This window comes from Myxococcus sp. AM010 (genome assembly GCF_013372585.1).
GTDB classification, from domain to species: Bacteria; Myxococcota; Myxococcia; order Myxococcales; family Myxococcaceae; genus Myxococcus; species Myxococcus vastator.
The window spans coordinates 115,344-158,308 of record NZ_JABXEO010000006.1 but is presented as its reverse complement, the minus strand read 5'-3'; the positions used below and the strand labels follow the sequence as shown (position 1 = coordinate 158,308).

General features: G+C 70.9%; 36 protein-coding genes (1 of these 36 only partly in view). 20 read left to right on the top strand and 16 right to left on the bottom strand.

Annotated elements, in window-relative coordinates:
• On the top strand, window positions 1-967 hold a 967-nt coding region (locus HV826_RS05955), incomplete at its 5' end, for a hypothetical protein (RefSeq protein WP_176416030.1).
• A gap of 20 nt (window positions 968-987) precedes the next feature.
• Here the strand turns inward: HV826_RS05955 and HV826_RS05950 are convergent.
• Entirely contained in the window at window positions 988-2,523 is a 1,536-nt protein-coding gene (locus tag HV826_RS05950) for an MBL fold metallo-hydrolase (RefSeq protein ID WP_255217058.1), read from the bottom strand.
• A gap of 236 nt (window positions 2,524-2,759) precedes the next feature.
• On the opposite strand from HV826_RS05950, the gene HV826_RS05945 reads away from it, so the two are divergent.
• A complete protein-coding gene (locus tag HV826_RS05945; protein ID WP_176416028.1) occupies window positions 2,760-4,523 on the top strand; it encodes an OPT/YSL family transporter in 1,764 nt (587 codons plus the stop codon).
• Between the two features lie 267 nt (window positions 4,524-4,790).
• Window positions 4,791-5,993 carry a threonine--tRNA ligase gene (gene thrS, locus HV826_RS05940; RefSeq protein ID WP_176416027.1) on the top strand — a complete coding sequence of 401 codons (1,203 nt, stop codon included), beginning with the start codon at window positions 4,791-4,793 and terminating at the stop codon, window positions 5,991-5,993.
• Between the two features lie 51 nt (window positions 5,994-6,044).
• Here thrS and HV826_RS05935 read toward each other — a convergent pair whose 3' ends face one another.
• Entirely contained in the window at window positions 6,045-6,461 is a 417-nt protein-coding gene (locus tag HV826_RS05935; RefSeq protein WP_176416026.1) for a CBS domain-containing protein, read from the bottom strand.
• A 210-nt stretch (window positions 6,462-6,671) separates the two neighbouring features.
• Between HV826_RS05935 and msrB the strand changes: the two genes are divergently transcribed.
• Window positions 6,672-7,094 (top strand): peptide-methionine (R)-S-oxide reductase MsrB, encoded by a 423-nt coding sequence (gene msrB / locus HV826_RS05930; protein ID WP_176416025.1) that lies wholly within the window; start codon window positions 6,672-6,674, stop codon window positions 7,092-7,094.
• A 72-nt stretch (window positions 7,095-7,166) separates the two neighbouring features.
• On the opposite strand, the gene purL is transcribed toward msrB, so the two are convergent.
• From purL to HV826_RS05910, 4 genes are all read right to left on the bottom strand, one after another.
• Entirely contained in the window at window positions 7,167-11,075 is a 3,909-nt protein-coding gene (purL, locus tag HV826_RS05925; protein WP_217918510.1) for a phosphoribosylformylglycinamidine synthase, read from the bottom strand.
• Window positions 11,076-11,257: 182 nt separating this feature from the next.
• Window positions 11,258-12,562: a hypothetical protein gene (locus tag HV826_RS05920; protein WP_255217057.1), complete on the bottom strand. Its 1,305-nt coding sequence runs from the start codon at window positions 12,560-12,562 to the stop codon at window positions 11,258-11,260.
• Window positions 12,563-12,668: 106 nt separating this feature from the next.
• Complete coding sequence (locus tag HV826_RS05915) at window positions 12,669-13,523, bottom strand: metal-dependent hydrolase (RefSeq protein WP_176416023.1); 855 nt, start codon at window positions 13,521-13,523, stop codon at window positions 12,669-12,671.
• 32 nt (window positions 13,524-13,555) lie between these two features.
• Window positions 13,556-15,019, bottom strand: a complete 1,464-nt coding sequence (locus HV826_RS05910; protein WP_368670847.1) for a hypothetical protein — start codon at window positions 15,017-15,019, stop codon at window positions 13,556-13,558.
• 432 nt (window positions 15,020-15,451) lie between these two features.
• Between HV826_RS05910 and HV826_RS05905 the strand changes: the two genes are divergently transcribed.
• Both HV826_RS05905 and HV826_RS05900 read left to right on the top strand, forming a co-directional pair.
• Window positions 15,452-15,817 carry a hypothetical protein gene (locus tag HV826_RS05905; protein ID WP_176416021.1) on the top strand — a complete coding sequence of 122 codons (366 nt, stop codon included), beginning with the start codon at window positions 15,452-15,454 and terminating at the stop codon, window positions 15,815-15,817.
• A 93-nt stretch (window positions 15,818-15,910) separates the two neighbouring features.
• Window positions 15,911-17,005 carry a hypothetical protein gene (locus tag HV826_RS05900; RefSeq protein ID WP_176416020.1) on the top strand — a complete coding sequence of 365 codons (1,095 nt, stop codon included), beginning with the start codon at window positions 15,911-15,913 and terminating at the stop codon, window positions 17,003-17,005.
• Between the two features lie 13 nt (window positions 17,006-17,018).
• Here HV826_RS05900 and HV826_RS05895 read toward each other — a convergent pair whose 3' ends face one another.
• Window positions 17,019-17,723, bottom strand: a complete 705-nt coding sequence (locus HV826_RS05895; RefSeq protein WP_368670846.1) for a hypothetical protein — start codon at window positions 17,721-17,723, stop codon at window positions 17,019-17,021.
• Between the two features lie 293 nt (window positions 17,724-18,016).
• Entirely contained in the window at window positions 18,017-18,454 is a 438-nt protein-coding gene (locus tag HV826_RS05890; protein WP_176416018.1) for a DUF2383 domain-containing protein, read from the bottom strand.
• A gap of 691 nt (window positions 18,455-19,145) precedes the next feature.
• Between HV826_RS05890 and HV826_RS05885 the strand changes: the two genes are divergently transcribed.
• The 7 genes from HV826_RS05885 to cysI are packed head-to-tail and all read left to right on the top strand — an operon-like array spanning window position 19,146 to window position 27,486.
• Window positions 19,146-19,868: a phosphoadenylyl-sulfate reductase gene (locus HV826_RS05885; protein WP_176416017.1), complete on the top strand. Its 723-nt coding sequence runs from the start codon at window positions 19,146-19,148 to the stop codon at window positions 19,866-19,868.
• Window positions 19,865-20,530, top strand: a complete 666-nt coding sequence (locus tag HV826_RS05880; protein ID WP_176416037.1) for a bifunctional precorrin-2 dehydrogenase/sirohydrochlorin ferrochelatase — start codon at window positions 19,865-19,867, stop codon at window positions 20,528-20,530. The genes HV826_RS05885 and HV826_RS05880 overlap by 4 nt, the downstream gene beginning before the upstream one ends.
• Entirely contained in the window at window positions 20,527-21,327 is an 801-nt protein-coding gene (cobA, locus tag HV826_RS05875) for a uroporphyrinogen-III C-methyltransferase (protein WP_176416016.1), read from the top strand. Before HV826_RS05880 ends, cobA begins: the two co-directional genes overlap by 4 nt.
• A complete protein-coding gene (gene cysD / locus HV826_RS05870; RefSeq protein ID WP_176416015.1) occupies window positions 21,320-22,237 on the top strand; it encodes a sulfate adenylyltransferase subunit CysD in 918 nt (305 codons plus the stop codon). Before cobA ends, cysD begins: the two co-directional genes overlap by 8 nt.
• Window positions 22,237-23,949, top strand: coding sequence for a GTP-binding protein (locus HV826_RS05865; protein ID WP_176416014.1), 1,713 nt, complete (start codon window positions 22,237-22,239; stop codon window positions 23,947-23,949). The genes cysD and HV826_RS05865 overlap by 1 nt, the downstream gene beginning before the upstream one ends.
• On the top strand, window positions 23,946-25,772 hold the full coding sequence (locus HV826_RS05860) for an assimilatory sulfite reductase (NADPH) flavoprotein subunit (RefSeq protein ID WP_176416013.1): 1,827 nt from the start codon (window positions 23,946-23,948) through the stop codon (window positions 25,770-25,772). The genes HV826_RS05865 and HV826_RS05860 overlap by 4 nt, the downstream gene beginning before the upstream one ends.
• 25 nt (window positions 25,773-25,797) lie before the next feature.
• Window positions 25,798-27,486, top strand: a complete 1,689-nt coding sequence (cysI, locus tag HV826_RS05855; RefSeq protein WP_176416012.1) for an assimilatory sulfite reductase (NADPH) hemoprotein subunit — start codon at window positions 25,798-25,800, stop codon at window positions 27,484-27,486.
• Between the two features lie 24 nt (window positions 27,487-27,510).
• Here cysI and HV826_RS05850 read toward each other — a convergent pair whose 3' ends face one another.
• A complete protein-coding gene (locus tag HV826_RS05850; RefSeq protein ID WP_176416011.1) occupies window positions 27,511-28,473 on the bottom strand; it encodes a trans-aconitate 2-methyltransferase in 963 nt (320 codons plus the stop codon).
• A 98-nt stretch (window positions 28,474-28,571) separates the two neighbouring features.
• Here HV826_RS05850 and HV826_RS05845 point away from each other — a divergent pair, with 98 nt between their 5' ends.
• Window positions 28,572-29,675, top strand: a complete 1,104-nt coding sequence (locus HV826_RS05845; protein ID WP_176416010.1) for a hypothetical protein — start codon at window positions 28,572-28,574, stop codon at window positions 29,673-29,675.
• A gap of 72 nt (window positions 29,676-29,747) precedes the next feature.
• Here HV826_RS05845 and HV826_RS05840 read toward each other — a convergent pair whose 3' ends face one another.
• On the bottom strand, window positions 29,748-31,382 hold the full coding sequence (locus tag HV826_RS05840; RefSeq protein ID WP_255217056.1) for a transglycosylase SLT domain-containing protein: 1,635 nt from the start codon (window positions 31,380-31,382) through the stop codon (window positions 29,748-29,750).
• A gap of 376 nt (window positions 31,383-31,758) precedes the next feature.
• On the opposite strand from HV826_RS05840, the gene gspC reads away from it, so the two are divergent.
• Window positions 31,759-32,628, top strand: a complete 870-nt coding sequence (gene gspC, locus HV826_RS05835; RefSeq protein WP_176416008.1) for a type II secretion system protein GspC — start codon at window positions 31,759-31,761, stop codon at window positions 32,626-32,628.
• Between the two features lie 15 nt (window positions 32,629-32,643).
• Here gspC and HV826_RS05830 read toward each other — a convergent pair whose 3' ends face one another.
• Both HV826_RS05830 and HV826_RS05825 read right to left on the bottom strand, forming a co-directional pair.
• Complete coding sequence (locus tag HV826_RS05830; protein ID WP_176416007.1) at window positions 32,644-33,507, bottom strand: NAD-dependent protein deacetylase; 864 nt, start codon at window positions 33,505-33,507, stop codon at window positions 32,644-32,646.
• A 117-nt stretch (window positions 33,508-33,624) separates the two neighbouring features.
• Window positions 33,625-34,698 carry an AbrB family transcriptional regulator gene (locus tag HV826_RS05825; protein WP_176416006.1) on the bottom strand — a complete coding sequence of 358 codons (1,074 nt, stop codon included), beginning with the start codon at window positions 34,696-34,698 and terminating at the stop codon, window positions 33,625-33,627.
• Window positions 34,699-34,788: 90 nt separating this feature from the next.
• On the opposite strand from HV826_RS05825, the gene HV826_RS05820 reads away from it, so the two are divergent.
• From HV826_RS05820 to HV826_RS05810, 3 genes are all read left to right on the top strand, one after another.
• Window positions 34,789-35,262 carry a GNAT family N-acetyltransferase gene (locus HV826_RS05820; RefSeq protein WP_176416005.1) on the top strand — a complete coding sequence of 158 codons (474 nt, stop codon included), beginning with the start codon at window positions 34,789-34,791 and terminating at the stop codon, window positions 35,260-35,262.
• 100 nt (window positions 35,263-35,362) lie between these two features.
• Window positions 35,363-36,937: a DUF1570 domain-containing protein gene (locus HV826_RS05815; protein ID WP_176416004.1), complete on the top strand. Its 1,575-nt coding sequence runs from the start codon at window positions 35,363-35,365 to the stop codon at window positions 36,935-36,937.
• A 134-nt stretch (window positions 36,938-37,071) separates the two neighbouring features.
• Window positions 37,072-38,463, top strand: a complete 1,392-nt coding sequence (locus HV826_RS05810; protein WP_176416003.1) for an aldehyde dehydrogenase family protein — start codon at window positions 37,072-37,074, stop codon at window positions 38,461-38,463.
• A gap of 7 nt (window positions 38,464-38,470) precedes the next feature.
• Here HV826_RS05810 and coaA read toward each other — a convergent pair whose 3' ends face one another.
• Both coaA and HV826_RS05800 read right to left on the bottom strand, forming a co-directional pair.
• A complete protein-coding gene (gene coaA, locus HV826_RS05805; RefSeq protein ID WP_176416002.1) occupies window positions 38,471-39,424 on the bottom strand; it encodes a type I pantothenate kinase in 954 nt (317 codons plus the stop codon).
• A gap of 69 nt (window positions 39,425-39,493) precedes the next feature.
• On the bottom strand, window positions 39,494-40,225 hold the full coding sequence (locus HV826_RS05800; protein ID WP_176416001.1) for a M90 family metallopeptidase: 732 nt from the start codon (window positions 40,223-40,225) through the stop codon (window positions 39,494-39,496).
• Between the two features lie 117 nt (window positions 40,226-40,342).
• Here HV826_RS05800 and HV826_RS05795 point away from each other — a divergent pair, with 117 nt between their 5' ends.
• Together HV826_RS05795 and HV826_RS05790 are read left to right on the top strand one after the other, a co-directional pair.
• Window positions 40,343-41,713 carry a BamA/TamA family outer membrane protein gene (locus HV826_RS05795; RefSeq protein WP_176416000.1) on the top strand — a complete coding sequence of 457 codons (1,371 nt, stop codon included), beginning with the start codon at window positions 40,343-40,345 and terminating at the stop codon, window positions 41,711-41,713.
• 107 nt (window positions 41,714-41,820) lie between these two features.
• On the top strand, window positions 41,821-42,054 hold the full coding sequence (locus HV826_RS05790) for a DUF504 domain-containing protein (protein WP_176415999.1): 234 nt from the start codon (window positions 41,821-41,823) through the stop codon (window positions 42,052-42,054).
• Here HV826_RS05790 and HV826_RS05785 read toward each other — a convergent pair.
• Window positions 42,049-42,846 (bottom strand): DNA polymerase beta superfamily protein, encoded by a 798-nt coding sequence (locus HV826_RS05785; RefSeq protein WP_176415998.1) that lies wholly within the window; start codon window positions 42,844-42,846, stop codon window positions 42,049-42,051. The genes HV826_RS05790 and HV826_RS05785 overlap by 6 nt on opposite strands.
• On the bottom strand, window positions 42,843-42,965 hold the end of the coding sequence (locus tag HV826_RS05780) for a DNA polymerase beta superfamily protein (protein ID WP_176415997.1). The gene runs 1,173 nt beyond the window's last position; 123 of the gene's 1,296 nt are visible here — the last part of the coding sequence; its start codon lies beyond the right edge, outside the window; it ends in the stop codon at window positions 42,843-42,845. The genes HV826_RS05785 and HV826_RS05780 overlap by 4 nt, the downstream gene beginning before the upstream one ends.

Genomic DNA, 42,965 nt, shown 5'->3' with positions numbered 1-42,965 from the left:
GCCCCAGGCCTGCCCCCGCTGCCAGTCCCCCCGCGCCGCCGGGCCGGAGTGTCCCCGCTGCGGCATCATCTACGCCAAGGCGGAGGCCCGGGCGGCGCGGCAGCGAGAGGAAGCCCCCGCCGTGGCGCACGAGGAAGCACCGCCGCTCGTCGACCCCGCCTGGCTGGAGACGCCCGACCTGCGCTCGGACGTGCTGCCACCGGAGACGCCCGCCTGGGACGTTGACGCGGAGGAGGCCGCGTTCGAGCACCGCCTGCGCACCTGGGCCATCCCCGTGGCCCTCCTGGTGTCCTACGGGGTGCTGAGCGGCAACTTCGGCGCCTTCGCGGCCCGTCTCATCACCATGCCGTTCCATGAGTTGGGCCACGCCATGACGGCCTGGTTCTGCGGCCGGTCCGCGTTCCCATCGCTGTGGGTGACCGCCCTCTTCGGCCGCTCCTATTTCCTGGCGCTGATGCTCGCCGCGGCGCTGGGCGCGTGGGCGTGGTGGGGGTTCAGGCGCCGCCAGTGGCTGTGGGTGGCCTGCGCCGCCGTCCTGCTGGCGCTTCAAGCCGTGGGGACGCTGCTGCTGTCACCGCAGACGGTGGACATGCTCATCACCTTCAACGGCGATGGCGGGATGATGGTGCTGGGCACGGTGATGATGCTGACCCTCTACGCCCCGGCGGGCAGCTACCTCCACAAGCAGGCCCTGCGCTGGGGCTTCCTGGGGCTCGGCGCGCTGTCGCTCATGGACGGCTTCCTCACGTGGTGGGAGTCGAAGAAGGACTTCAGCGCCATTCCCTTCGGCAGGATGGAGGGCGTGGGCCTGAGCGACGCCAGCAAGCTGGTGGGGATGCCCCACGACTGGGGCGAGCACCAGCTCATCGGCAGGTACCTGACGCTGGCCACCGTGTGCTTCGCGGTGGTCGCCGGGGTGTACGTGGTGCAGCTCGTGCGCGGCAGGTCCCGGCTCGCCGCGCGCTGAGTGCCCGCGCGGCGGACACGTCAGGCCGCGTCGCCGTAGGGCCACACGAAGCCGGGGTGGCGCACCACCTCCGGCGTCCGCGCGCCCTTCCAGCGCAGCGACTCTCCCGGCCGCAGCACCAGGGGCTTGGGCGCGTCCTTCATCGTCCGCCGGACCTCGGCGAGCCGCTCCGGATAGGGGTCGGCGTCCGGGTTCTCATCCAGGTGGCTGGCGCCGCTCACGGGCTCGCCAGGATAGCCCGCGTAGCGAGGCCCCATGCCCTCGCGCCAGTACCAGGGCGCCCCACCATCCGCGCAGGGCACCACGTAGCGCGCGCCCAGCAAGGCGCCATAACGCAGCGCCTCCTCCGGCCCGGCCATGAGCCGCTGCGGCGCCTTCAGCATCGCGCGGGGGACGTTGACCAGGAACGCCTCCAGCGTGGTGAAGCCGAAGAAGATGGGCGCCAGCCGGAACCCGCGGACGCCGCAGAAGAGCACGTCCACCGGAGCCTCGCGGCGCACGCGCCGGCACACCGCCGCCATGTCCCCACGCACGTCATGCCCCGAGTCCGCGAAGAACGCCGCGGAGAAGCCGGGCGCCCGCACCAGCCACGCGTTGCCCTCGTTGAAGAGGTCCGGGTACGGGCCTTCGCCGTCCGTGGGCTGCTCGCCGTAGAACGGCAGCGCGCGCACGGTGACGTCGCCCACCTGCCGGGACTCGCCCCAGCGCAGGGGCTCCACGCGCGTGAAGCCCAGCTGCGACAGCCGCAAGGCGCAGTCCGTGGAGAAGAGACTCTCACGCGCCACCGCCGGCACGAAGATGCGCGTGTCGCGAGGCAACTGCAGCAACGAGCCCAGGTGGAAGTGGTCCCCATGTGAATGGGTGATGACCACCGCGTCCACCCGCCCCACGTCGCGCGGCTGCATCGCCGCATAGCCCGGCAAGTCCACCGCGCCTTCGGGCCGGAAATACGGGTCCACCAGCACGCGCCCCTCACGGCCTGTGACCAGCACCGTGTTGTGCCCCACGAAGAGCGCGCCGGGCGCGGGAACCTCCACGGGCGCTTCATGGCGCACGAGCCAGCCCGCCTGCCCCAGGTCCGCCACCAACTCCGCCAGCACGGGCAGCGCCGCGAAGGCCCGAAGCTCCGCGCGCGTGGCGCCGCGCGCGAGCGCCGCGAAGAAGTCCGCCACGGCGGGCCACTCGGGCGCACGCACGGGCACATCCAGGCCCAGCGCTTCCTGGCGAAGGTGCAGCACGTGCGGCCGGTGTCGCGTGGCCTCCGGGAACAGCACGTCGGGGCGCAACACGCGGCGCCCCATGCGCCGCTGCTTCCCCACGCACAGCGCGGCATAGCGTGGGGTGTCCTCCAGCCAGCGCACCAGGGCCTCCGCGTCGTGCAGCGCGCCCTCGCGCCCCAGCGTGGCGACGTGGCGCTTCAGCGGGAGGAAGGCACGGCGGACAGGACGCGCGGTGGGCCCCTGGATGCTGCAGCCCAGGTCCTCATGGTGGTCGGCCTCCGTCCGGGCCGAGGCGAGCACGGCCAGGCTGACGCCCCGGTGCAGGGTGAATCGCATGGCGGCGGATGTTGCCATGCGTCACGCGCGGTGCGGCGTTTCTCCAACGTCCGGGCGAGCGGGCGGACCGTCCCCCTCACCCGACGGCCCAGGTTGTGACAGGAGCGTGGAAGGCCGGTACCCTTCGGCGCCGAATGTCATTATCCGCCCCCTCGCTCCCTCCGGAGCCCCCTTCCCCGTCCTCGGGTGGCACCCTCGCGGAGCCCTCCCAACGTCGCTTCCAATGGCTGCCCCCCGTGGGGACGTGGAAGTACCACCTGCTGCTGAGCGCGGTGGCCCTGTTCGTCCTGGGGCCCCTGGGCGGCATCGCCGCCTCGTACATGAACTTCAGCGTGGGCTTCTTCGTCGGCGGCCAGGTGCTGGCCGGCATCCTCGGCAGCGCCGTCACCTACGGGTACGGCGCGGAGGGCAAGCACGGCGCCAACTACATGCAGACGATGGCCGCGTCGGTGGCCTCGCTGTGCGCCATGTCCGTGCTCATCCAGTCCATGGTGTGGCTGGGCATGGAGATGCCCGCCGCCTGGAAGCTCATGCTCTTCGTCGGCTGCGTGGGCATGTTCGCGGTGGGCGTGGGCATGCTCTACACGCCGCTGCTCGTGGACAAGCTCCAGCTCGACTATCCGTCCGGGCTGGCGGTGGCCAACATCCTGCGCGCCCTCACGGACAAGCGCCTGCTCAAGGCGTCCATCTCCAAGCTGGGCGGCGGCACCCTGCTGGGCGCCCTGGCGGCGTGGATGACGGAGAAGGTGGCCTTCGTCGCCTCCCTCGGCACCAGCGCGGCGACGCTGGGCGCGGGCATGATTGTCGGCAGCCGCATCACCGTCCCGGCCATCGTCATGGCCGTCATCGGCGCGGTGCTGATGCCCACCCTCCGGGAGATGGGCTGGCTCGGCCCTCAGGACCCGTTCCGTAAAATCGGCTTCGTCATCGGCCTGGGGATGATTTGCGGCGCGGCCGTGGTGGACCTGTCGCTGCTGGCGGTCCAGGCGGCGAAGCGCATCCGCGAGCGGGCCGCGACGAAGGACGAAGCGGCGGAGGAGTCCTGGAAGAAGGTCAACATCCCCCGGCTGCTGGCCTGGGTGGGCGTCTGGGGCGGCGCGACGCTGGTGGTGGGCACGCAGGTGCTGGACCAGCCCGTCGGCTGGCTCCTCTTCGGCATGCTGCTGGCCCTGCTGTTCGTGCTCATCAACGGAATCTCCTTCGGCATCACCGACCAGAACCCCATCTCCAGCGCCTTCGTCATCTCCGTGCTGATGATGTCCATGATGGGCCTGCGCGTCCCGCTGGTGGGCATGATGGCCGCCACCATCCTGCTCATCTCCACCTCGGTGGGCTGCGACATGCAGCAGGACCGCTCCACCGGCTGGCGCCTGGGCACCAACCGCGTCACCCAGTTCCGCTACCAGGTGCTGGGCGTCATCATGGGCGCGCTGCTGTGCGTGGGCCTGGCGCGCGTGTTCATGACGGCCTACCCGGCGCTCACCATCAACCAGTTGGACAACCCCAACGCAGAGGTGGGCCAGTGGGGCTCCGCGATGACGTACAAGCTGGTGGGCGCCATCCGCGACCTCGGCTCGCTGTCGCAGGCCGTCGTGAGCGCCCTGCTCCTCGGACTGGCCATCGGCTTCATCTACGAGCTGCTGCGCAAGGTGGTGCGAGGCAACGCGCGCTACCAGCGGTACGTGAAGGGCTCTCGCGCGGGCTTCGCCGTCGGCTGGACGGTGGACGCCCTCCTGCTGCCCAGCCCCTACGCGTCGTCGTTCGGCGGCTTCGTGGCGTTCCCGGTGTCGCTGTGGTTCGGCGCGGGAGGCATCGTGACGTCCGTCTGGAACACGTTCTCCAAGCGCGGGCAGCCAGCGGTGAGTGGCAGCCCGGGTGAAGGCGAGGCCCTCCCGGAGGACATGAGCACCATGTCCCTCATGGGCGGCGGCCTCATCGCCGGTGAGTCGCTGTTCTTCCTCATCGCCGGCCTCATCGGGCTCGCGTCGCTGTTGGCGTAGCAGCCCCTGCGCAGGCCCTCGCGGCGGCGCGGGGGCCGAGTTGACAATTCCCCGCGCCGCTCGCATCTTCTTCGCCGTGAGCTTCGTCATCACCACCACGACCACCGGCACCACGACTCGCTTCGGCGGGCGTGGAGCCGTGCGCGTCATGGGGTGAGCTGACGAACGCACGGTTCCCTGCCCCGCCTTCTCCGGCCGGGGCAACCGTGCGCTCGCTCAGCGCTCCGACCGGATGGCGTTTCACCCTTCCGAATCGGAGACGAAGCAATGCTCGACGAACACGACCACCGCGCGCTGGGCCAGCGCCTGGACCTCTTCCACCTGCAGGAAGAGGCCCCCGGCATGGTGTTCTGGCACCCGCGTGGACTGCTGCTGTACCGGCTGCTGGAGGAGCACGTCCGCCAGCGCATGCGGCGCGAGGGCTACCAGGAAGTCCGCACCCCACAGCTCTACGCGCAGCCCTTGTGGGAGCGCAGCGGCCACTGGGACAACTTCCGGGAGCACATGTTCCTGGTGGAGGACGGCGCGCGGCACCTGGGGGTGAAGCCGGTGAGCTGCCCCGGCCACATCGAGCTGGTGCAGCGCATGGCGCCCAGCTACCGGGACTTGCCGCTGCGCCTGGGCGAGTTCGGGCTGGTGCACCGCGCGGAGCCCGGCGGCGCGCTCCACGGCCTGTTCCGCCTGCGGCAGTTCACCCAGGATGACGGCCACATCTTCTGCGCCGAGCCGCAGGTGGTGCCGGAGGTCGTCCGCTTCGCCCGCTCGCTGAAGGACTTCTACGCGGGCTTCGGCTTCGACGACGTCCAGGTGGCCTTCTCCGGCCGGCCCGCGTCGCGCGCGGGGCGCGATGCGCTCTGGGACAAGGCCGAGTCCTGGCTCCTCCTGGCCGCGAAGGAAGCGGGGCTCCACTGCCACATGCAGCCGGGCGAGGGGGCCTTCTACGGGCCCAAGCTGGAGTTCGTCTTGAAGGACCGGCTGGGGCGCGCGTGGCAGTGCGGCACCATCCAGTTGGACCTCGTGCTGCCGGAGCGCTTCGACCTCCACTACATCGACGCCTCGGGGGCCCGCGTCCGTCCGGTGATGCTTCACCGCGCGCTGCTCGGCAGCCTGGAGCGCTTCATCGGCGTCCTGCTGGAGCACCACGGCGGCGCGCTGCCCGCATGGCTGGCGCCGCAACAGGTGGTGGTGGCCGCCGTGGGTGAAGGCGCGGTCGACTACGCCGAGCGCTTCGCCGCGAAGCTCCAGGCGGCGGGCTGCCGCGCCAGCGTGGACCGGCGGGGTGAGTCCCTGTCCCGCAAGGTCCTGGATGCCCACGCGGCGGGCGTCCCGTGGCTGGTGGTGGCGGGCGCACGGGAGGTGGCCGCGGGCAACGTCCGCCTGCGGCAACGAGCTGGCGCGCAGCGGGACGTCCCGTGGGAGGACGCGGCGGCGGAGCTCGTCGCCGCGTGTCGTCCGGCCCCGGACGCCTGAAGGTGACACCGGGGCGCGGGCGGTGAAGCGCGCCGCTCGCGCCCCGAGGCCTCAGCCCTGTTGGAGCCGCTCCAGCACCTCGCCCGCGTGCAGGACCTCCTCCGGCACCGTGGCCAGGTCGTCCAGGCTCAAGAGCCCCACCGGCCGCCGCTCGCCATCCACCACCACGAGGCGGCGCACCATCTTCTCCTCCATCGTCCGTTCCGCCACCTCGAGCGTCGCGTCCACGTCGCAGGTGATGACCGTGGCCGTCATCACCTCGCGCACGGGCGTGGTGTTCGGGTCCTGCCCCAGCGCCGCGGACCGCACCGCGATGTCCCGGTCCGTCAGCATGCCCACCAACTGCCCACCCTCCAGCACCGGCAGGGAGCCGATGTTGCACGTGCGCATCCGCAGCGCCGCGGCCCGGATGGGCTCACCTGCTTCGATGGTCTCCAGGTTCTTGGTCATCAGCTCGCCAATCCGCATTGCACGCTCCTTGCCTGGCATGACGCCCCTCCCCACCCTCGTTGAACCCCGGCGCCCCGTCGCTGCCTCCCAGATTACGCCTGTCCCTGGAGCGAGGCGCCGGACAGGCCTTCTCACACCTTGCCGCCCACCAGGCGCGACGCTGGGGCAGGATGCGCATCTGAAGTGCGCGTGGGCCCCGGTCCGGGCCCGGACAAGGAGCAGGAAGGCATGGTCGACAAGCTCACCCTCAGCGACGACGAGTGGCGCAAGCGCTTGAGCCCCCAGGAGTATGAAGTCCTCCGCCGCCACGGCACCGAGCGACCTGGCTCCGGGTGCTTCCTGGGCACGAAGACGCCGGGCACCTACGTGTGCGCGGGCTGCGGCAATCCCCTGTTCAAGGCGGGCACGAAGTTCGAGTCCGGCACGGGCTGGCCGTCCTTCACGCAGCCGGTGGTGGCCGACGCGGTGACGGAAATCCAGGACGTCTCACACGGAATGGTTCGCACCGAGGTCCGCTGTGCGCGCTGCGACGGGCACCTGGGCCACGTCTTCCCCGACGGGCCGCCGCCCACCGGCCTGCGCTACTGCATGAACTCGGTGTCCATGAAGCACGTCCCGGAGGGGCAGCCGCTGGAGTTGGTGAAGGCGTAGCCTCAACACGGAATGGGAGAGCGGGCCGGGTGATACGCCGGCCCTCCTCCCCGCCCGGTGCCCTCGCGGCGCTCAGCCCAGCCAGACGCGGGCGTTGCGGAACATGCGCATCCAGGGGCCGTCGTCGCCCCACTCGCGAGGCCGCCACGAGTGCTGCACGGAGCGGTGTACACGCTCCGGATGCGGCATGGTGATGGTGAAGCGCCCATCCCGCGTCGTCAGGCCGGCGATGCCGTGGGGTGAGCCATTGGGGTTGGCGGGATACGTCTCCGCCACCCGACCGTGGTTGTCCACCCAGCGCGTCGTCACCAGCCCCTGCCCGTTGACGCGGGCGGCGTCCTCCGTGCTGGGGAACTCCGCGCGGCCCTCGCCGTGCGAGGTGACGATGAGCATCCGGCTGCCTTCCATGCCCTGGTAGAAGAGCGATGGCGTCTTCGACACCTCCACCAGGGACAGGCGCGCCTCGTACTGCTCGGAGGCGTTGCGCACGAAGCGGGGGAAGTGCTCCGCGCCCGGGATGATGTCCTTGAGCTGCGACATCATCTGGCAGCCGTTGCACACGCCCAGGCCGAAGCTGTCCGGCCGCGCGAAGAAGGCGGCGAAGGCGTCCCGCGCGCGCGGGTTGAAGAGGATGGACTTCGCCCACCCGCCACCGGCCCCCAGCACGTCACCGTAGGAGAAGCCGCCACACGCCAGCACGCCCTTGAAACCTTCGAGCGACACCCGCCCCGACAGGACGTCGCTCATGTGGACATCCACCGCGGCGAAGCCCGCCCGCGTGAAGGCCGCGGCCATCTCCTGCTGGCTGTTGACGCCCTGCTCCCGCAACACGGCCACGCGAGGACGGGCCCCCTTCAAGATGAAGGGTGCGGCCACGTCCTGGGCCGGGTCGAACGTCAGCTTCGGCGAAAGTCCCGGGTCCGCGGCGTCACTCCTCGCGGCCGCCTCCTGGTCCGCACAGGTGGGGTTGTCGCGCAGCTTCTGAATCTCATGGCTGACGCGAGACCAGGTGCGTCGCAACGCCAACGTGTCCGCCGACAACAACGTGTCGTCCCCATGGCGCACGCGCACCTGCAACGCCGTCACCGGGCGGCCCAGCTCGTGGACGTCCCGCGACAAGCCCTGCTGCGCCAGCACCTCACGCACACGCGCCACGTCCGAGGCGCGCACCTGCACCACCGCGCCCAGCTCCTCATTGAAGAGGGCCGCCGTCACGTCACCGCCCAGCGGCGCCAGGTCCACGTCCAGACCACACCGGCCCGCGAAGGCCATCTCGCACAGCGTCGCCCAGAGGCCGCCGTCGGAGCGGTCGTGGTACGCCAGCAGCGCGCCGCTTTCGCTGAGCGCCTGCACCGAGGCGAAGAAGCCGCGCAGCAGCGCGGGGTCCTCCACGTCCGGGCTCTCCGGCCCCACCTGCCCGTGGACATGCGCCACCACGGAGCCGCCCAGGCGCTGCTTCCCGCGCGCCAGGTCGATGAAGAGCAGCCGCGTGTCGGCCGCCACGTCCACGAGCTGCGGCGTCAGGGACTTGCGCACGTCCAACACCGGCGCGAACGCGGAGATGATGAGCGACACCGGCGACGTCACGGCCTTGCGGGCGCCGCCCTCCTCCCAGACGGTGCGCATGGACATGGAGTCCTTGCCCACGGGGATGGTGAGGCCCAGCGCGGGGCACAGCTCCATGCCCACCGTGTGGACGGCGGCGTAGAGGCTGGCGTCCTCGCCCGGGCTGCCCGCCGCGGCCATCCAGTTGGCGGACAGCTTCACGTCGGACAGCTTGCCGATGCGGGCCGCGGCGATGTTGGTGAGCGCCTCGCCCACCGCCATGCGCGCCGAGGCCGCCGCGTCGATGAGGGCCAGCGGCGTGCGCTCGCCCATGGCCATGGCCTCACCTGTGGTGCTCGTCACGGTGGACAGCGTCACCGCGCAGTCCGCCACCGGCACCTGCCAGGGGCCCACCATCTGGTCCCGGCTGCTGAGCCCGGACACGGTGCGGTCGCCGATGGTGATGAGGAAGCTCTTGTCCGCCACCGTGGGGTGGCTCAACACGCGCTCCGCCAGCACCGCCAGCGAGCCATCCAACGTCAGCGGCGCGAACGACACCGGGCGCGACGTCACGTCGCGGTGCATGCGCGGCGCCTTGCCGAACAGCACGTCCATGGGCAGGTCGATGGGCGCGTTGCCGAACTGCGTGTCCGACAGCGTCAGCGTCTGCTCGGCGGTGGCGTCACCCAGCACGGAGAAGGGCGCGCGCTCCCGCTCGCACAGCGCGGCGAAGCGGGCCAGGTCCTCCGGCGCGACGCCCAGCACGTAGCGCTCCTGCGCCTCATTGCACCAGATTTCGACCGGCGACATGCCCGGCTCGGCGTTGGGCACCGCGCGCAGCGCCAGGCGCCCACCCAGGTCGTTGTCGTGCGCCAGCTCCGGCACCGCGTTGGACAAGCCGCCGGCGCCCACGTCGTGGATGGAGCGGATGGGGTTCTTGTCGCCCAGCGCCCAGCAGCCGTCGATGACCTCCTGACAGCGCCGCTCCATCTCCGCGTTGTCCCGCTGCACGGAGGCGAAGTCGAGGTCCGCCGCGCTCGCGCCCTGTGCCATGGAGGACGCCGCGCCACCGCCCAGGCCGATGAGCATCGCGGGCCCGCCCAGGACGATGAGCTTGTCGCCCGGCTGCAAGCGCCCCTTCTTCACGTGCGGCGCGCGGATGTTGCCCAGGCCACCGGCGATCATGATGGGCTTGTGGTAGCCGCGCACCTCCACGCCAGCGGGCGTGGGGACCTGCACCTCGTAGCTGCGGAAGTAGCCCGTGAGGTTCGGCCGGCCGAACTCGTTGTTGAAGGCCGCGCCGCCCAGCGGGCCGTCCACCATGATGTCCAGCGCGGAGACGATGCGGTCCGGCTTGCCGTAGGGCTGCTCCCAGGGCCGCTCGAAGCCGGGGATGCGCAGGTGGCTCACACTGAAGCCGGTGAGACCCGCCTTGGGACGGGCGCCACGGCCGGTGGCCCCCTCATCGCGAATCTCGCCGCCCGCGCCAGTGGCGGCGCCCGGGTACGGGGAGATGGCCGTCGGGTGGTTGTGCGTCTCCACCTTGATCATGATGTGGGCCGGCTCGCGCACGGAGCCCCACTCACCGGTTTCAGGGGATGGGAAGAAGCGGTCCACCTCAAAGCCTTCGATGACGGCCGCGTTGTCCTTGTACGCGCCGAGCACGCCTTCCGGGTGCTGGACGTAGGTGTTCTTGATGGCCTGGAAGAGCGAGCGCTCCCGCGGCTCGCCGTCGATGCTCCAGCTCGCGTTGAAGATCTTGTGCCGGCAGTGCTCGCTGTTGGCCTGCGCGAACATCATCAGCTCGACGTCGGTGGGGTTGCGCTTCAGCTCGGTGAAGCGCGCCACCAGGTAGTCCATCTCGTCGTCGGCAAGGGCCAGGCCCAGCTCGCGGTTGGCGCTCACCAACGCCGCGCGGCCTCCGCCCAGCACGTCCACCGTCGTGAAGGGCCGGGGCGTGTGCCCGGCGAACAGGATGGCCGCGTCCTCCAGACGCCCCACCACCGCCTGTGTCATCCGGTCATGCAGCACCGGCTTCAGGTGCTCCAGCTCCGCGTCCCGCAGCGCCTGCCCGTCGGGGCCCGCGAGGAAGAAGGCGGTGCCGCGCTCCATGCGCCGCACGCGCTCGCCCAGGCCGCAGTTGTGGGCAATGTCCGTGGCCTTGGAGGACCACGGGGAGATGGTGCCCGGCCGAGGCAGCACCAGCAGCAGGCTGCCGGCGCGCGCGCCCGTGGCCACGCGAGGCCCGTAGTCGAGCAGGCGGCCCAGGGTGGTCAGGTCCGCCTCCGAGAGGGGCACCGGCGCGTCGATGAGGTGCACGAACTCCGCATAGATGGACGAAACGGAGGGCACCCGCTCGCGGCACTGGGCCACGAGCTTGGCGAGCCTGAAGTCAGAAAGGGCCGGAGCCCCACGCAGGGTGTGCATGCTGGACATGGGTCGAGGTCGTGGCTCTGGGTAACAGCGGGGCCGTCCTTATCACCGTGCGTCGGCCCGGCGCGTGAAGAGTTCACGCCGGGACGCCTGCCGGACGTGCGGGCAGGAGCCACGGTAGGTGTCAGCCGCACGTCAGAGCCTGCGCAGCGCTCGCGACAAAGCGGGAAGCACCGCCAACGGCCTCATCGGTCCCCCAGGGCCACCCCGAGCCCCAGGCACCAGGAGAACCCATGCGCCCACGTCACGCCGGGGGGACGCAGGCCCTGGTAGAGCACCTCCGTGCTGGCGACGAAGTTCGCGCCCAGCGGTACGTGCGCGCGCAGCCCCACCGGAACCCCCAGGCGCGTGCCACCGCCCTCCCACGCGCGCAGCCCCACGCCCGCGGAGGCACGCACGTCCACGCCGAAGGCATAGCTCGGCCGCCAGGCGATGAGCGGCGGAGACAGGACCGCGAAGGCCCAGCCCCCCACGGGCCTGGACCGAAGCGCCGCGCCGCCCTCCAACCCGCGCGTCCAGTCCACCGACAGCCCCAGGCCATGAGGCAGCGGGAGCGAGCCCCGCAGGCCCGCGACGGGCGCGGCGCCGAGCGCATCGGAATAGATTCCGCCCAGCAACTCCAACGACAGCTCGGGCGAAGGCTGGAAGCCGCGCAGCGCGACGAACGCCGCATCCGGAGCCGTCACCTCCCCGAAGCGCTCCGCCGCCCACGCCAGGAACGCGCCGGAGTACGCCACCGCCGAGGCCACTCGCGCATCCATGAAAACCGCCGACGCTTCGGGAGGAATGCGCCGCACCCGCCCCTTCCACCGCACCTCGCCGAGGCCGAAGGCGTTGCCCACCGGGCCATAGCCACCAAAGGCGCCCGGTGACGCCGCGTCGGGCTCGGACCAGAAGGCGCTCCAGGGCAGCACGTCCCCCGCTTCCGTCGCCAGGGACTCGGTCCTGACGGCCTCCAGCGTCTCCCGTGCGAGCGCCCGCTGCGCGTCCGTCCCGGACATCGGCGGCACCTCGCGACGAGGCAGGCGGCCCAGCGAGGCGCGGGCGCCGTATCGCTCGAAGCGGTCCGTGAGCCCGTGGTTCACCGGAACGACGTGGGGCGGAGACGCCATGTCCTGGAGATGGTGGGCCAGGTGGCCGGCGCGGTCCCAGGCACGCGGCAGGTCGCCGTTGCGCGCCGCCTCCAAGGCGTCCTCCCAGAGCGCACGCACCCGCTCCTCGGAGCCTCGCCGCAGCGCGGAGGAGAGCGCCCCTTCCGGCCGATAGAAGTGGTGCCAGCCCGTCCATTTCACGTGGAGGTTCAGGTCCTCTGCGGTGGCGCCATGCACCACGGAGTCCCGGTGGGCCTCCAACTCCGCCTGGGCCCCCGCGGCCACCGCCGCGTCGAGCGCGGCCTCCGTCAGCGCGCGGTGGTCCTGGACCGTGAAGGCCTCCGCTCGAAGCGGGAAGGCCCCACACAGCAGCACGGCCAGCAGGAGTCTCCAGGGCATCGGACGGCGCATCGCAGGAGCCAGCAACCTTCACGGTACACAGCACGTTCCACCCGGGAACAACCGCCGCACAGGATGCCTCCTCAGCAGGCGTGCGCTCGCGCCGCTATGCAGCTTCGCGCTCCGGGGCCTCCGGGGGCGGCGCCTCCAACGTCGCCAGGTGGGCCCTGGCCAGCGCGAGGTTGTCGTTGTCCAGCGGGTGGAAGGAGGGACGCAGGTACTCCCGCAAGCCCCGCCCCAGCACGCGGAACAGCACCGGGTCCTTCCGGTGGGCGCGCCACAGCTCGCGCAGCAGCCCCGTCCACCCCAGCCCGCGCTCCTGGCGCAGCAACGTCACCGTGGCGGCGAACCACAGGACGAAGAGGGACACCCCGCCCAGCACCATGCCCAGCACGCGCAGCCCATAGCCCGGCGCCACCTGCCGTAGCACGTCGAAGGCCACCGCCTTGTGCTCAATCTCCTCGGCGGCATGCCACTCGATGAGGTCGCGCATCGCCGGGTGGCCGTCCGCGAACACGCCCAGCGTCAGCGTGTTCTCGCCCATCAGCGCCGTGTAGTGCTCCAGCGCGGCGGTGATGGACAGCCGCAGCGACGGCGGGAGCTTCGCGTCGATGACGCCCCAGAGGAATGAGTCGTACCACCGCATGAAGCGGTGGAGGTCGTAGCCCTGGGACTCCAGCAGCTCGATGTAGTCCTGGTGCTCGCGCGCGTGCTGGCCTTCCTGCGCGAAGAAGGCCTTCACCTGCGCGCGCAGCGCGGGCGTGTCCGCCAGCCGCGGCATGTAGTGGTTGACGCTGCGCACGAAGAACCGCTCGCCCTGGGGGAAGAGCAGGTTGAGCCCGTTCCACAGGTGCGTGGTGCCAGGGCCGTTGGGGTGCCAGATACGCGGGAAGCTCGCGTCGAAGGGGAACTGGAGGTGCGGTCGCGGCCGGATGCGTCCGGGGTCGTGGGGGGAGACCATGGGGAGCTCTCGTGACGGAAGACCAGGGAGGTTCAAGGAAGTGCCGGACGTCGCGGATGGAGCCTGCTGGCGGCCTCCGCGACGAGCACGTCCCGGAAGGACAGCAGCTGCTCGCGCGTGCCCAGGGCACCACTGCCCGCGAGCGCCGCGAAGTAGCGCTTGCGCACGCCCGAGGGCGTCGCGTGGAGGACCTCCGTCACGCAGAGGGCCACGCCGCCCCCCACGGCACACAGCGGCCGCATCGTGTTGAAGAAGAGCGGGGGGTGCCGCGCCAGCGCTTCATCATCGTCGACCTCCAAGGTGATTTTGGACAACAGGGCGTTGCCGCCCAGGGCGGCGGGCACCTGCCGCAGCAAGGGCGTGAAGGCGAAGCCGTGCGTGGTGAGCGAGGGCATCCACCACGGCAGCGCGGGTGAGTACAGCGTGGAGAAGATGTCCTCCAGCACGCCGCCGCCTCGCCGCGTCTGCTCCAGCAGGTGCGCGACGTGCGCGGGCGTCATCGGCCCCGTGCGCGTCCGCGAGGGCACCACCGCGATACCAATGCGCCGCCACTTCCGCGCCACGGCGTGCGGCGACGCGGGCAGCACCGGCACCAGCAGCGTGGGATTGTCGACGGGGAACACGCCCTCGCCGGCCCGCTGAACCGACTGGAGCATCGCGCAGGTGAGGTTCCGGAAGTCGAGCCCCTCCGGCAACTCCACGCGCAGCAGCGGCGACGGCTCCTCGGGGCCGGTGAGCCACTCGCCCGGCGCCGCGCGGGCGTCCCGGCGCGGCAACCCCTTCGAGGCGGCCAGCGAGAGCTCGGCCATCGCGGTGCCATCCATCACCAGGTGGTCGAAGCTCAGCTCCAGCGCGCCCGTCGCCGCGTCCACGCGCGCACCGAACCAGGCGCTCGACGTCAGCAGATGGGACGTCCAGGCGCTGTCGCCTCGCGAGGCGCGGTCCACCAGCACTTGCGGGAACAACCCATCCCGGCGTGCCTCCGCCAGCGTGCGGCTGGGCGTGCGCGCCAGCAACGCCGCCACCGCCTCATGCGTCAGCGCCGCGTCGTCCAGGGACATCCGCACCACCCGGACCCCACCATCCTCACAGGTGACGGCGGCGGTGAGGACGTCCTCGTCTTGAGCGCGTTGGCGTGCGTCGGCGCCCTCCCGGCCCAGGCGCGCCACCCAGACGTCCAGGGGCTGGTTCTGCCGGCGCACGCCGCGGATGTCTCGGTACCAGCGCGCCACACCCGCCAGCAGCACCGGCGCCCACGCCCCGCCTGCCGTGTCCACGCCCAGCGGCTGCACCGTCACCATGATGCGGCGCGAGCGGGGCTCGGTCGTCAAGAACTGCTCCCACGTCGTCAACGCGGGCACCACCTGCGTCGGCTGTCGCGCCGGGAACGCACGCCGCCACCCGTCGCAGAAGCGCACGAGCCCGCTGATGGCGTGACGCGCCACCGGATGCAGGTGCGGGAACTGATGCGTCAACGCCGCATGCACGCGTCCCACGACGCCAACGTCCTGGGCTTCAACCGGAAACGGGAGGGGACCGGATCCGTCCATGGCACACCTCCGGGTGGTCAACGGGGGATGACCCACGGCATTGGCTCCGTAGCCTACCGGACATGCCACCTGTACCGTCAGGCCATCGCGCGATTTCACTGACAGCCATGCTTTTTGGCCTGCCTGCGCGGGTGGAACACGACTCAGCGAACGGGCCCCGTCGCGGCGCCCATGAGAAGCGCGCGCAGCGGGCGTGACACGCCGCGCAGCAGTCAGGACGGAATCTTGGCGCGGCGCCCCACGGAGGCAGGCAGAATGTCTGCCATTGAATGCAAGCGAGCCAGCACCCCTGCGTTCACCCCAGGCGCCTCCTGGTATTGTTTGACATCCCGACATTCCCGCGCACTCCCGCCCGAGGTGTCGGCGCCAGGAGCATCCATGTCCCTCGTCCGCCGTCCCTTCGCCTGGAGTGCCGCCCTGTTGCTGACGTTCGCGACCGTCGCGACCGCCGACCCCGTCCGCTCCGGGCCCGAGGCGCACTGTGAGAACAGCGCGAGCGCCGAGTCCTCGCTGGCCATCTGTTTTCAGTCCTTCTGTGACGAGGACTGGCAGTGCGCGAACGCGTGTCCCAGCGCGCAGACGGCCGCCTGCGTGAACTCCGTGTGCGAGTACACCTATCAAACGGGTGGCGGCGGCGGTCCGGGTGGCCCTTTCTGCCCGCCAATGCTGTGTGCGGATGACTACCACTGTCAGTGCGGCGACCGTCAGGGCTACTGCGGCATCGACTCCATCTGCTACTTCTAGGCCGCGCGACGCGTCGCTCCGCTCGTCAGGCTCCGGGGAGAAGACCCGCGCCGGGGAGGCTGGCGTGTCGGTGGACACCTCCCCGGAGCCGCCATGACACGCCTGCTCGACAGCCTTCCCCTGCTCTACCGCGACCTGCTCCCTGACTTCTTCCGGCAGGACGTCCCAGAGGAGCGCAAGGCCACCTGTTCGAACTGCGCCATGTGCCAGGACACCGCGCAGGGCGCCGTCGCCTCCGTGGACGGCGTGAGCCGCATGTTCCGGCCGGACACCAAGTGCTGCACCTACTCACCGCGCCTGCCCAACTACCTGGTGGGCGCGCTGCTGTCCGATGACCGCCCCGAGCTGGCCGAGGGCCGGCGCCGCATGGAGGCGAAGGTCGCCAGCCGCGTGGGCGTCACGCCGCAGTGGGTGAAGCCGCCCGCCAAGTTCCAGTTCCTCTACAAGAACAGCCACCAGTTCTTCGGCCGGGCCGCGTCCCTGCGCTGCGGCTACTTCTCCGCGGACAGCGGCGGCTGCACCATCTGGCCCTACCGCGAAGCCGTCTGCTCCACCTTCTTCTGCAAGTACGTGGCGGGCGCGGACGGCCGCAAGTTCTGGATGTCCCTCAAGACGTACCTGACGCTGGCCGAAATCCAGCTGTCGCGCTGGACGGCGCTCCAGCTCCTCCCCGACTACGTGCTGTCCGGCAGGGACCGCGCGGAGACGCAGCCCGGGCCGCTCACCGTGGAGGACCTGGATGACACCGCACCGCCCGCCAAGGCCTACGCGGCGCTGTGGCAAGGTTACGAAGGCCTCGAGCTCGACTACTTCCGGGAGTGCTACCGCCTGGTGAAGGCGCTGCCCCCGGACGGCGTGGAGAAGCTGCTGGGCCTGGATGGCACCATCGAGCTGAAGACGCTGGAGAAGCTCCACCACACCGCCGTGGCGCCCCAGCTGCCGCGCACGCTCATGCTCAACCCCGATGCCACCGTGCAGTGGATGCAGGACGGCAGCGTGGCCCTGGGCGCCTACAGCGAATACGACGCCGTGGCCCTGCCCGGCGAGGCCTATGGCCTGCTGGTCGACTTCACCGGGCGCGAGCCCGTGGACGCCGTGCGCCAGCACCTGCGCGAGCACAAGCAGGCGGACCTGTCCGAGGACGTCCTGCTGGAGCTGTACCGGCACCGCATCCTCGTGGAGGCGTGAGGCAGGCGTCCGGCTACGACTGCTGGGACAGCGCGCCCAGCTCGCGCAGCATGCGGACGGAGACCTGGGCGTTGCGCCACGCGAAGACCGTCTCGGACAGGTGGTCCGCCATCCACGAGCAGAAGCCCGGGTCTCCGGCGCCCAGCCACGCGGCGGACTCGGACAGCTCCGTCTCGGCGGCTTCCCACGCGCGCCGGTAGGCGCTGGCCGCGGTCATCAGCTCGGACAGGGAGTGGGTGAACGCGTCCAGGGCCGCGCGCAGCTCCAGTGGCGCGCCCGGCTCACCCCGGCGGGAATCGCGCAGCCGCCCCAGATGAACCAGGAGCCCTTGCTCCAGCGCGGCGGCGGTCCCCAGCCGCGCCTGGGCGCCGTGGAGCAGGACCTGGAGGTCCTCGCCCAACTCATGCAGCAGCTCCTCGTTGGAGCGCGCCACCGGGCGTCCCAGCCTCGTACACACCGCCTGCCACAGGCTGCTGTACCCCAGGAGCTCCGCCACGCCGCGGCGCACGTGAGGCGGGACACGGTCCAGGAACTCGAGCGCGCATTGACGGGCGGACATGGCCAGGGGGCCCGCGCCCGGACCCGCCTTCGCGCACTTCAGCACCCGCCAGGCCCACTGGAGCGTCGTCTCCGTTGAGCGGAAGAGGGCTTCACAGCCCGCGCTCAGCGTCCCCGCGTGGCTGGCGTCCATCAGCGAGGAGGAGGAGGTCGCGGGCACGGTCCGGGCTTCCTCGCCGGCGACCTGCTCCGGGCGTGAATCACGTTCCGATGAACCGCGGTCCGGCGACATGCTCCGCCTCCCCAAACGCGACGAGCCAACCCCAGGTATCGCATGCCATGCGCGCAAGCTCCAGCACCCCGCCAGGGGCGGGTTCAGGGCGCCGCGCGGGGCCTGAGGCAGTCGCGGTTTTCTGGAGCTGCGAGCCGGTGTCGGGTCGCACGGTTTGAGAAAAGTCCGGCCGGGCGCCTGGAACGAGGCGCCCGGCCGACGTGCATCCGCGCGGCGCGCCCTCAGTGAAGGGTGCGCTTGAGACGACTGAGCCGCTCATGCGTCCGCTTCTGCGCGGGAATCAACTCCGTCCGCACGAAGCGGCGGGCCTCGCCATGCACCTGGTCCGCGTCGCGCTGGTAGTCGGCGAGGCCATGGTCCTCGCCCTCCTCCAGCGCCTGGATGGCGGACTTCTCGCCCAGGATGTCCGCGCCGCCCTGGACCAGCTTGGCGAAGGTGCCCCAGATGCCAGAGCCCTCCGCGGGCTCACCGCCCATCCTCAGGATGCGCTCTCGAATCTCCTCGACCCGGTGCTCGTGGTCTTGCTGGCAGTACTCCAGCGCGTCACGGGCCAGTCCGTCGGAGACGTGCCCGATTGCCTGACGATAGGTCTCCACGGCGGAGATTTCGCCGCGCAGGAACGAGTTGAGCGTCTCGACGTCCTTGTTGGTGCTCGCCATCAATGACCTCCATGGGTGACAGGTGAATGCGGCTTGCCGCAAAGGTGATGCCCGTTGCCGCATGGGCAACGAGCGCCCGCCTCCCCGCCTCCTTCCCACGTCCACGCGGACGTTCACCCCACGGCGCCCGGCCACGCCCCCCAGGCGGGCGGACGAGCGACCGTCCCCCTCGGGCAAGCCCAGGCCCGCACACCACCTTGAGGAGGACCGGTTGACGCGCGCATGAGACAGCCGCTAGCGTAGGTCTTCGCGATGACGCACTCCCACACACCGACCGCCGCGCCGTTTGCCAGCCGCTGCTGTCTGTCGTGTGCTTGTTGTCGTCAGCCGGCCCTGGGTTGTTGACGCGCATACGGGAAGCCCTTCCAAGCCTCCCTCCTCGCGCTCCTCCCGGCCCGGTCTCCTCTCCCAGGAACCGGGCCGTTTTCGTTTCCGCTCCCAGCCCCGCACCGCTCGCCCATGTCCTTTACCGCCACCGACGCCCGTGTCCCCCACGCTCCCGCGCTCCCCGCCGGGTGTGATGACGCCTGCGCCATGGGCGGCGCGTGCTGTCTGTGCTGTGCGTGTCCCGAGTGTCCGCCTTCAGGCGGGTGCCGAGCATCGAGAAGCGTGTAGCGCGTCCTTCTCGAACCTTCTTGCTCGTGCGGCCCGCCCTCGAAAGAGGCGGGCCTTTTCTTTTTCCGGAGTCACCATGTCCCCCCCGCTGCCCCATGCCTCGGCCCTGCTCGCCGAAGCCTCTGTTGTGAAGGACGCCCCCGCGCAGGACCTCCTCGCCTGGGCCGAGCGCCGCTTCGGCGCGCGCGCGGCCATCGCCTCCAGCTTCGGCGTGGAGGACATGGTCCTCATCGACCTGGCGCGCCAGCACGCGCCCAGCCTGCGCCTCTTCACGCTCGACACCGGACGCCTGCCCCCGGAGACCTACGAGCTCATGGAGGTGGTCCGGAAGCGCTACGGCGTCACCGTGGAGACGTACTTCCCGGAGCGCGCGCGCGTGGAGGCGCTGGAGTCCACGCAGGGCTACTTCTCCTTCCGCCAGAGCCTGGCGGCGCGCAAGGCGTGCTGCGCCATCCGCAAGGTGGAGCCCCTGGCGCGCGCGCTCGCGGGCCAACAGGCGTGGGTGACGGGGCTGCGCCGCGAGCAGTCCGTCACCCGCACCGACGTGGCGACGCTGGAGGTGGACAGCGCGCATGGGCTGCTCAAGCTCAACCCGCTGGCCACGTGGAGCAGCCGGGACATCTGGGCCTACGTCCGGGCGAACGGCGTGCCCTACAACGCGCTCCATGACCGCGGCTACCCTTCCATCGGCTGCGCGCCCTGCACGCGCGCGGTGAAGCCCTACGAAGACGAGCGCGCGGGCCGCTGGTGGTGGGAGTCCGCGGAGAACCGCGAGTGCGGCCTCCACCCGGTCCGATGACGCGCGCCATGCCTTCACACGTCATGGACTATCCCGTGTGCCTCCGGCTCGAGGGCCGCTCCGTCCTGCTGGTGGGCGGCGGCGCCATCGCGGAGGGCCGTGCCATCGCGGTGCTCGACGCCGGCGCGCGGCTGCGCGTCATCGCGCCGGAGGCCACCGCCACGCTGCGCCGGCTCGCGGCCGACGGACGCCTGGAGTGGCTGCCCCGGCCCTACGCGGCCGGCGACGTGCGCGGCCATCACCTGGTGCTCGCGGCCACGGACGACGCGGCCGTGAGCCGGCAGGTGGCCACCGAAGCCCGAACCCTGGGCCTGTGGGTCAACACCGCGGACGAACCCGCGCTGTGTGACTTCACCCTGCCCTCCGTCGGCAGGCGCGGCCCCATCACCGTCGCCGTGTCCTCCGCGGGGCGGGCCCCCGCGCTCGCCAGCCACCTGCGCAAGACGCTCACCGCCCAGGTGACGCGACACCACGTCTGGCTGGCGCGACTCAGCGGCTGGCTTCGCGAGCACCTGCCCCGAGGCGCGGGGCGCCAGCGGCTGCTGAAGCAGGTGGCGGTGGGAGACATCGGCGCGCTGCTGCAGCGGGGCGAGCGCAAGGCCGCCTGGACGCAGCTCCGCGCGGAGCTGAAGCACTTGAAGATTCCTGGAGAGACACCATGAGAGAGCAGACGAGAGGCCGCGTGTTCCTGGTCGGCGCGGGCCCGGGAGACCCAGAGCTGTTGACCTTGCGCGCCGCGCGCGTGCTCAGGGAGGCGGACACCGTCGTCCACGACCGGCTGGTCCACCCCGGGGTGCTCGAGCATGCCAGGCCCCACGCCCGGCTCATCTACGTGGGAAAGGAGGGCGGCGGCGACTCCGTGAGCCAGGAGGAGATTCACGCCGTCCTCATCGCCCAGGCGCTGCTGGGGCGCCGCGTGGTGCGGCTCAAGGGTGGTGACTCCTTCGTCTTCGGCCGCGGCGGCGAGGAGGCGCTCGCGCTGGAGGAAGCGGGCATCCCCTATGAAGTCGTGCCGGGCCTCACCGCCGGGACGGCCGTGCCCGCGACGGCGGCCATCCCCGTCACGCACCGAGGCATCTCCGGCGCGGTGACGTTCGCCACCGCGTACCGGGGCGGCAGCGCGCCGGACTGGGACTTCCTTGCGAAGGCCCAGACGCTGGTCCTCTACATGGCGGGGAGCCGGCTGGAGGAGACGGTGCGCGCATTGGTCGGCGCGGGGCGCTCCGCGGCCACTCCGGCCGCCGTGGTGGAGGCGGGGACCTGGGAGCATCAACGGGTGGTGGAGGCGCCGCTGCGCCACATCGCCCAGGCGGTGACGCGGGACGGGCTCGGCTCGCCGTCGCTGCTCATCGTGGGCGAGGTCGTATCGTTGCGCGCGCGCCTGCCTTCACTGGTGGCGCAGGGAACCTTGGAGCATGGACACACGCCAGCGCGCGTGGCGGAGGGCGGTCATGAGTGAGCACACGTTCGCGCGGGCGTCCCACCTGTCGGAGCTGGAGGCGGAGAGCATCCACATCCTCCGGGAGACGGTGGCCGAGTTCGCCAACCCGGTGATGCTCTACAGCATCGGCAAGGACTCCCAGGTCCTGCTGCACCTGGCGCGCAAGGCCTTCCACCCCGCGCCCCTGCCCTTCCCGCTGCTCCACGTGGACACCACCTGGAAGTTCCGGGACATGTATGCGTTCCGGGACGCCTTCGTGGCGCGCCACGGCCTGCGCCTCATCGTCCACCAGAACCAGCGCGCGCTGGCCGAGGGCATCAACCCCTTCGACCACGGCAGCCAGAAGTACACCCACGCGATGAAGACGCAGTCGCTGCTGGAGGCGCTGGCGAAGCATGGCTTCGACGCGGCCTTCGGCGGCGCGCGGCGCGACGAGGAGAAGTCCCGCGCCAAGGAGCGGGTGTTCTCCTTCCGGGACAGGCATGGCCAGTGGGACCCGCGCCGCCAGCGGCCGGAGGTGTGGAACCTCTTCAACGGCCGCGTCGACGCGGGCGAGAGCATGCGCGTCTTCCCGCTGTCCAACTGGACGGAGCTGGACGTGTGGCACTACGTGCTGCGCGAGCGCATCCCCGTGGTGCCGCTCTACTTCGCGGCGGAGCGCCCGGTGATTGACCGGGGCGGCACGCTGCTCATGGTGGATGACGAGCGCATGCGGCTGCGGCCCGGCGAGAAACCCGAGCTGCGGCGCGTGCGGTTCCGAACGCTGGGCTGCTACCCGCTCAGCGGCGCCATCGAGTCCTCCGCCACCACGGTGGAGACCGTCATCCACGAGATGGTGAACGCCCGCCAGTCCGAGCGACAGGGCCGGCTCATCGACCACGACGAAGAGGGCTCCATGGAGCTCAAGAAGCGCGAGGGCTACTTCTAATGGACACCGGCTTGCAGCAGATGCTCGACCAGCACTCCGCCCGGGAGCTGCTCCGGCTCGTCGTGGTCGGCTCCGTGGATGACGGGAAGTCCACCCTCATCGGCAGGCTCCTCTACGAGTGCGACGGGCTCTTCGAGGACCAGATCTCCGCCGTGCGGAAGGCCAGCGCGAAGCGGGCCGCCGCCGCCGCGGCCGTGCCCTCCCAGGTGCTGGCCCAGGGCCTGAAGGCCGCGGCCGGCGCCGACGAGGAGGAGCTGGACTTCTCCCTCTTCACGGACGGCCTGCGCGCCGAGCGCGAGCAGGGCATCACCATCGACGTCGCCTACCGCTACCTGAGCACCCCGCGGCGCAAGGTCATCGTCGCGGACACGCCGGGCCACATCCAGTACACGCGCAACATGGCCACCGGCGCCTCCACGGCGGACGCGGCGGTCATCCTGGTGGACGCGCGGCTGGGCGTGCTGCCGCAGACGCGCCGCCACGCGTACATCGCCTCGCTGCTGGGCATCCCCTACCTGGCCGTGGTGGTGAACAAGATGGACCTCACGGGCTTCGACCGGGACGCCTTCGAGCGCATCGGCACCGAACTGGTGGACTTCGCCCACGCGCTCGGCTTCGAGGGCGTGCGGCTCTTTCCCGTCAGCGCCAGCCGCGGGGACAACATCACCCGGCCCAGCGCCCGCACGCCCTGGCACGAAGGCGGCACGCTGCTCGCGTGGCTGGAGTCGCTGCCCCACCAGCGACGGCAGGACGACGCGCCCTTCCGCTTCCCCGTCCAGTACGTGCTCCGGCCCCACCAGGACTACCGCGGGCTGGCGGGACAGATTGCCTCCGGCACCGTCCGCGTCGGCGATGAAATCCAGGTCCATCCCTCCGGGCGGCGCACGCGCGTGGCGGGCATCGACACCTTCGATGGACCGCTGGAGGAGGCCGCGTCCCCCGCGTCCGTCACGCTGAGGCTCGCGGACGAAGTGGACGCCAGCCGAGGCGACATGCTGGCCCACGTGGCGCAGCCGCCGCTGTCGCTCCACCAGCTCGACGCGATGCTCGTGTGGTTCGGGGAGCAGCCGCTGGACTGCTCGCGCCGCTACCTGGTGAAGCAGGCCTCACGCACCGCGCCCGCGCACATCGAGCGGGTGCTGTGGCGCAAGGAGCTGGCGGACCTGTCCGAGCAGCCCGCCGAGTCCCTGTCGCTCAACGACATCGGCCGGGTGCGGGTGGTGTGCCGTCGGCCGCTGCTGACGGACACGTACCGCGACAACCGCCGCACGGGCGCCTTCATCGTCATCGACGCGCTCACCCACGACACGGTGGGGGCGGGCATGGTCCTGGGGCCGGTGGAGGACTCCGCGCGGGGCGATGTAGCCGCCTCGCTCGTCACGCAGCCCGAGCGGCGGGGACGACTGGGCCAGCCCGGCGCCATCGTCCTGCTGCCCGCCACGCCGGACGCGGGCTCACGCGCATTCCAGTTGGAGCGCCGGCTGTTCGACCTGGGCTGGCATGTCGCCACCGCCCCCGGTGACGTGGAGGTGGCGCTGGCGCTCGCTGCGGCGGGACTGGTGGCCCTGGTCCACAGCGACACGCCCCAGACGCGCCGGGCCCTGCGCGAGGAGGCCCGCGACGCTGGCGCCGCGTGGCTGGAGCTGGAAGCCAGCGAAGACCTGGAGCAACACCTCGGCCAAATCCTCACCCTCCGGGAGGCCGCACGATGAGCGCATCCCCTGCCACCCATGCGCCCCCGTTCATCAACGCGCTGCTGGGTGAGGACAAGAGCGCCCTGCTGCTCAAGCTCGTGGAGGGGATGGACACCTCCGCCCTGCACTGGCTGAGCGGCTACACCGCGGGCCTGGCCGTCCGTGCGCCCCAGGCCACCGTCATCCCCGTGACGCCCGCGCCCGTGGCCGCGCCCGCCGCTCCCTTCACCATCATCTACGGGACGCAGACGGGAAACAGCCGCCTCCTGGCCGAGCGCCTCAAGCACCAGGTGGAGTCCGCCGGGCTCGCCGCGCGGCTGTTCCGGGCCAGCGACTATCCGGTGCGGGAGCTGGCCAAGGAGAAGCTGCTCTGCGTGGTCATCAGCACCCAGGGAGACGGCGACCCGCCGGACGATGCGCGGGGCTTCTGTGAGTTCATCCTCGGCAAGCGCGCGCCTCGCGTGGAGGGGCTGCGCTACGCCGTGCTCGGGCTGGGAGACTCCAGCTACCCGCGCTTCTGCGAAGTGGGCAGGCTGCTCGACATCCGCTTCGCGGAGCTGGGCGCCAGCCGGCTGTTGGAGCGCGCCGACTGCGACGTGGACTTCGAGCCCGTGGCCAAGGGCTGGCTCGACCAGGCCTTCACCCTGGCGCGCGAAGCATTGACTCCGCGGGCGGCGGTGACGGCCACCGTCGTGCCGCTGCGGGAGCCGCACGCCGCGCCCGCGTTCACCAAGGAAGCGCCCTACACCGCGGAGGTGCTGCTCAACCAGCGCATCACCGCGCGCGGCGCGCTCAAGGACGTGCGGCACGTGGAGCTGTCGCTCGCGGGCTCCGGGTTGGAGTACGCCCCTGGCGACGCGCTGGGGGTGTGGCCCCACAATCCGCCGGAGCTGGTGGCGTCCTTCCTGTCCGAGCTGCGCCTGGACGGCGAAGCGCCTGTCACGCGCGAGGGCCGCACGCTCCCGCTGGCGCGCTGGCTGAGCGACGAGCTGGAAATCACGAAGCTCAACCGCCCCTTCCTGGAGCGACACGCCAGGCTGTCCGGCAGTTCGGCGCTGCGCGAAGTGCTCGAACCGGGCCGCGCCGAGGCCTTCCGCGCGCTGCTGGCGGGACATCAAGTCATTGACGTGCTCCGCGCCCACGAGGCCACCTGGGACGCCACCGAGCTGGTCCAGGCCCTTCGCCGGCTCACGCCCCGGCTGTACTCGATTGCCTCCAGCGCCAAACGCGTGGGTGAAGAGGCGCACCTCACGGTGGCGGTGGTGGACTACACGGCCTTCGACCTGCGGCACTTCGGCGCGGCGTCGTTCCACCTGGCCACGCGCGCGGCCGGCACCGACGCGGTCCGCGTCTTCATCGAACCGAACGAGCGCTTCCGGCTGCCGGAGGACGGCGACAAGGACGTGCTGATGATTGGCCCAGGCACCGGCGTGGCGCCCTTCCGGGCCTTCGTCCAGGAGCGCGCGGAGACCGGGGCGAAGGGCCGCAACTGGCTCTTCTTCGGTGAGCAGCACTTCCGCACCCAGTTCCTCTACCAGACGGAGTGGCAGGAGGCGCTGAAGAAGCAGACGCTGCACCGGCTGTCGCTCGCCTTCTCGCGGGACCGCGCGCAGAAGGTCTACGTGCAGCACCGGCTGCGTGAGTCCGGACGTGACGTCTACGAATGGCTCGAAGGCGGCGCCCACCTCTACGTGTGCGGCGACGCCCAGCGCATGGCCCCCGATGTCCACGAGGCGCTGGTGGACGTCGTCTCCACCCACGGCGGCAAGCGCCGTGAGGACGCGCACGCCTGGCTGGAGTCCCTGCGTGAGCAGCGGCGCTACCTGCGCGACGTCTACTGACCTATTTGCGATTGCGAGCAACGACATGAGCCCTCAGCCCAAGCCGCTCTCCGAAGTGGAGCACATCAAGACCCAGAGCCGACTGCTCCGGGGAAGTCTGGCGGAGAGCCTGGAGGACCCGGTGACGGGCGGCCTCGCCACGCCGGACACCAGCCTCATCAAGTTCCACGGCAGCTATCAGCAGGACGACCGCGACCTGCGCGAGGAGCGGCGTCAGCAGAAGCTGGAGCCCGACTACAGCTTCATGCTCCGCACCCGCCTGCCTGGGGGCGTGTGCACGCCGGCCCAGTGGCTGGCGATGGACGCCCTGGCGCGCGAGCACGCCAACCACACGCTGCGCATCACCACGCGGCAGGCCTTCCAACTGCACGGCATCATCAAGGACGACCTCCGGCCCACCATCGCCCGCATCAACGACGCGATGATGGACACGCTGGCCGCCTGCGGCGATGTGAACCGCAACGTGCTGTGCAACCCCAACCCGGTGGACTCGCGCGTCCACGAGACGGTGTACCAGTGGGCGGTGCGCCTCTCCGAGCACCTGCTGCCGAAGACGCGCGCCTACTACGAAATCTGGCTGGGGAAGGAGAAGGTGGCCGGCGGTGAGGAGGAGCCCATCTACGGCCCCACCTACCTGCCCCGGAAGTTCAAGGCCGCCGTGGCCGTTCCGCCCCTCAACGACGTGGATGTCTTCGCGCAGGACCTGGGCTTCATCGCCATCATCGAGGGCGACGCGCTCGTGGGCTTCAACGTCTCCGTGGGCGGCGGCATGGGCGCCACGCATGGTGACGCGGCCACCTATCCCCGGCTGGCGGACGTCGTCGGCTTCATCCCGCCGGAGCAGACGCTCGCCGTCGCCGAGGAGGTGGTGAAGATTCATCGCGACTTCGGGGACCGCGCCAACCGCAAGCACGCGCGCCTGAAGTACGTCCTGGAGGAGCGAGGTGTGCCCTGGTTCACGGCGGAGTTGGAGAAGCGGCTCGGCTTCGTGCTCCAGCCAGCGCGCCCGTTCGCCTTCGAGCACAACGGAGACCGCTTCGGTTGGACGGAAGGCCATGACGGCCAGTGGCACCTGACGCTGCACCTGGACAGCGGCCGCGTGGCGGATCGGCCCGGCGCCACGCACCTGACGGGCCTGCGGGAGATCGCGCGCATCCACACCGGGGACTTCCGCCTCACGGCGAATCAGAACCTCGTCATCGCCGGTGTGACGCCCGAGGCCCGCGCGGCCATCGACGCGCTGGTGACGACGCACGCGCTGGACAGCTTCCGCAGCGCCAGCCCCGTGCGGCGCAACGCGCTGGCCTGCGTGGCACTGCCGACGTGCGGGCTCGCCATGGCGGAGGCGGAGCGCTACCTGCCCGCCTTCGTGGGACGGCTGGAGGACCGGCTGCGGGCGCACGGGCTGCAGGACGCCAACCTGCTGCTCCGCATCACCGGGTGCCCCAATGGGTGCGCGAGGCCGTACCTGGCGGAGGTGGGGCTCGTGGGCAAGGCGCCCGGTCGCTACAACCTGCACCTGGGCGGCGACGCGCGAGGCCAGCGCCTCAACCGCCTCTACCGGGAGAACATCGACGAGGACGCCATCCTCGCCGCGCTGGAGCCACTGTTCGAAGGCTACGCGCGCGAGCGACAGCCCGGTGAAGGCTTCGGTGACTTCGTGGTGCGCGCGGGCCACATCCCCAGCCCGTCCGCCCAGGCTCGGCCGTCCTGAGCCAGCGCGGGCGGCGAGCCGTGCTCAGCCGCCCGCGTCCCGCACCGCCGTGAGGAGCAGGTCGTACTTGCCACCCAGGAAGGTGCGGAAGCCGTGCTGGTGCAGGTAGCGGCGGTAGAAGGACAGGTCCTTCACCAGCAGCGACAGGTCGGGCTCGCGCAGGTTCCGCACCCGCGCGCCATAGACGACCTCGCCATCCCTGAAGCGGGAGTTGGGAAAACCCAGCAGCAGCGCCGAGCGCGGCTCCAGGTGCTCCTGCACGAGCTTGCGCAGCAGCGCATGGTCATCCACGCCGGGGCTCTGCAACGTGCCCACGGACACCACCAGGTGGAAGCGCCCCAGGTCCTCCGGCAGCGCGTTGAGGTCGGCGACGACGAAGCGGTGCCGCGCATCGGGGAAGCGAGCGCGCGCCTCTTCAAGGGCGCTGGCGCTGTGGTCCACCCCCACGAAGCGCACGTCCGGGCGCTCTTCGAGCCACGCGAACGCCGCCAGCTCATCCCCGCGATTGACGCCCAGGTCGAGCACGCGAGCGGACGCCGGCAACCGGATGCGCCCGAGCGCTTCGAGCCACGGCAACAAGAAGCCCGCATCCTCCAGCTTGCGCAGGCGAGCGAATGCGGAGGCCGCGCCGTAGCGCTCTTGCGGTGACACCGCCTCCTCCGCCATGCCTCCCGCGTGCCACGGCGCCTCGGCCCCCAGCCGCTCGAAGGTCAGCGCGATGTGCGTCGCGTCCACCGCGCGAGGCGTGAGCAGCCGGCACGCGAGCCCCTCCGCCAGGTCGCACCAGCTGCGCAGGGGCCGATGGAGCAGCACGCCAGACGGCCCCACGCGCTCGCCGGGGTAGCAGCCCCTGCCCAAGTCCGGGTCTGGCACCTCGATGGTGACGGGCCCGGCACCGAGCGACGCCAGCAAATGCCGATGGATGTAGATCAGGGACTCGGCATGGAAGCGGCGAGCGTGCGCGGCGGACTCGGTGGGGCTCGACATGATGGCGCGGAGCCTATCGCGGCATCTGTCCTGTTCCGTGGCTTCCGAGCCGTGCACAATCTCCCCCCAATCGAAGGCCCGCTCCGCCGAGGTATTCCATGCATCGGTTCCGCCCCCCTTCCGCCCTGCTCGCCGCCGTCGCCCTCCTGGGCTGTCAGTCCAACAAAGAGGACACGCCGGCCGCGCCCCCGGCTCCCGCGGCAGCGCCCCGCGCGGAGGCCGCGCCCGCACCTCCGCCCAAGCCCGCTCCGCCCCCCGCCGAGGCACAGCCGGAGCTCGGCTACCTCAAACCCACCGAAGACGCCGAACACTGCGAATGGATGCGCCAGCCCGTGAAGGGCGCGGCCACCCGCGTCTTCCGCTTCGACGCCTATTGCGACAGGTCCTCGGTGTCCTGGAGTCCGGATGGCAAGCAGGGACTCCTCTTCACGTGGCCCTCGGGCGAAGGGGAGGTGCCTCGCGCCTGGCGCGTGGACGTCGCCGCGAAGTCCGGGCAGCCGCTGGACCTGAAGTCCCTGCCCGGAGGAAACAGCGCCGGAAACCCCAACGAGCCTTACGTGTCGCGCGTCGGCTTCGACGCGCGGGGCCGGCCGGTGGCGCTCGTCGTCCTGGCCTCCGAATCGAAGGGCCCCCTCACCTTCGAGGGCGAGAGCTTCCCCGTTCCGAAGGGCAAGGGCGTGCCGGGGCTGGCCATGGCCTATCGCCGGGAGGACGGCGGCTGGCAGCGCATCGAAATCAAGGCGGCACGCTTCCAGGAGGACACGCCTTCCGAGCACGGCCTGCTTGAAGCGGCGGCGACCCTCACGCCGACGTGGACGGCCGCACTGCCCACCCGGCTTCCTGGCAGCAAGACCGCGCCGGCCCTGGCGAAGGAGTTGGATGCCCAGACGCCGGTGAGCGAGGGAGCGGGCTGGTGGATGGAGCTGCCCGGCCCGGGCGGCACACTCTACTACCGGGCACGCCAGGAGGGCCCCATGCGCGTGCTCGGCCAGCCCCTGCTCTGGGCCCGTGGAGACCAGCGCCTGTCCTTGAAGGACCTCACGGAGCCGGACGCATACCTGGGCTTCCAGTTCGACCGGGGGCTCCTGCTCATCACGTCCTACGGCGGCTATGCGGCGGCCACCGTCTGGGACCCGAAGACGCAGCAGCGCGTGGTGTCCGTGCCGGACGTCTACGCGCCCGCCTTCTGGCCCACGCCCTGATGAGCGCCGGAAAGACGACGGCCCGGCGCCCACGAAGGGAACCGGGCCGAAGTCGCGGCGCGTCGCGGTGCGCTACGCGGGGCCGGCGCCGTTGTACCAGCCGGTGATCTTCCGCACGTAGTCCTGCGTCTCCTTGAACGGAGGCACGCCGCCGTACTTGTTCACGTTGCCCGCGCCCGCGTTGTAGGCGGCGAGCGCCAGCCGCACGTCACCGTTGAAGCGCTTGAGCTGCTGAGAGAGGTACTTGGTGCCGCCCTCGATGCTCTGGCGCGGGTCCGTGCGGTTGGTGACGCCCAGCTCGCGCGCGGTGGCCGGCATGAGCTGCATCAGGCCCACCGCGCCCGCGCCCGACTTCGCGTTCGGGTTGAAGGTGGACTCCTGCTGGATGACCGCCTTGATGAGGCGCGCGGGCACGTTGTACTTCTGCGACATCTCGTTGATGAGGTTGTCGTACTTGTTCGACGAGAAGCCGCTCAGGTCGTTGTTGCCCTTCGCGGGGCTCGCGTTGCCCGTGCCCTGCGTACCGCCCGTGCCGGTGGTGGCGCCGGCGCCGCTGGCCACGGTGGCGCCCAGCTTCGAGAACGCCGCGCGCGTCAGCGGACCGTAGTAGCCCGTGTTCTTCACGTTGTTGGCGGCCTGGAACTCCTTGAGCGCCGACTCCGTGCGCGGACCGAAGACGCCCGGGCCCGTGTTCATCTCGGCCTGGGTCATGTAGCCGCCCTTCACCAACGCCTGCTGGAGCTGCTTCACGGCGGGGCCGCTCGCGCCCTTCTCCAGGTCACCCGCGGGCAGCTTCATGCCCTTCACCGAGCCGCCCGAGGTCGGCGGCGGCTGGGAGCCCACGCCGCCCGTGCCACCACCGCCGTTCGTGTTGCCCGGACGCGGGTTGCCACCCGAGAAGGTCACCAGCTCACCCGTCGTCTTGTAGCCCTGGGGGCCGCCCGACAGACGGCTGCCCTGGACGTTGAGGGTGATCTCCTTCCCCGTGGCCGGATCGTTCGCGTAGTAGACGGGCTTGCCGTTCTGCGTGCCGCGGCCGGTGATGGTGATCCAGTGGTCGGTGCCGTTCGCGCCACCGCCGCTGCCCGCCCTGTAGTCCACACCCACGACCACCGGTCGGCCCGCGTCAATCTGCTTGTTGATGGTGTTCAGGTTCCACGCCTGCTTCGCGGCGCCCAGGCCGCCCATGGCCGCCGCCGAGCCCCACTTGAGCGCGTTGCCCGAGTAGCCGTTGTTGCGGTCCAGGTGCGCGTCCATCTCCCCGGGGTTGATGGTCTTCCCGGTGATCTTGCTCACCGCCATGGCGGTGGCCGTCATGGCGCAGCCCGCCGCGGACAGGCTCGAGCTGGTGCCCAGCCGGCGCGAGCCCCACTGCGCGTCGCCCTGCTTGTAGAGCGGCGTGCCGTCACGGGACGTGGGGAACTGCCGGCCGTCGTCGTCGCGGACCTGACCGTTGGCGGCGCGCGTCGTCGTCGCCGCGGGGGTGAAGTCGTCACCGCTCGCCGGAGTCGCCGTGCCAGAACCCGTGGTGCCACCACCCCGGGTGGGCGCGCTCTCGAACGTGTCCGGAATGGACAGCTTCTGGCCCGCGCGAATCTTGTTCGGGTCAGCGATGTTGTTGGCCTGGGCCAGCGCGGAGACGGACGTGTTGTACTTGCGCGCCAGCGAGCTCAGCGTGTCGCCACTGCGAACGGAATGGGTCTTCAAGGCCAAAACCTTTCGTCACCCGATGCGGCGTCGGGCGGGGGGATATTCACGATTCTCGGCCGTGATGAAGTGAAGTTGCCTCATCCCCAGACAAACACTGGCAACGAAATTGTCAAACCTGACAGGACACCCCATCCGCCATCGCTGTTGATTTACATGAACACCCAACAACATGCGACGCACCGCGCAACGCATGCCCCTTCTGTCAACGGGCGCCGTGACAGCCTGTCACACACACGTCGCGCCTCCGTGACAGCGCTGGCTGGGTGAGTCCCGTGCGGGCAAGGCCCTCAGAGTAAGCGCGGCCTCGCGCAGGCCCTGGCCTCGTGCTTGCTCAAGGGCCGCGCGTCACTCCCGAACGCAAAGGCACTCGGCCATGGCCACCCCACTCCGGAAGTACTTCTGGCTCGTCACCACGACATTCATCGCACTCGCCGTGCTGCTCCTGGCGAGCACATCCAACCTGTTCGTGGAGTTCGCATTCTCTCCACGCATCCCAGGCATGCGGGATGAGCAGGCCTTGTCGGAAGAGGCTGCCTCACGCCCCCGCACGGCACTGGAAGGCAGTCGTCTGGCAAAGCTCACGGGACTGACTTTCGACAAATCACCGGAGGAGGCCGCTCCCTCCGGTGGCAGCGCGGCCATGAACACCTCCCTGCGGCTGAAGCTGCTTGGCACCCTGGTGGCGCATGACTCGAAGTGGTCGCTCGCCTCGCTCGAGGACCTCGACGCGAAGCGCATCCGCAGCGTGATGACCGGTGACGCCCTGCAGGGCGCCCGCGTCGTCTCCATCGAGCGCGAGCGCATCACCTTCCTGGTGGACGGCCGGGAGGAGTTCATCCGCGCCGACCGCCATGGCGGCGCCTCACCCGCGCCTGTCCTGGCGAACGTCGCGCCCGTGCAGACCGGTGTCCGCACGGTGGGTGAGCACACCTATGAGGTGTCCCGCCGCGCTGTCGAAGACGCGCTTGCCAATATGGACGGCCTGCTCACCCAGGCCCGTGTGGTGCCGGCCTTCCGCGACGGCAAGCCTCAGGGCTTCAAGGTCTTCTCCATCAAGAAGGGCTCCCTCTACGAACAGCTCGGCATCCAGTCTGGTGACGTGCTCCGGCGCATCAATGGCGTCTCGCTCGACACGCCCGACAGGGCCCTGGAGGCATTCACGCTGCTGCGGGGCGCGCCGCACCTCGAGCTCGACATCGAGCGAGGAGGGAGTCCGGTCCGCAAGGTCTACGACGTGTGGTGACAGCCGCGCGGCGCGTCAGCTCCGGGCCAGGGCCGCCGCGAGCCGGGGGAGCGCATCCCCCGCCCGGGCCTCCAGGTGCACGTCCGCGAGCTCCACGCCCCGGCACTCCCCCAGGTTGAGGATGGCGATGGGCATGCGGCGCTCGGACGCGCGCACCAGGAAGCGGTAGCCGGAGAAGATGGCCAGCGAAGAGCCCACCACCAGCAGCGCGTCGCCTTCCTCCAACAGACCGAACGCCGACGCCACGGTGGGAACCGGCACGTTGTCGCCGAAGAAGACGACGTCCGGCTTGAGCGTGCCACCGCACACCAGGCACGCCGGGACCTGGAAGGATGACAGCTGCTCGGAGGTCAGGTCCGCGTCACCGTCCGGGCGCAGCTCCAGCACCGCATGAGAGAAGCCAGGGTTGAGCGACAGCAGCCGCGCCTGCAACCCGTCGCGCGCCTCCTGAGCGCCGCACGCCAGGCAGCGGACCTGGGCCAGCGCGCCATGCAGCTCAATCACCCGCGAGCTGCCCGCGGCGTGGTGCAGCCGGTCCACGTTCTGGGTGATGAGGCCTCTGACGTGGCCCGCCTGCTCCAGCTCCGCCAGCGCCGCGTGCGCCGCGTTGGGCCGGGCCGAGGAGAAGCGCGGCCAGCCCATCAGGCTTCGCGCCCAGTAGCGCGCCCGGACCTCGGGACGCGTGAGGAACTCGCGATGCTGGATGGGGTTGCGCGCCCGCGCCCGCGTCCCAGGCCCCCGATAGTCAGGGATGCCTGACTCGGTGCTGCAACCCGCCCCGGTGAGCACCACCGTACTGCGGCGCGTGAGCAATGAGACCAGCGCCTCCATGCTCGGAGCGAGGCTGGGGACAGGCAGGGCATCGTGCGGGGCAGTCATCGCGGCCTGCATATTAACCGCCCGCCCTCGGCAGCGCCGGATGTCCGCCCTCGCCAGACGCACGCCTGCCCCCGCTGGCTCGGGAACGCACGCCTGCCAGCCTGTCCAGCGGGGTGCTCAGGTGTCCCGGGCGGGGGACAGCCTGCGCAGAAATGTCGGCGCGACGAGGAAGATCAAGAGCACCCGTCCCACCTGGACCGCCAGCACCACGGACAACGTGGCACGCGTGCCCAGCGCGATGGCGAGCACGGAGTCGGCGCCGCCTGGAGACGTCGCGAAGTAGGTGGTGATCAGGTCCACGCCCGCAGCGGCGGACCAACTCCACGCGAGCAGCAGACACCCCGCCACCATCGCCACCGAGGCCGCCAGCGCGACGTGGGCAACGCGCTTCAGCTCCTGCACCGCCGAGGCATCGAACTGGCTGCCCACGCGCACGCCCAGCACCCACAAGGCCAATGGCAGGAGGCCCGGGGGCCACGCGCCCACCGGCAGGCCCAACACCGTGAGGGGAATGCCCAGCAACACGGGCCCCAGGAAGGCACCGGCCGGCAGCTTCAAGCGCAGCCCCAGGACACTGCCCACGGCGGACACCGCCGCCGTCGTCAGCCAGGCCCACTGCGGAGGCGGAGAGCCGGAAAGGTCCGCCGCGCGGGCCACGGCCACGTCCGGCGTGTCCCCCGCCCACCGCCCCACCGCCACGGCCACGAGAATCACGACGCACAGGCGCATGTACTGGAAGAGCGTCACCAGCCGCGCGTCCGCGCCCAGCTCGTCACTCAGCGCCACCATCGCGGACGCGCCCCCCGGCATCAGCCCCAAGGTCGCGGTGCGCGGGTCCAGGTGGCCCAGCCTCGCGCACACCCACGCCACGCCCTGCGCCACGGCCACCACGCCCACCACTGCGCCCAGTGACACGGCCCAGTTGGCCGCGAGCGCGCTCCAGGCCTCCGGCGAGAAGGACGAACACAGCGCGCCCCCCAGCACCGACTGCGCCACCAGCAGCCCCCGGCGCGACACCGGGGCGTGCACGGACAGCGTCAGCGACGCGGCAATCGACACCACCATCGCCCCCAGCAGCGCCCCGGCGGGCAGGCGGGCGAGCTCCGCGAGTCCTGCGGCGAGCAGCGTCGCCACGGTGACGGCCACCACGCGGCGTGAGCGGCCTCCAGGCGCGGCGTCCTTCGTCGTCACGACGCCGAACGTAGCAATGAAGGATGAGACGCGCGCCGGGTGTCCGCCGAGGGAGGCCCCACACGCTTACCCGTGCTAGACGCCCTCCTCATGCGGAGCTGGCAATGGAAGTCCTACCAAGCGCTGTCCCTCGACGAGCTGTACGACGTGCTCGCCCTGCGACAGGAGGTCTTCGTGGTGGAGCAGCGCTCCATCTACCAGGACGTGGACGGGTTCGACCGGAGCGCGGAGCACCTGCTGCTCCACACGGAGTCGCAGGGCGCCCGGCTGCTCGCCGCGTACTTGAGGGTGCTGCATCCCGGTGTGAAGTACCCTCAGGAGAGCAGCCTGGGCCGCGTAGTGACGTCGCCCCGCGCACGGGCCCAGGGGCTGGGGCGCGAGCTGGTGGCGCGTGGCATTGCCCGGCTGGACAGCCTGTACCCACAGGCCGCCATCCACATCGGGGCCCAGCACTACCTCCAGCGCTTCTACGAAGGCTTCGGCTTCCAGACGCAGGGGGACGTCTACGACGAGGACGGCATCCCCCACATCGACATGGTGCGCCCCGCTCGCGGGACGCGCTGACGCCGGGCCACGGCCGACGCCCGCCGCTATGTGCCGGGTCGGCAGACGTTACAATGGCCGTGCGCCGGGGACCGCGCCCCGGCCGAGGAGACGACCCGACTTGCGCCACGGCCTCGCGATGGGGGCACTGCTCGCCCTGCTCTCCACCACCCAGCTCGCGTGCGTCGTGGGCCCGCGCTTCACCACGTGTCCGGGCGAAGGCGGCCGGCCCTGGCTGCGCCTGGACAGCGACCACTACACGCTGCACACAGACCTTGCCGCCGAAGAGGCACGCGAGGCCATGCGGACCTTGGAGCGGACCCGGGCCGCCATCCTCACGTCGATGTGGCCGCAGGCCCTGAGCCAGCAGATGACGAAGCTGGACGTCTACGTGCTCCAGGACCCGCGCGAGTTCGAAGGACTCTACCCACGCCGCGTGCGCGCCTTCTTCTTCCGCTCCGACAGCGAGGCGCTCATCGTCCTGTCGGGACGGCCCGACATGTGGGAGCGGACCTTCTCCGGCATGTCCCTGGCGTCCTCATCCCCGCTGAACCACGAACTGGCCCACCACCTGAGTGCCTATCCGCTCTCCCGTCAGCCTCGCTGGTTGTCCGAAGGCCTGGCCGAGTACCTGGAGACGCTGCGCCTTTCCGAGGATGGACAGACGGCGGTCGTCGGCGTTCCGCACTGGACGGCCATCGCGCTAATGACGTCCTGGCTCGACGGCGTCAGGAGGGGATTGGCACGAGGTTGGACAATTCAGCGGGTCCTCCAGTGGGACCGAACCCTGGAGGCGCGCGAGCAGGACAAGGAAGTCGGCGCGAACTACGCGGGGAGCTGGCTGCTGGTGCATTGGCTGCTGAATGAGCGGCCCCAACCCTTCGCCGAATACCTGGCGTTGCTCAACCAGGGAGTCGCCCCCGCGCAGGCACTCGCGCGGGCGCTGCCCGAGCTGACGTCCCCCTCGCTCGACAGCGTGCTCTACGCATACCTGCGCAACCGCCGCTTCGTGCAGCGCACCGTCTCCGTGCCACCCTCAGGGACCGCGTTCATCGAGGAACCCCTCGATGATGCGCAGGTCCATGCCATCCGCTCGAAGCTCGCCGCCCTGGGGGCACACCTGGCCCACCGGGAGCCCTTCATCACCAACCGCCGGAAGGTGGCGAAGGACGAGCTAGACGAGGCGCTCCGGCTGAATCCCACCGGACTCCTGGCGCTGTCGGTGAAGCTGCGCAGCGCGCCCGCGCACGAACACGTGGCCATTGGCCGGAGCGCCGTGGAGGCCCACCCTCACGCGAGCGAGGCCTGGCAACTGCTGGGCGCGGCGCTGCGGAATGAGCCCACCGCGAAGGAGGAGCGCGAGGCCGCCTATCGCGAGGCCTTGCGGCTGGACCCGCGCAACGCCTATGCGGCGCGAGAGCTGGCGTGGATGTTGGTCACCCAGGGCCGCCACACGGAGGCCCTGCCGCTGGCGCGCTGGGCGGTGTCGCTCGCGCCGTGGAGCCCCAACGCCCTGGACACGCTGGCCATGGCCCTGGCCGGCAGCGGCGCGTGCGAAGAGGCGCGGCAGGCGGAACATCGGGCCCTGGAGTTCATCGAGGAAGAGGGCTCGCCGGAGCTGGAGCAGTTGCTCCGCCAGCGCATCGCCGGGCTCGAGGATGGCACCCTCTGCGTGGCGTCCCCACCCGACGCCTGAAGCCGGCGGGCGATGGGCCGACAACACTTCCCGGACGCCATCTGTCACGTACCGCACGCGCCGGGGCGGCCCGGGCGGCCCGCGACTTCGCGGGCCCATGACGCGATGCGCGTCCATGGCTTTCCTGCGAGTCCATGAGCCAGCGCCCCCACCTCGTCGACAATCCCTTCACCGGCGACGTCGCCGCTTCCGTCGAGCCCACGTCACCCGCGGAGCTGGACAGCGTGCTGGAGCGGGCCCGCGCCGCGTCGCGCGCGCTGCGCGCCATGAGTGTGGCGGAGCGCGTGAAGCGGGTGCTGCGCGCGTGCGAGGTGATGGAGAAGAACACCGAAGCCATCGCACGGGACATCACCCGGCAGATGGGCAAGCCGCTGTCCCAGGCGCGGGGCGAGGTGGGCGGCATGGCGGGACGCCTGCGCCACATGGCCGCCATCGCCGAGGACTCCCTCGCGGACCTCGTCCTGCCGCCCAAGGACGGCTTCGAGCGGAGAGTCGCGAAGGAGCCGCTGGGCGTGGTGCTGGACCTGCCCGCGTGGAACTACCCGCTCCTCACCGCGGTGAATGCCATCGCGCCCGCAGTGCTCGCGGGCAACGCGGTCATCGTGAAGCACTCGCCGCGCACGCCCCTGTGCGGTGGCCACTTCGCGCGCGCCTTCGCCGAAGCCGGCGCGCCCGATGGCGCGGTGCAGGCCATCTTCCTGGACTACCCGGGGACGGAGCAGCTCGTCGGTGACGCGCGCGTGGACCACGTGCTGTTCACCGGCTCGGTGCTCGGCGGCCACAAGCTGCAGGCGGCCGCGCGCGAGCGCTTCCTGCACATTGGCCTGGAGCTGGGAGGCAACGACCCGGCCTACGTCGCGCCGGACTGTGACTTCGACAAGGCGGTGGAGAACATCGTCGACGGCGCCATGTACAACGCGGGGCAGAGCTGCTGCGCCGTGGAGCGGGTGTACGTGCACCGCTCGCTGTACGAGCGCTTCGTCGCCGCCGCGGAGCCGCTCGTGCGCGCCTACGTGCTGGGCGACCCGGAGTCCGAGCGGACGACGATGGGCCCCATCGCCCAGCCCTGGCACCCCGCCGAGCTGCAGGCCTTCGTCCAGGACGCAACGAGTTTGGGCGCGCGGCTCGTCACCGGTGGCCGCGCGACACAGGTGGGGGGACGGGGCCGGTTCTTCGAGCCTACCCTGCTCCGCGACGTGAGCCCCCAGGCGCGGCTGATGCGCGAGGAGTCCTTCGGGCCGCTGCTGCCCATCGCGCCGGTGGACTCGGATGAGGAGGCCCTGGCGCTGATGAATGCCTCGCGGCTGGGCCTCACCGCGAGCGTGTGGACGTCCGACCGGGAGCGCGCGGACCGGCTGGCGCGGCAACTGGAAGCGGGCACCGTCTACATGAACCGCTGCGACGCGCTGGACCCCGCGCTGCCCTGGAGCGGCGTGAAGGACTCCGGGCGCGGCGTGACGCTGAGCGCGCTGGGCTTTGACGCCCTGACGCGGCCCAAGGCGCTCCACTACCGCCTGCGCTTCTGAAGCGCGGCTACAGCTTGCGCAGCCTCACCCGCTTCACCTTGTGGTCGGGGCCCTTGAGGAGGATGAGGCGCGCGCGAGAGCGGGTGGGCGCGATGTTCTGGGCCAGGTTGGGCCCGTTGATTTCGCCCCACACCGACTCGGCGAGCTGAAGCGCCTGCTCGTGGTTCAGCTCGGAGAAGCGGCGGAAGTAGCTGCGCTCGTCGCGGAACGCCGTCTGCTGCAGCTTGAGGAATCGGTCCACGTACCAGCGGCGGATGTCGTGCTCGTGCGCGTCCACGTAGATGGAGAAGTCGAAGAAGTCGGAGAGGAACGTCGCCGGCATCTGCTTGCCCTCCTGCGCCCCGGCCTGGAGGACGTTGAGCCCTTCCAGGATGAGGATGTCGGGCTGGCGGACTACCTGCGCCTCACCGGGCACCACGTCGTAGACGAGGTGCGAATACACCGGCGCCGCCACCTCCGCGCGGCCGGCCTTCAGCTCCGCCAGGAAGCGCACCAGACCGCGCCGGTCATAGCTCTCCGGGAAGCCCTTGCGCTTCATCAGGTCGCGCTCGGTGAGGACCCCGTTGGGGAAGAGGAACCCGTCCGTCGTCACCAACTCCACGCGCGGGTGGTCCGGCCACCGCTTCAGCAGCGCCTGGAGGATGCGCGCCGTCGTGCTCTTGCCCACCGCCACGCTCCCGGCGATGGCGATGATGTACGGCACCTTCTGCGCCGAGCCGCCCAGGAAGGCTTGCTGCTCCGCCCACAGCCGCTGCGCCGCGGCCACCTGCAGGTTCAGCAACCGGGACAAGGGCAGGTAGACGTCCACCACCTCATCCAGGTCCAGGTGCTCTCCCAGGCCCCGCAGTCCATCAATCTCCGCGGACTCCAGCGGCAGCGGCGTGGCGGCACGCAGCGCACGCCAGGACTCCCGTTCCAGGTCGATGAACATGGATGCGGACGGACTGGTGGCTGAGGCCATGGATTCCACTCCAGGAGATGAACATCCAGGCCGCCGCGTAGCACAGCCGGGACGTTCGCGCTCGGACGTTCAGGCGCCAGCCGCGGGATCCCACCCGTAGAAGCGCTTCAGCTCCTCATAGAGCTCCGGCGTCTTCTCCCGCATTTGCCGGGGTTTCTCGAAAAACGATTCGGTGGCCACCGCGAAGAACTCGGCCTCGTTGAGCCCACCATAGTCATCCAGGACCTGCCGTTCCCGCCGCTGGCCCTGCTGAAGCTTGTGGAAGTGCTCGCTCATCACCGCGCTCCAGGCCCGGTAATGCGAATACGCGCGCAGGTTGGGCGTGCCATCAAAGGCGCCGTCGGCCCGGTCCAACACGTGGGCGAACTCATGTGTGGCGGTGTCGTGGCCGTCGTCCGGGTTGCGCAGCCCCGCGAGCACCGACTCCCACGAGAGGATGACGGAGCCCCAGTTCTTCGCCTCGCCCAGCACCCCGCCCGTGCGGTCCGGGATGCGGAAGGCGCCGGGATAGACGATGACCTCCCGCAGCCGGTCGTAATACGACAGGCCCAGGTGCACCACGAGCTGCACCGCGGTGGCGGAGATGACCACGCGCATCTCCTCGGTGACCTCCAGTCCGCCGGCGCCGATGAACTCCTTCTCCCACGCGAACACCTTGAGCTTGTCCAGGAAGGGCTGCCGCAGCTCCGGGGAGAGGGTGCGGAAGAAGGGCACGCGCGCGTCAAGGTAGCCCAGCCAGGCCTCCGGAAAGGGGCGGCGAAGCAGGCGCCGACGCCGGAGCTGGCGGATGAAGGAGAGCATGCGCACTGGCATAGCAGACGGGCATGGCGCGAGGAGCACCTCCCGGGACGAAACTGGAGGTAGATTGTGCCTCGCGGGCGCTGGCCGGCAGCCCCTTTCACGGACGTGCAACGAGCAATGAGCAGACGCGTGTGGGTTCGATGCGCGGCGCTGGGGCTGAGCCTCCTGGCGCCCCAGGCACCGGCGCAAATCACGGAGTCAGACCCGGTCGTCGAGGAAGTGGTGGTCCGCGGCCCGAAGAAGACCCAGCCGGACACGGTGCGCGCCTACGCGCGCGTGGGGGAAGGAGACCCGCTCGCGCTCGAGGACCTGGCCACGGTCGAGCGGCGGCTGGTCGCCACGGGCCTCTTCCAGGAGGTGAAGGTCCACTACGAGCCGTCCGGGCCCGGCCGGGTGCGGCTGATTCTGGAGGTGGAGGACAAGGCGTCCTGGGTGGTGGCGCCCACCTTCGTGCTGCAATCCGACAACGTCGGCGGCGGCGTGCTGTACGCGGAGAACAACCTCTGGGGTCGCAGCAAGAAGTTCGCGACAGCGGCCCAGGTGAGCACGGCGGAGAGCGGACTCTTCGCGGGCTTCCTGGACCCGAACCTCTTCGGGCTGCCCCAGCTCCGCTTCAGCCTGGAAGGCCAGCTTCGCAGCGACCGGGTGGACGAGTACCTGCCCGGCTCCGGCCAGCGGCGCCCGGAGGTGGTGCGGCGGACGCGAATGAACTCCGCGTCCATCGCCGGAGAGCTGGGCTTCCTGCTGTTCGAGCGCGTGCGCGCGGCGGCCAAGTACCGGCTGATGTCCATCGACGCGAAGTCCCCCGACTCCACCGAGGAGGTGACGACGCCCGCCTTCTCCCTGGGCCCGTCGCAGCAGGACGCGTCCCTGCGGCTGATGGTGGGCATCGACACGCGGCAGAACCTGCACGCGGTGATGGAGGGCCTCAACCTGGAAGCCTCCTATGAGCGCTCCACTCCCGGCGTCGGCAGCGACTTCCGCTACGAGCGCTTCGGCCTGCTGTACCGCCATGGCTTGCGACTGGTGGGTGAACACAACCTGGTGCTGCGCGGCGAGGCCGTGGCCGGCGTGGACCTGCCGTTCCATCAAGAGCTCGTCATGGGCGGCAACTCCCTGCGCGGCTTCGTCTACCGGCAGTTCCGGGGTGACACGCGCCTGTCCTTCACCGCCGAGTACCACTTCCCCCTCTTCACGGTGAACCCGCTGTCCTTCCGCGGCGTCGCCTTCTCCGACACGGGGATGATGATGTGGCGCAAGCTGCCCGGGGACCGGGAGCTGCGGGACGTCCACGGGCGCGTGGTGCGCAGCTACCTGCCGGACGCGGCAGGCGGGCTGGGGAACGCCACGGTGGCCCAGGGCGTGGGCGCCGGCCTGCGGCTGTACCTGCGCAACATCGTGCTGCCCCTGGTGGGCGTAGACGCGGCCTACAGCGTCAACTCGGGCGAGTTCCGCTTCTATCTGGTGGCGGGCGTGAGTCCGTCCTAGGGACGACACGTCAGGCGGCCCCTCGGTGGGGCGTCGGGTGCAGCGCGCCATGCCATCATGTCATGAGGGCAGGCGCGTCTCCCCTCCCCGCTTCACGCGAGCCCGTCATGTCCGATGAACGCTTCACGACCAGCCGCGAGGTCTACCACCGCATCCAGTGGGACCCGCGGTTCGACCCCCGCGAGTTCACCATCGGCTACGACGCCCATGGTGAGACGCGCGAGGAGATGCCGTTCGCGGCCTTCGTCCCGGACGGCGAGATTCCCTGGCACCGCGTCTGGTATTTCAAGCGCGGCCACCAGGTGGTCTGGGACCGCGAGCAGCGCTTGGACTTGCTATAGCGGGTGTCCCCCGAAGTTCCTCCGCCGCAGGTCCAGCATCCACGCCTCCAACGCGGCCACGGCCTCGGCGGGCGGTGACTCGGGCAGCACCGAGTCCGCCCGCGCGACTTCGAGCACCTCGAACGCGCGCGACACCTCGCCGCGCCACCGCTCGCTCAGGGCCTCTGGAAGCTCGCTCTTCTCCCCGCGCAGCTTCTGCTCCACCAGGGCATGGGCCTCCGCGAAGCCGTACCGCGACAGCAGCTCCGTGACGTCCGTCTCCACCTCGCCGGTCCGCAGCGCATGGGTCCCCGTCAGCGTGGTGCGCAGCACGTAGAGCAATCGCTTCGCCGAACGGAAGCCGCTCTTCTCCCACTCGCGCAGCTGGCCCTGCGCAAAGCCGTTGTAGTGGCGGTGCAGCTTGCGAGACAGCACCGCGCGCACCAGCGGACGCAGCGACTCCAGCTCTGGAGACACGCGCAGGGGGATGGCCCCCAGCACCCGCTCCAGGTAGTTCCCATTGCCTTGCAGGATGCCCTGGAGCACCGGCAGCAGCTCGTTGGACGAGTAGTCCACCTCCACGCCCTCCAGCACCTCCAGCCGCTCCGTGGGGACGTGTACGGGCTGCAGCGTCAGCAGCGCCGCGGTCCGCGCGACGTGGATGGACTTCAGGTCCAGGTCGCTGTCCGGCGAGGGGAAGCCATAGGCGTGCGCTCCGGACAGGGAGACGACCAGATGCGCGCGGTGCCGGGACTCCTCGTCCAGCACGCGGTCCGCCATGGCCCGTTGATGTTCCGTCAAGGTGCCCTTCATTCCGAATCCCTCCACGCCATGGCCGGGGCCTCCGGCGCGTCACGTCCTAGCGGCCCGGGCTCCTTCAGCACCCAGCGCCGCGCCAACTCCTCGCCCACGCGCCGCAGCAACCGGTCCGC

Coding starts and splice junctions, on each gene's coding strand:
- HV826_RS05950 (WP_255217058.1), bottom strand. CDS start 2,523: ATGCGATTCACCCTGCACCGGGGCGTCAGCCTGGCCGTGCTCGCCTCG.
- thrS (WP_176416027.1), top strand. CDS start 4,791: ATGCTCGACGAACACGACCACCGCGCGCTGGGCCAGCGCCTGGACCTC.
- HV826_RS05935 (WP_176416026.1), bottom strand. CDS start 6,461: ATGCGGATTGGCGAGCTGATGACCAAGAACCTGGAGACCATCGAAGCA.
- msrB (WP_176416025.1), top strand. CDS start 6,672: ATGGTCGACAAGCTCACCCTCAGCGACGACGAGTGGCGCAAGCGCTTG.
- purL (WP_217918510.1), bottom strand. CDS start 11,075: ATGTCCAGCATGCACACCCTGCGTGGGGCTCCGGCCCTTTCTGACTTC.
- HV826_RS05920 (WP_255217057.1), bottom strand. CDS start 12,562: ATGCCCTGGAGACTCCTGCTGGCCGTGCTGCTGTGTGGGGCCTTCCCG.
- HV826_RS05915 (WP_176416023.1), bottom strand. CDS start 13,523: ATGGTCTCCCCCCACGACCCCGGACGCATCCGGCCGCGACCGCACCTC.
- HV826_RS05905 (WP_176416021.1), top strand. CDS start 15,452: ATGTCCCTCGTCCGCCGTCCCTTCGCCTGGAGTGCCGCCCTGTTGCTG.
- HV826_RS05900 (WP_176416020.1), top strand. CDS start 15,911: ATGACACGCCTGCTCGACAGCCTTCCCCTGCTCTACCGCGACCTGCTC.
- HV826_RS05890 (WP_176416018.1), bottom strand. CDS start 18,454: ATGGCGAGCACCAACAAGGACGTCGAGACGCTCAACTCGTTCCTGCGC.
- HV826_RS05885 (WP_176416017.1), top strand. CDS start 19,146: ATGTCCCCCCCGCTGCCCCATGCCTCGGCCCTGCTCGCCGAAGCCTCT.
- HV826_RS05880 (WP_176416037.1), top strand. CDS start 19,865: ATGACGCGCGCCATGCCTTCACACGTCATGGACTATCCCGTGTGCCTC.
- cobA (WP_176416016.1), top strand. CDS start 20,527: ATGAGAGAGCAGACGAGAGGCCGCGTGTTCCTGGTCGGCGCGGGCCCG.
- cysD (WP_176416015.1), top strand. CDS start 21,320: ATGAGTGAGCACACGTTCGCGCGGGCGTCCCACCTGTCGGAGCTGGAG.
- HV826_RS05865 (WP_176416014.1), top strand. CDS start 22,237: ATGGACACCGGCTTGCAGCAGATGCTCGACCAGCACTCCGCCCGGGAG.
- HV826_RS05860 (WP_176416013.1), top strand. CDS start 23,946: ATGAGCGCATCCCCTGCCACCCATGCGCCCCCGTTCATCAACGCGCTG.
- cysI (WP_176416012.1), top strand. CDS start 25,798: ATGAGCCCTCAGCCCAAGCCGCTCTCCGAAGTGGAGCACATCAAGACC.
- HV826_RS05850 (WP_176416011.1), bottom strand. CDS start 28,473: ATGTCGAGCCCCACCGAGTCCGCCGCGCACGCTCGCCGCTTCCATGCC.
- HV826_RS05845 (WP_176416010.1), top strand. CDS start 28,572: ATGCATCGGTTCCGCCCCCCTTCCGCCCTGCTCGCCGCCGTCGCCCTC.
- gspC (WP_176416008.1), top strand. CDS start 31,759: ATGGCCACCCCACTCCGGAAGTACTTCTGGCTCGTCACCACGACATTC.
- HV826_RS05830 (WP_176416007.1), bottom strand. CDS start 33,507: ATGACTGCCCCGCACGATGCCCTGCCTGTCCCCAGCCTCGCTCCGAGC.
- HV826_RS05820 (WP_176416005.1), top strand. CDS start 34,789: ATGCGGAGCTGGCAATGGAAGTCCTACCAAGCGCTGTCCCTCGACGAG.
- HV826_RS05810 (WP_176416003.1), top strand. CDS start 37,072: ATGAGCCAGCGCCCCCACCTCGTCGACAATCCCTTCACCGGCGACGTC.
- coaA (WP_176416002.1), bottom strand. CDS start 39,424: ATGGCCTCAGCCACCAGTCCGTCCGCATCCATGTTCATCGACCTGGAA.
- HV826_RS05800 (WP_176416001.1), bottom strand. CDS start 40,225: ATGCTCTCCTTCATCCGCCAGCTCCGGCGTCGGCGCCTGCTTCGCCGC.
- HV826_RS05795 (WP_176416000.1), top strand. CDS start 40,343: ATGAGCAGACGCGTGTGGGTTCGATGCGCGGCGCTGGGGCTGAGCCTC.
- HV826_RS05790 (WP_176415999.1), top strand. CDS start 41,821: ATGTCCGATGAACGCTTCACGACCAGCCGCGAGGTCTACCACCGCATC.
- HV826_RS05785 (WP_176415998.1), bottom strand. CDS start 42,846: ATGAAGGGCACCTTGACGGAACATCAACGGGCCATGGCGGACCGCGTG.